The organism is Bradyrhizobium sp. BRP23 (genome assembly GCF_020194135.1).
Lineage (GTDB): Bacteria > Pseudomonadota > Alphaproteobacteria > Rhizobiales > Xanthobacteraceae > Bradyrhizobium > Bradyrhizobium yuanmingense.
Window position 1 is genome coordinate 496,082 of the sequence record NZ_JADYVW010000002.1, and the last position, 57,671, is coordinate 553,752.

Annotated in this window: 44 protein-coding genes and 1 tRNA gene; 35 read left to right on the plus strand and 10 right to left on the minus strand. The window is 59.0% G+C overall.

All coding sequences use genetic code 11. The annotated features are described in order from the left end of the window. Positions 1-136 precede the first annotated feature (136 nt). The 3 genes from I6F24_RS06820 (at position 137) to I6F24_RS06830 (ending at position 3,479) form a co-directional block, all read left to right on the plus strand. On the plus strand, positions 137-2,152 hold the full coding sequence (locus I6F24_RS06820) for an acetyl/propionyl/methylcrotonyl-CoA carboxylase subunit alpha (RefSeq protein WP_225151467.1): 2,016 nt from the start codon (positions 137-139) through the stop codon (positions 2,150-2,152). Positions 2,153-2,316: 164 nt separating this feature from the next. Next, complete coding sequence (locus I6F24_RS06825; protein ID WP_225151469.1) at positions 2,317-3,183, plus strand: isocitrate lyase/PEP mutase family protein; 867 nt, start codon at positions 2,317-2,319, stop codon at positions 3,181-3,183. Continuing rightward, positions 3,180-3,479, plus strand: coding sequence for an acylphosphatase (locus tag I6F24_RS06830; RefSeq protein WP_157280453.1), 300 nt, complete (start codon positions 3,180-3,182; stop codon positions 3,477-3,479). Before I6F24_RS06825 ends, I6F24_RS06830 begins: the two co-directional genes overlap by 4 nt. Before the next feature lie 129 nt (positions 3,480-3,608). Here the strand turns inward: I6F24_RS06830 and I6F24_RS06835 are convergent, their stop codons facing one another. Next, positions 3,609-5,126, minus strand: coding sequence for a PAS domain-containing sensor histidine kinase (locus tag I6F24_RS06835; RefSeq protein WP_225151471.1), 1,518 nt, complete (start codon positions 5,124-5,126; stop codon positions 3,609-3,611). A 138-nt stretch (positions 5,127-5,264) separates the two neighbouring features. On the opposite strand from I6F24_RS06835, the gene I6F24_RS06840 reads away from it, so the two are divergent. The 3 genes from I6F24_RS06840 to I6F24_RS06850 are packed head-to-tail and all read left to right on the plus strand — an operon-like array spanning position 5,265 to position 7,937. Continuing rightward, entirely contained in the window at positions 5,265-5,822 is a 558-nt protein-coding gene (locus I6F24_RS06840; RefSeq protein WP_036029135.1) for a MarR family transcriptional regulator, read from the plus strand. Positions 5,823-5,838: 16 nt separating this feature from the next. Continuing rightward, positions 5,839-6,504, plus strand: coding sequence for a DUF4166 domain-containing protein (locus I6F24_RS06845; RefSeq protein WP_036013550.1), 666 nt, complete (start codon positions 5,839-5,841; stop codon positions 6,502-6,504). Continuing rightward, complete coding sequence (locus tag I6F24_RS06850; RefSeq protein ID WP_225151473.1) at positions 6,501-7,937, plus strand: TIGR01777 family oxidoreductase; 1,437 nt, start codon at positions 6,501-6,503, stop codon at positions 7,935-7,937. The genes I6F24_RS06845 and I6F24_RS06850 overlap by 4 nt, the downstream gene beginning before the upstream one ends. Before the next feature lie 4 nt (positions 7,938-7,941). Here I6F24_RS06850 and I6F24_RS06855 read toward each other — a convergent pair whose 3' ends face one another. After that, a complete protein-coding gene (locus I6F24_RS06855; RefSeq protein WP_225151476.1) occupies positions 7,942-8,796 on the minus strand; it encodes a LysR substrate-binding domain-containing protein in 855 nt (284 codons plus the stop codon). Between the two features lie 112 nt (positions 8,797-8,908). Here I6F24_RS06855 and I6F24_RS06860 point away from each other — a divergent pair, with 112 nt between their 5' ends. After that, positions 8,909-9,331: a 4-oxalocrotonate tautomerase family protein gene (locus I6F24_RS06860; RefSeq protein WP_036029153.1), complete on the plus strand. Its 423-nt coding sequence runs from the start codon at positions 8,909-8,911 to the stop codon at positions 9,329-9,331. Positions 9,332-9,376: 45 nt separating this feature from the next. Here I6F24_RS06860 and I6F24_RS06865 read toward each other — a convergent pair whose 3' ends face one another. Together I6F24_RS06865 and lipB are read right to left on the minus strand one after the other, a co-directional pair. Then, positions 9,377-10,090, minus strand: a complete 714-nt coding sequence (locus tag I6F24_RS06865) for a DNA helicase (protein ID WP_036029156.1) — start codon at positions 10,088-10,090, stop codon at positions 9,377-9,379. Between the two features lie 197 nt (positions 10,091-10,287). After that, on the minus strand, positions 10,288-11,025 hold the full coding sequence (gene lipB / locus I6F24_RS06870; RefSeq protein ID WP_036013562.1) for a lipoyl(octanoyl) transferase LipB: 738 nt from the start codon (positions 11,023-11,025) through the stop codon (positions 10,288-10,290). 82 nt (positions 11,026-11,107) lie between these two features. Between lipB and I6F24_RS06875 the strand changes: the two genes are divergently transcribed. Together I6F24_RS06875 and I6F24_RS06880 are read left to right on the plus strand one after the other, a co-directional pair. Continuing rightward, positions 11,108-11,350 (plus strand): FliM/FliN family flagellar motor switch protein, encoded by a 243-nt coding sequence (locus tag I6F24_RS06875; protein ID WP_018647371.1) that lies wholly within the window; start codon positions 11,108-11,110, stop codon positions 11,348-11,350. Positions 11,351-11,546: 196 nt separating this feature from the next. Then, positions 11,547-11,631: transfer RNA gene (locus I6F24_RS06880), tRNA-Leu, on the plus strand. Between the two features lie 987 nt (positions 11,632-12,618). Here I6F24_RS06880 and I6F24_RS06885 read toward each other — a convergent pair. Further along, on the minus strand, positions 12,619-12,834 hold the full coding sequence (locus I6F24_RS06885) for a hypothetical protein (protein WP_074448160.1): 216 nt from the start codon (positions 12,832-12,834) through the stop codon (positions 12,619-12,621). A gap of 697 nt (positions 12,835-13,531) precedes the next feature. Here I6F24_RS06885 and I6F24_RS06890 point away from each other — a divergent pair. The 3 genes from I6F24_RS06890 (at position 13,532) to I6F24_RS06900 (ending at position 16,167) form a co-directional block, all read left to right on the plus strand. After that, the gene (locus I6F24_RS06890) at positions 13,532-13,777 is read left to right on the plus strand and encodes a hypothetical protein (RefSeq protein WP_036013565.1); all 246 of its coding nucleotides are present in this window, start codon (positions 13,532-13,534) and stop codon (positions 13,775-13,777) included. A gap of 283 nt (positions 13,778-14,060) precedes the next feature. Continuing rightward, a complete protein-coding gene (locus I6F24_RS06895; RefSeq protein WP_225124994.1) occupies positions 14,061-15,101 on the plus strand; it encodes a PqqD family peptide modification chaperone in 1,041 nt (346 codons plus the stop codon). Positions 15,102-15,138: 37 nt separating this feature from the next. After that, a complete protein-coding gene (locus I6F24_RS06900; RefSeq protein ID WP_225151478.1) occupies positions 15,139-16,167 on the plus strand; it encodes a nucleotidyltransferase family protein in 1,029 nt (342 codons plus the stop codon). Between the two features lie 146 nt (positions 16,168-16,313). On the opposite strand, the gene I6F24_RS06905 is transcribed toward I6F24_RS06900, so the two are convergent. Next, on the minus strand, positions 16,314-16,700 hold the full coding sequence (locus I6F24_RS06905; protein WP_081493007.1) for an H-NS histone family protein: 387 nt from the start codon (positions 16,698-16,700) through the stop codon (positions 16,314-16,316). A 716-nt stretch (positions 16,701-17,416) separates the two neighbouring features. Here I6F24_RS06905 and I6F24_RS06910 point away from each other — a divergent pair. Beyond that, a complete protein-coding gene (locus I6F24_RS06910) occupies positions 17,417-17,785 on the plus strand; it encodes an H-NS histone family protein (protein ID WP_036013596.1) in 369 nt (122 codons plus the stop codon). 62 nt (positions 17,786-17,847) lie between these two features. Here the strand turns inward: I6F24_RS06910 and I6F24_RS06915 are convergent, their stop codons facing one another. From I6F24_RS06915 to I6F24_RS06925, 3 genes are all read right to left on the minus strand, one after another. Continuing rightward, complete coding sequence (locus I6F24_RS06915; RefSeq protein ID WP_036029161.1) at positions 17,848-19,317, minus strand: exopolysaccharide biosynthesis polyprenyl glycosylphosphotransferase; 1,470 nt, start codon at positions 19,315-19,317, stop codon at positions 17,848-17,850. A 148-nt stretch (positions 19,318-19,465) separates the two neighbouring features. Beyond that, a complete protein-coding gene (locus I6F24_RS06920) occupies positions 19,466-21,478 on the minus strand; it encodes a hypothetical protein (protein ID WP_036029163.1) in 2,013 nt (670 codons plus the stop codon). Between the two features lie 78 nt (positions 21,479-21,556). Then, the gene (locus I6F24_RS06925; RefSeq protein WP_225151536.1) at positions 21,557-23,893 is read right to left on the minus strand and encodes an AAA family ATPase; all 2,337 of its coding nucleotides are present in this window, start codon (positions 23,891-23,893) and stop codon (positions 21,557-21,559) included. A gap of 341 nt (positions 23,894-24,234) precedes the next feature. On the opposite strand from I6F24_RS06925, the gene rfbC reads away from it, so the two are divergent. The 19 genes from rfbC to I6F24_RS07020 all read left to right on the plus strand — a co-directional run bounded on the left by rfbC (position 24,235) and on the right by I6F24_RS07020 (position 52,156). Next, positions 24,235-24,792 carry a dTDP-4-dehydrorhamnose 3,5-epimerase gene (gene rfbC, locus I6F24_RS06930; RefSeq protein ID WP_036029165.1) on the plus strand — a complete coding sequence of 186 codons (558 nt, stop codon included), beginning with the start codon at positions 24,235-24,237 and terminating at the stop codon, positions 24,790-24,792. A 14-nt stretch (positions 24,793-24,806) separates the two neighbouring features. Then, entirely contained in the window at positions 24,807-25,865 is a 1,059-nt protein-coding gene (gene rfbB / locus I6F24_RS06935) for a dTDP-glucose 4,6-dehydratase (protein ID WP_036029219.1), read from the plus strand. A gap of 7 nt (positions 25,866-25,872) precedes the next feature. After that, positions 25,873-26,862, plus strand: a complete 990-nt coding sequence (rfbD, locus tag I6F24_RS06940) for a dTDP-4-dehydrorhamnose reductase (RefSeq protein ID WP_036029222.1) — start codon at positions 25,873-25,875, stop codon at positions 26,860-26,862. Further along, the gene (gene rfbA, locus I6F24_RS06945; RefSeq protein WP_036029168.1) at positions 26,771-27,658 is read left to right on the plus strand and encodes a glucose-1-phosphate thymidylyltransferase RfbA; all 888 of its coding nucleotides are present in this window, start codon (positions 26,771-26,773) and stop codon (positions 27,656-27,658) included. The genes rfbD and rfbA overlap by 92 nt, the downstream gene beginning before the upstream one ends. Positions 27,659-27,768: 110 nt before the next feature. Continuing rightward, positions 27,769-35,049, plus strand: a complete 7,281-nt coding sequence (locus I6F24_RS06950) for a DUF4082 domain-containing protein (RefSeq protein WP_225151479.1) — start codon at positions 27,769-27,771, stop codon at positions 35,047-35,049. 10 nt (positions 35,050-35,059) lie between these two features. Beyond that, positions 35,060-35,380 (plus strand): hypothetical protein, encoded by a 321-nt coding sequence (locus tag I6F24_RS06955; RefSeq protein WP_225151482.1) that lies wholly within the window; start codon positions 35,060-35,062, stop codon positions 35,378-35,380. A gap of 55 nt (positions 35,381-35,435) precedes the next feature. Continuing rightward, a complete protein-coding gene (locus I6F24_RS06960) occupies positions 35,436-37,577 on the plus strand; it encodes a peptidase domain-containing ABC transporter (RefSeq protein ID WP_225151538.1) in 2,142 nt (713 codons plus the stop codon). Next, the gene (locus tag I6F24_RS06965; protein WP_225151483.1) at positions 37,574-39,001 is read left to right on the plus strand and encodes an HlyD family type I secretion periplasmic adaptor subunit; all 1,428 of its coding nucleotides are present in this window, start codon (positions 37,574-37,576) and stop codon (positions 38,999-39,001) included. The genes I6F24_RS06960 and I6F24_RS06965 overlap by 4 nt, the downstream gene beginning before the upstream one ends. An 849-nt stretch (positions 39,002-39,850) precedes the next feature. Further along, on the plus strand, positions 39,851-40,363 hold the full coding sequence (locus I6F24_RS06970) for a glycosyltransferase (RefSeq protein WP_036029170.1): 513 nt from the start codon (positions 39,851-39,853) through the stop codon (positions 40,361-40,363). Positions 40,364-40,644: 281 nt separating this feature from the next. Further along, the gene (locus tag I6F24_RS06975; RefSeq protein ID WP_036029172.1) at positions 40,645-41,709 is read left to right on the plus strand and encodes a Gfo/Idh/MocA family oxidoreductase; all 1,065 of its coding nucleotides are present in this window, start codon (positions 40,645-40,647) and stop codon (positions 41,707-41,709) included. A gap of 48 nt (positions 41,710-41,757) precedes the next feature. Beyond that, positions 41,758-43,230, plus strand: coding sequence for a lipopolysaccharide biosynthesis protein (locus I6F24_RS06980; protein ID WP_225151485.1), 1,473 nt, complete (start codon positions 41,758-41,760; stop codon positions 43,228-43,230). A 14-nt stretch (positions 43,231-43,244) separates the two neighbouring features. After that, positions 43,245-43,772, plus strand: coding sequence for an acyltransferase (locus I6F24_RS06985; RefSeq protein WP_036029176.1), 528 nt, complete (start codon positions 43,245-43,247; stop codon positions 43,770-43,772). A gap of 91 nt (positions 43,773-43,863) precedes the next feature. Beyond that, complete coding sequence (locus I6F24_RS06990; protein WP_225151487.1) at positions 43,864-45,039, plus strand: DegT/DnrJ/EryC1/StrS family aminotransferase; 1,176 nt, start codon at positions 43,864-43,866, stop codon at positions 45,037-45,039. A gap of 5 nt (positions 45,040-45,044) precedes the next feature. After that, positions 45,045-46,037: an NAD-dependent epimerase/dehydratase family protein gene (locus I6F24_RS06995; RefSeq protein ID WP_036029234.1), complete on the plus strand. Its 993-nt coding sequence runs from the start codon at positions 45,045-45,047 to the stop codon at positions 46,035-46,037. Between the two features lie 306 nt (positions 46,038-46,343). Beyond that, positions 46,344-47,201, plus strand: a complete 858-nt coding sequence (locus I6F24_RS07000; protein ID WP_225151489.1) for a glycosyltransferase — start codon at positions 46,344-46,346, stop codon at positions 47,199-47,201. 168 nt (positions 47,202-47,369) lie between these two features. Beyond that, positions 47,370-47,885 carry a UDP-N-acetylglucosamine--LPS N-acetylglucosamine transferase gene (locus tag I6F24_RS07005; protein WP_225139932.1) on the plus strand — a complete coding sequence of 172 codons (516 nt, stop codon included), beginning with the start codon at positions 47,370-47,372 and terminating at the stop codon, positions 47,883-47,885. Between the two features lie 505 nt (positions 47,886-48,390). Beyond that, a complete protein-coding gene (locus I6F24_RS07010; RefSeq protein ID WP_057029417.1) occupies positions 48,391-49,539 on the plus strand; it encodes a DegT/DnrJ/EryC1/StrS family aminotransferase in 1,149 nt (382 codons plus the stop codon). Between the two features lie 115 nt (positions 49,540-49,654). Continuing rightward, positions 49,655-50,812, plus strand: a complete 1,158-nt coding sequence (locus I6F24_RS07015; protein WP_109143417.1) for a glycosyltransferase family A protein — start codon at positions 49,655-49,657, stop codon at positions 50,810-50,812. Next, positions 50,813-52,156 carry a glycosyltransferase gene (locus tag I6F24_RS07020; RefSeq protein ID WP_225151491.1) on the plus strand — a complete coding sequence of 448 codons (1,344 nt, stop codon included), beginning with the start codon at positions 50,813-50,815 and terminating at the stop codon, positions 52,154-52,156. A gap of 165 nt (positions 52,157-52,321) precedes the next feature. Here the strand turns inward: I6F24_RS07020 and I6F24_RS37550 are convergent, their stop codons facing one another. Beyond that, positions 52,322-53,236 carry a class I SAM-dependent methyltransferase gene (locus tag I6F24_RS37550; protein ID WP_081493009.1) on the minus strand — a complete coding sequence of 305 codons (915 nt, stop codon included), beginning with the start codon at positions 53,234-53,236 and terminating at the stop codon, positions 52,322-52,324. A 692-nt stretch (positions 53,237-53,928) separates the two neighbouring features. On the opposite strand from I6F24_RS37550, the gene I6F24_RS07030 reads away from it, so the two are divergent. The 3 genes from I6F24_RS07030 to I6F24_RS07040 all read left to right on the plus strand — a co-directional run bounded on the left by I6F24_RS07030 (position 53,929) and on the right by I6F24_RS07040 (position 57,600). Beyond that, positions 53,929-55,044, plus strand: coding sequence for a glycosyltransferase family A protein (locus tag I6F24_RS07030; protein ID WP_225151493.1), 1,116 nt, complete (start codon positions 53,929-53,931; stop codon positions 55,042-55,044). A 225-nt stretch (positions 55,045-55,269) separates the two neighbouring features. After that, complete coding sequence (locus tag I6F24_RS07035) at positions 55,270-56,544, plus strand: O-antigen ligase family protein (RefSeq protein WP_225151494.1); 1,275 nt, start codon at positions 55,270-55,272, stop codon at positions 56,542-56,544. 72 nt (positions 56,545-56,616) lie between these two features. Beyond that, on the plus strand, positions 56,617-57,600 hold the full coding sequence (locus I6F24_RS07040) for a glycosyltransferase (RefSeq protein WP_225151496.1): 984 nt from the start codon (positions 56,617-56,619) through the stop codon (positions 57,598-57,600). Positions 57,601-57,671: the final 71 nt, after the last annotated feature.

Below are 57,671 nucleotides of genomic sequence, written 5' to 3' on the forward strand. Positions count from 1 at the left end.
CTGGTACGCCAAAGGCGGCCCGATTTAGACCGTTGCCTCCGGCCCATTTTGATGTACCACGGGAGCCACACGGCCCCTCCCAAAGGTCCCAACGGCCAGGGAAGGGTCCCGCCCAAGGTCGAGACTCAAGAAAAGCATGTTCAAACGCATTCTGATCGCCAATCGCGGCGAAATCGCCTGCCGGGTCATCAAGACTGCCCGCAAGATGGGAATTCAGACGGTCGCGGTCTATTCCGAGGCCGACCGCGATGCGCTCCACGTCGAGATGGCCGATGAGGCGGTGCTGATCGGCCCGCCGGCCACGGCCGAGAGCTACCTGGTGATCGAGAAGATCGTGGAGGCCTGCCGGAAGACGGGTGCCGAGGCTGTGCATCCCGGCTACGGCTTCCTGTCCGAGCGCGAGGCGTTTCCGCGCGCGCTGGAAGCCGCAGGAATCGTTTTCATCGGCCCGAATCCCGGCGCGATCGCCGCAATGGGCGACAAGATCGAGTCCAAGAAGGCCGCCGCAAAAGCAAAAGTCTCGACCGTGCCGGGCTATCTCGGCGTCATCGAGGACGACAAGCACGCGGTGCGGATCGCCGACGAGATCGGCTACCCCGTCATGATCAAGGCCTCCGCCGGCGGCGGCGGCAAGGGCATGCGCATCGCCCATTCCAAAGCCGAGGTTGCCGAGGGCTTCAACCTCGCCAAGGCGGAGGCAAAGGCCTCGTTCGGTGACGACCGCGTCTTCGTCGAAAAGTTCATCGTCGATCCCCGCCACATCGAGATCCAGGTGCTGGGCGACAAGCACGGCAACGTGATCTATCTCGGCGAGCGCGAATGCTCGATCCAGCGCCGCAACCAGAAGGTCATCGAGGAAGCGCCGTCGCCGCTGCTGGACGAGGCGACCCGCCGCAAGATGGGCGAGCAGGCGGTCGCGCTGGCCAAGGCCGTGAACTACGATTCCGCCGGCACGGTCGAGTTCGTCGCAGGCCAGGACAAGAGCTTCTACTTCCTGGAGATGAATACGCGCCTCCAGGTCGAGCATCCCGTCACCGAGCTCGTCACCGGCATCGATCTCGTCGAGCAGATGATCCGCGTCGCGAGCGGCGAGAAGCTCGCCATCGCGCAGAAGGACGTCACGCTGACCGGCTGGGCGGTGGAATCGCGCCTCTACGCCGAAGATCCGTTCCGCAACTTCCTGCCCTCGATCGGGCGCCTGGTGAAATATCGTCCGCCGGCGGAAGCGAGCCACGACGGCATCACCATCCGCAACGATACCGGCGTGCAGGAGGGCGGCGAGATCTCGATCCATTACGATCCGATGATCGCCAAGCTCGTCACCCATGCGCCCTCGCGCGCGGCGGCGATCGAGGCGCAGGCGACTGCACTGGACTCGTTCTATGTCGATGGCATCCGCCACAACATCCCGTTCCTGTCGGCCTTGATGCATCATCCGCGTTGGCGCGAGGGACGGCTCTCGACCGGCTTCATCGCCGAGGAATTCCCCAAGGGTTTTGCGGTGCGTGTGCCCGAGGGTGAGGTCGCGCGTCGCATCGCCGCGGTCGGCGCCGCGATCGATCACGTGCTCGGAGCGCGCAAACGGCAGATCTCCGGCCAGATGGGCGGCCGCGTCGTGCAGCGCGAGCGGCGCCGCGCGGTCTGGCTCGACCGCCAGGAGATCCTGCTCGAGGTCACGCGCGAAGGCGAGGCGATCGCGATTCGCTTCATCGACGCCGACGGCAAGGCCGGCAACACGCATCTGTTGCAGTCGCCGTGGAAGCCGGGCGATCCGGTCTGGCAGGGCACCATCGACGGTCAGTTCGTCGCCGTGCAGACCCGCCCGATCGCCAACGGCATCCGCCTCGCGCATCAGGGCGTCGAGGTGCCGGTCTATGTCTGGACCGAGGCCGAGGCGGCCTCCGCGCGGCTGATGCCGGTGACCACGGCCTCCGACAGCGGCAAGAAGCTGCTCTGCCCGATGCCGGGCCTCGTCGTCTCGATCGCGGTTAGCGAGGGGCAGGAGGTCAAGGCCGGCGAGACCCTGGCGGTGGTCGAAGCCATGAAGATGCAGAACGTGCTGCGCGCCGAACAGGACGGAACCGTGAAGAAGATCCACGCCAGCGCCGGCGCGACACTCGCGGTGGACGCGCTGATCCTGGAGTTTGCGTAAGATAAAAGATGTGAGTGGGGGGTCTTGCCGGGCCCCAAGCTCACCGTCATTGCGAGCGCAGCGAAGCAATCCAGACTGCCTCTGCGGAAAGACACTGGATTGCTTCGCTGCGCTCGCAATGACGGAGTACGTTGCGGCTGCGTCGCAATATTGGGAGGGCAACCATGGCCTTTCGTTCCCGCCGCGAGAAACTGCGATCGATCCTGTCGGGCGGGACGTGCGTCCATCCCGGCTCGGTCTATGACGCGATCTCGATCCGCATTGCCGAGGATCTCGGCTTTCCGCTTGGCATGTTCGGCGGATCGGTGGCTTCGCTCGCCGTGCTCGGCGATCCCGATGTCACGCTGATCACGCTCACCGAGCTTGCCGAGCAGATGCGGCGGATGTCGCGGGCCTCGGCGCTGCCTGTGCTCGTCGACGCCGATCACGGCTATGGCAATGCGCTGAACGTGCGCCGCACGGTGCAGGAGCTGGAGACGTCGGGCGCGGCCGGCCTCACCATCGAGGACACGCTGTTGCCGGCCGCATTCGGTGCGACGAAGGCGCAGCTGATCTCGCTGGAGGAGGGCGTCGGCAAGATGGAGGCGGCGCTTGGCGGCCGCAGCGATCCCTCGCTGGTCATCATGGGCCGCACAGGCGCAGCCGCGATCACCTCGATCGAGGATGCGGTGCGCCGCGCCCAGGCTTATGAGGCCGCCGGCGTCGATGCGCTGTTTTTCACCGGCATCAAGTCGCGCGCCGAGCTCGAGGCCATCGTCTCCGCCACGCGGCTGCCGATCGTGCTCGGCGGCGCGTCTGAGGAATTGGGCGGGCTCGATTATCTTGCGAGTCAACGCGTGCGCATCGCGCTGCAGGGCCATGCACCGATCGCCGCCGCGACGCAAGCCGTCTACGAGACGCAGAAGGCGTTGCGCGAGGGTATGGCGCCAAAAAGCCTCAAGGGCCTGGCATCGTCGGAGCTGATGGCCCGCATTACGCGCGAGGCCGCGGTCAAGGCGCGCAGCGCTGATTTCCTCGGATCGAAGACATGAGCCGGGCGATTCTCCAGGTCATGGTCCGCGGCCGCGTGCAGGGCGTCGGTTATCGAGCCTGGGTGGAGTCTCAGGCCACCGCGTATGGCCTCGAAGGCTGGGTCCGCAACCGCCGTGACGGCAGCGTGGAAGCGCTGTTCGCCGGCGCGCCGACGCACGTTGCCGACATGGTCGCGCTGTGCCGCCACGGGCCGCCATCCTCGCGCGTCGACAGTGTCACCAGCGAGACGGCAAGCGTGGATGAGCTGAATTTGCGCAGGGCAGGGGAAGCATTTTCGGTGCTGCCGACGGTGTGATAGTTCACAAGAGATCGTCATGCCCGGGCTTGTCCCGGGCATCCACGTTCTTGGTGCCCCTGTCCAGGCGTGGATGGCCGGGACAAGCCCGGCCATGACGGCGAGTTGGCCTTGGTAAGCGGTGAACATTCACCTCGGCAATTTCGCGATCGCCTCGCTCAGCTCGTGGATCTCATAGGGCTTGCGCAGGATCGGGAAATCGCCGCGCACGCCGGCGGCGACCTCGCTGTAGCCGGTGGCGAGCAGGATCGGCAGGCTGGGACGGATCTGACGGAGGTGATGGGCGAGGCTGAGGCCGTCCATCTTGCCGGGCATGACAATGTCCGAGAACACGAAGTCGACGCCATCGCTCTCGAGCTCGCGCAATGCCGCTTCGGCATCGGCGACACGGCGCACCCGGTAGCCGAGCTGCTCCAGAAGACCGATGCTGACCAGCGCGACGTCGGGATTGTCCTCGACCAGCAGCACCGTGCCGCTGCCGCGGAACGCCGCTTCCGGTACCTCCCGCGACGGCACATCTGTGCCACGCGGCAGGACGATGGTGAATGTCGTGCCCTTGCCGAGCTCGCTCGCGACCTTCACCGTGCCGCCGGCCTGGTGGGCGAAGCCGTGGACCTGCGAAAGGCCGAGGCCGGTGCCCTTTCCGATCGGCTTGGTCGTGAAGAACGGCTCGAAGATCTTGTCGAGAACGTCGGAAGGAATTCCGAGCCCGCTATCGCGGACGTCGATTGCGACGAAATCGCCGATGAGGGGGGCCTCGTTCAGCATGACGTTGCGCGCACCTATCGTCACCGTGCCGCCGTCCGGCATCGCGTCGCGCGCATTGATGACGAGGTTGAGCAGCGCGGTCTCGAGCTCGGAGACGTCGGCCTTGATCGGCCAGGTGCCGGAGTCGATCTCGAAAGCGAGACGCACGGAGCTGCCGACGCCCGCGTCGAGCACCTCGCGAATGGCTGCGATGCGTTCGCTAAAATCAATCGCCTGCGGGTTGACGCTTTGCCGCCTCGCGAAGGTGAGGAGCTGGTTGGTCAGCGCTGCGCCGCGCTTGGTCGCGGTGTCGATCGCCGAGATGGCTCGCTCGAGCTTGGGATCGTCGGCAGCGCCCTTCTTCAGGATGTGAAGGCTGCCGCTGATGATCATCAGAAGATTGTTGAAGTCGTGGGCGACCCCGCCGGTGAGCTGCCCGAGCGCATCGAATTTCTGCGACTCGGCCAACTGCTTCTGCATCGCCTCGAGCTTGAGCTGGGCATTGCGGCGCTCTGTGATGTCGCGTGTGATCTTGGCGAAGCCGATCAGCCTGCCGTCCTCGTAGATCGGGTCGATCACGACGCTCGCCCAGAAGAACGTGCCGTCCTTGCGGACGCGCCAGCCTTCCTCCTCGTATCGGCCCTTTTCCCGCGCGATTCCGAGCGCCCGCGCCGGCTTGCCGTTGGCGCGGTCGGTTTCGGTGTAGAAACGGGAAAAATGCTGGCCGAGGATCTCCTCGGGGGAATAACCCTTGATGCGTTCGCCGCCGATGTTCCAGCTCGTGATGATCCCGTTAGGGTCGAGCATGTACAAGGCGTAGTCGGCAACCCCCTCAACTAACAGCCGGAAACTGCGCTCGCTCTCGAACAGGTCTCTCTGCTGACTGAACTTTTCGACCATTCCCGGACCCCGCCTCGACGGGAACAAACGCAGCAATTGCGGGATGGTTCCCCGCGCTGTGGGACATTTTTAGGCAGGACTGACGGGCCGCATGCAAGGCGTCTTGACAAGAAAGCGAGTTCGTCAGACAGTTCTGTTATGACAGAAATAACCGGAAAAAAGAAACTTCCCGCTGCCGTCGAGCGCTTCATCCTGCACTGGGGCGACATGGGCGACGAGTGGGGAGTGAACCGCTCGGTTAGCCAAATTCATGGGCTGCTTTATCTCGCCGAGGCGCCGATGACGGCCGAGGACATCGCCGACACGCTCGGCATGGCACGGTCCAACGTCTCCAACTCGCTGAAGGAGCTGCTCGCCTGGAACCTGATCCGGCGGGTCCCGATCCTGGGCGATCGCCGCGACCATTACGAGGCCGAGACCGACATCTGGGAGATCGCCGCGAGGATCGCGGCGCGGCGCAAGGAGCGGGAGATCGACCCGGCGATCGCGGCCCTTCGCGCCTGCGTGTCCGATGCCACGGACGATCCCGGCATCAGTCCCGTCGCAGCCAAGCGCCTGAAGGAGATGCTGGCGTTCACCGAGCTCGCCGACCACTGGTTCATGCAGATGCTGAAAGTGCCGCGGCCGCGTCTGGTCGCCTTGATGCGGCTTGGCGAGAAGATCGCCAACCTGCTGCCGATCGGCAAGGTCAAATAGCATCGAGGAGGTTGCGATGACGTCGGCAAGACTATCGGGCTCCAACGCATCGACCTCCGCTCACGTAAGACTGCTCGACGACCGGCGTTTCCGCGCGCTGCTGTCGGACGAGGATTGGGGCCGCCTGCCGCTCGCGACATGGCGGCGCTTCTCGAAACGCGTCGCCGACGGCGACAGTATCGTCTATGTCGGCGTGGTCGACGAGATCGCCTTCAGCGATTTCGGCTGGTGGTTTGCGCAGGCCGCACGCCTGATCGGCGGACCATTGCCGACCGGCCGCGACATCGGCGTGCCCATGATCGTCACGGTCACCGAGGACGGCGCGACCGGCGGCCAGACCTGGACGCGCATCTGCGCGCGCAAGCGCGGTTTTCCGCAGGTGATCCATTCCGCCAAGCGTTTTGCCGGTCCGACCGGGCTCGAGGAATATGTCGGCTTCGGCGTGTCGATGGCGCTGCGCATCGCGGTCGAGGATCAGGTGCTGACCTTTCGCAGCGCCGGCTACGGCCTCCAGCTTGGACGGCTGTGGCTTCCGCTGCCGGGCTGGCTGACGCCGGGCGAGCTCACCGTGACGCACCGAGATCTCGGCGAGGGCGCTTTCCGCTTCACCCTCGATGTCACTCACCCGCGTCGCGGCGCGCTGATCCATCAATCCGTCCTGTTCAGGGAGGCCGTATCATGACGCCGCTGTTGTGGACGCTCATCGCCATCCAGATCGTGATGGGCGTGTTCGACACCTTATATCACCACGAATTCACCGAGCGCCTGGCCTGGCGGCCGTCGCAGCGCTTCGAGCTGAAGCTGCACGGCATCCGCAACATGCTCTATGCGCTGCTGTTCCTGGTGCTCGGCTGGCTCGAGGTTCACGGCGTGCTGGCGCTGTTGATCGTCGTGGTGCTGGTTGCCGAGATCGTCATCACCTTGATGGATTTCATCGAGGAGGACCTCAGCCGCAAGCTGCCGCCGAGCGAGCGCATCAATCACACGCTGCTTGCGATCAATTACGGCGCCATTCTGGTGCTGTTGATACCCGTGCTAATCGCCTGGGCGATGCAGCCCGTCAGCGTGATCGTCGTCTATCAGGGCCTGCTCAGCATCGCCGCGACCGCCTGCGCATTTGGCGCGGCACTGTGCGGCCTCAGGGATTTCGCGGCGGTGCGGCGGCTCGCCCGCATGCGAAGCGTGCCGGGGGCCGGACTTGTCGAACAGCTACCCGGCCGCAAGACCGTGCTGATCACAGGTGCCACCGGCTTTATCGGCAGCCGGCTTGCGGCAAGCCTCAGCGGGGCAGGACATCACGTCATTGCGCTGATCCGCAATCCCGCGAAAGCCCAGATGCTGCCGCCTCCCGTGACGCTGATCACCAGCCTCGACCAGCTCGCCGCGGACACGCCAATCGACGCCGTCGTCAATCTCGCGGGTGAGCCGATCGGCAACGGCCTGTGGACCGACGCGAAGCGTGCGAAGATCATCGGCTCGCGCATCGACACGACCGGCGAGATCGTCAAGCTGATCGCGCGGCTCGCGCGCAAGCCCGAGGTGCTGATCAGCGGCTCGGCGATCGGCTGGTACGGCCTTTGGGCCGACCAGGTGCTGACGGAATCGGCAAAGTCGCATGCCTGCTTCAGCCACGAGCTGTGCGCGGCCTGGGAGACAACGGCGCGGCCGGCGGAGGAGCTCGGCGTGCGCGTGGTGTATTTGCGCATCGGCCTCGTGCTCGGCACGGAAGGCGGCTTCGTCACGCGCATGTTGACGCCATTCGAGTTCGGCCTCGGCGGCCCGCTCGGCACCGGGCGGCAGTGGATGTCCTGGATCGAGCGCGACGATCTGATCCGGCTGATCGCCTATCTGATCGCGACGCCGGATCTGTCGGGTCCCGTCAACGCCACGGCGCCGATCCCCGTCACCAACGCGAAATTCACCGAAGAGCTCGGCCGCCGCCTGCACCGGCCCGTCGTGTTCCGCATTCCCGGCGGCCTGCTGCGCCGGATCGGCGGCGGCTTTGCCGACGAGCTTCTGCTCGGCGGCCAGCGCGTGCTGCCGAACAAGGCGCTGAGCCGCGGCTTCGTGTTCCGCCACGAGACGTTGCGCAGTGCGTTCGAGGCGATCTTGTGAGCGTTCAGGTCGGCGCCACACTCCGAAATGTCGCCGCCACCGCACGCAGCGCCGCGAGTTTCGCAGGATCGCTGACCTTCGAATGCAGCATCACCTTCGAGCTGCCGAGCTTCGGCAGCTTGTGCGCAGGACCGATGTCCATCAGCCCGGGCGGCGCGATACGCCGCGCCAGCGGCGCGATCGCAAGCCCCGCTAGCGCGGCCGCGACCACCGCGGTGACGCCGCCGCCGACGAAGCGCTCGCGCCAGGAGATGCCGGCCTTGTCGAGCGCGCGCACGGCGACGGCGCGGACGCCACAGGGCTGGGCGAGCGCTGCGAGCGGCAACGGCTCCCCTTTCGGCAGGGTGAAGCGGCGTGCGGCGAACCAGCCGAACTCGTCCTCGGCCAATTTTTCGCCGCCGCGGCGGCTGCCTTCCTGGCGCACGATCACCGCATCGAGCTCGCCCGCATCGTAGGCATCCTGCATCTCGCGCGAGAAGCCGATGGTGACGGCGAGGGTGAGGTTGGACGACATGGCGTGCAGGCGCTCAAGTAGCGGCACCAATTCGGGGCCAGCGGCGTGATCGGAGATGCCGAGCGAGAGCGACTGCGCGGCCGGCGCGTCGCCCGACAGCGCGAGATCGTGTGCCGTCATCAACGCGCGGGCGCGATCGAGGAACGCGGCGCCATCGGCGGTAAGGCGGACTGCGCGCGGCGAGCGCTCGACGAGGCGCTTGTCCAGCAATGTCTCCAGCCGCTGCAGCTTGAGACTGACGGCGGCCTGCGTCGTGCCGAGCGCTTCGGCGGCGCGGGTGAAGCTCTGAAGGTCGGCGACCAGAAGGAAGGCCTGGACGGTGGCGATGTCGAGTGTGGGGTTCATTATAAATCATTATCACTGATATCAGGATAGATAAGATACCAAAATGACAGCGACAGGTCTAGTTTCTCCTCCAACGCCGCGCAACTTGCGCAGCTTATCGAGGAGAACGACAATGCCCCTGATCACCGTATCTTACACCACGTCCCGCCAGTCCCCCTCGCTGAAGGCCGATATCGCGAGCGCGGTATCCGAGCTCACAGCAAGTATCCTGCACAAGGATCCCAAGGTGACCGCGATCATCGTGAAGTCGGTCGAGGCAGGCGACTGGTTCGCTGGCGGCAAGTCGCTCGCCGAGCAGAAGCTCGCGAGCTACTGGATCGACATCCACGTCACCGAGGGCACCAACACCAAGGACGAGAAGGCAACCTATCTCGCCGCCATGTTCAAGCGCATGGCCGAGATCCTGGGCCCGCTGCATCCCGAGACCTACCTGCATGTCGACGAGGTCAAGGGCGACGCCTACGGCTTCGGCGGCCTGACCCAGGAGCGACGCTACATCGCAGGCAAGCTCGAGGTTTCGCTGCAGGCGGCGTGATGCGAGAGGCCGCGGGTGAGCCGTCTCACCCGCGGCCTGCAGCCATCAGCTCGCCGCGCGGAATTGCACTTCGGCTTTGTTGATGAAGCATGTTTTGTCGAACAGCGTCAGGTCCAGCGGGTTGGGCAGGCGGACATCGCTGAGATCGGGGCAGGGCTTCGCTGCGGGATCATAGGATCGATCGATCTGCGAGATGAAGACGACGATCAGCCCCGTGTCGCGCGCGAACGACCTCAGCGCCCGCACCTGCACCGTCAGGTCGGGGTTTTCCCGCCTCTGATCGAGCAGTTGCAGATAGTCGATCACGACGAAGGTGCCGCGCGGCGCCGCTTCCATCTGCTTGACGATGTAATCGGCGCTGATTGCGTCCGAGCAATCCACCTCGAACAGCTTGTCGAACTGTGTGGGCTCCACGCCGATCGCACGGAGGCGGTCCAACACATCTCGCTCGGTGTACTCCAGTGAGAAGAATGCGGCGCGATGGCCGGACTTCATGGCTTCGACGGCAAGTTCGAGGCTCATCAACGTCTTGCCCTGGCCCGGACGGGCCCCGACCAGCACCAAATCGCCCGGCCGGAACTGCGCGAACAGTTTGCTCGCCGGCGTCAGTGCGGCTGCTTTCGCCGCGAGCATGCTCCAGGCGGAAAAGCCCTCCGTCGCAGCGATGCGGTCAAGCGCGTCGTGGAGCGGAATGCCGGCCTCGCGGGACAGGCGCCTGGCCTTGCGCTTCAGATGGTAGATGGGCGCAGACAGTTTCATCGTCAAAACCTCCCATTGCGAGCATGGATCGCAACCCCTCCTTATGCCTAGCGCTCGAACAGTCGGCCGATGATCAATTCGCCCGGCATGAGGTCTGCTTTCCCGGCGGAGGGAGGAGGCGTGGGCGGCACCGAAATGAAGCGTAGCTGATTCCGCGACGGGCGGAGAGCGGCGCGGTCGGCTCAACAAAAAAAGTATTAGACTGCCGCTTCCGGCAGCAGCGCGCGGGTCGGTCCGAACAGCTCTTCGAACGCCTGCCTGAGCGCGATGTCGACGTCGGCCATGGTCACGAGCTGGCCGAGATCGACCAGCGAGGTGACGCCGTAACGGGGGTCGACGACGCCGCAGGGCACGATGCCGGCGAAATGCGACAGCTCCGGCTCGACATTAATGGCGATGCCGTGAAACGAGACCCAGCGCTTCAGGCGGACGCCGATCGCCGCGATCTTGTCTTCGTGTCCAGGTCCCTTGTCGGGCCGCCTGACCCAGACGCCGACCCGGTCCTCGCGCCGCTCGCCGCGGACGTTGAAGGCGGCGAGCGTCTTCAGGATCAGCTCTTCCAGGCTCGCGACATAGGCCCGCACGTCCGGCCGGCGGCGCTTGAGGTCGAGCATGACGTAGGCCACGCGCTGGCCGGGTCCGTGATAGGTGAGCTGCCCGCCGCGCCCTGTCGCGAAGGTCGGGAATCGGGAATCGAGCAGGTCGCTTTCCTTGCCCGAGGTGCCGGAGGTGTAGAGCGGGGGATGTTCCAGCAGCCAGACCAGTTCAGGGGCCTCGCCCGCGGCGATCGCCGCGACACGCGCCTCCATGGCGGCCACGGCCTCCGGATAGGGCACCGGGGCATCCGAAATCCGCCATTCGACGACTTCGCCGCCTGCGGCGGAAAACGACGTCAAATCGAGGTCTTGGCGGTGGCTTTCAGGGGAATTAACCATTGGCTAACCATAACGTGGTGATCATCTCTGGAGCAAATGAAGAGTCCCAAGTCCCAAGTCTCAAGTTGCGGCGGTCCTGACAGTGCCCACTCTCGACAAAGTCACCGTGGATCTCATGGTCGTCCTCGGGACGACCACGATGCCGATCCATCAAGTATTACGTCTTTCCCGCGGCGCCATCATCGAGCTGGACGCAACTGAGGCCGACGAAGTCAAGGTGCTCGCCAATAATCTGCCGGTCGCCTCCGGCGTTGTGCTGGTCGACCGCAACAGAATCGCGGTCGAGGTCAAGCAGATGCTGCCGCGCTCGCCGGGGACGCGGTAGGCCCCCGGTCACACGGGACCGGGCAAGCGGTAGCGGCCTGGGTATCCTATAAGGCCGATCTCCTGGGGAAGGGCGGCGTTTTTCCTGCCAAGCTTGTGGAATTCAGGGCTTTTGCAGGCTTGTATCCCCCTGATGGATTTGTTAGATCGGCGCCGCTGATCCGGCCGCCCGAACGACCTCAGGCCGGCATCTCCTAGCGCTCGTGGCGGAACTGGTAGACGCGCTGCCTTGAGGTGGCAGTGGGTAACACCGTGGGGGTTCGAGTCCCTCCGAGCGCACCACAATTTGCAAATCGCTGGCGGGTTGCCCACCGTGGCGGTGAATACGAGTGTGCAAGAGCCGTCGAAAGTGAACGCAAGCTCACTGTGTGGCTTGCTCGTTGCCCTCAAGATTTCACCCCCCATCCTAAGTAATGATGAGTTTCAGCGGAGAGCCGGCCGCAATGATCCCACGCCTGTCGGGCACGTTGCGGACGATTGGGGGCGGGGTAATCCGGGAAAATGCCTGGCATGCTCAGTTGCCGACGCTGCTGTTGAGCTCGCCAAACAAAGCGGCGGATCGCGTCCACGTTCTTCGTCATCGAGTAGAGGTTGCACACGTTCAGGTCTCGGGAGGTGCCTGGCGAGGACGGTTGTCAGTTGCGGGTTTGGCATGCGCCAGCTCGCGGGTCGGTCAGACATACCCAGCTAGAACATAATGGGAACGAAAGAGGCGATACGGTCGCTCGTTATCGTTCTCCTCGCCCGTTGGGCATCGATGAAGCGGTCCTACACTAACGGGGATCCAGAAGAGCGCTTGCAATTCCATGCTGGCCTTCAACTCCAGGGAGCATAGTCGTCACAATTGCCCCTGAACTGCGGATGCCTTGCGTGCGATGTCTCATGCTCGGCGGCCTCGGGCGCGCGATGCCGACGATGATCGTCGTCTTTGTCCCGAGCGCCGTGCTTCCGCCCTTCTTACTCTCTCGCGGAGCCGCCTCAATTGGGCCAGCAGGCTGACGAGCTCGATTCTTGTGTCACGCAGAACAGCCAGGCTGGAAATCCCACTACTCACTACAACACCCCCAAACAGGCCTTTGCCGAATTCGTGACGGAAGCTCGGATTTGTGGCGACGTGCCAACAACGTGTAAGCGATGGCCACCGGGGGCGTCGGTTCGTTTTACGACAATGCGCGAAAATATTCTAAATGGTTGCAATGCATTGCAACAGCAACGCGCTATCGGAAGGGGAATATCAACACACTCTCCGAAGCGCGCGCGTCATTTGCATCAGCACGTTGGCGCTGTACGAGCTACCTCTACTGTTCTGACGATCGGCTCCTCGACCCAGGCCTCGCGGGCAAACCAGTTGTGATTGGCCCGACAGTCCGGACAAAGAGTATTGCCGAAAAACACGATGCTTCGCAGGAAAGTCTCACGATCGGATTTGATGCCGGTCGGAATCGCGCGGCCGGATTGCGGACACTTGACCATGATCATGCCCATACGAGCCTCCCTGAAACACGTATTTGTCGAGAAAAAGGGCCGGCCGGCTGGAGTGCGCTCTCGTCGGTGCGGGTGACTTGGGGGGCATCGCACCTGGGGTCGTTGTTCGAGCAAAAGGGCAGCTTGCTCGTGACGACGCTTCTCCAACCGACCGGATTCCTGCTTGGCGAATTCTTGGGATAGCTGCGGGCTTTCGCCGCAACTCTGAATAATGTCCGACCTCAACCGAACGCTTCTGGGAGGCGCCTAATAACCGTCATGTCGAAATACCCGCGACTTCGTGTCGAACGTTCCCCCTGCGACAAAACCATCAATTTCCTCTCGACGGACAGATCAGCCAACCGCATCACTGGTGTCACTCCCCTCGGTGCAGTCCATTAACTATTCTCTTTTTTATTATTTGTGCAAATTAAAACTCGCCTTGTCGGTCTGATTTACGACTCTCGGCTGATTTATTTTTTTGCGCGGCGCGATGCATTACCGAAAAACGTCAGTCGCTTTTCTCGTAGGCTTCTGCAGGCCACCATTCTCAAGTCGGTTCGGCACGTGGTTGCGCTTTGTCACGGTATTGAATGCTCGCCCGAGGTTCAAATATGAAACAAATTTTGATTATAAGCAAAATCTGCAAATCTCGTTGGTTAATTGCTGCCGATCACGTAAGGTACACTCGTCCAGGTTTCTTCGGCTGGAGGAGACAATGTGGGAATTAATTCTTAACGAGTACAACCTCACCTCGGAGACGCTGCAGCTGGCTCAGATGCGCGCAGAATTGGTCAGCATTGGCGAGAAGGAACGCATTCTAAGAGAACGGAGTGCCGATCGCGAAGCTTATCGGTACCTATTGGATGCTCATCGGTCGATCGCCAGGCCGAGCCTCATGGGAGAGCAGGGGTTGAACATCTCTCCTCAAGACGGGGGCAAGGACGGTCAGCTCGCGGCATGACCAGCCGGATTGACATGTCCAAACGAGCCGGACCGGTGGCGTGTGTTCGGGTGAACGAAATCGCAGGCGCCGCAGACCGGGCTAGATTGAGTCTCGCAGGTGGCGGCGGGTCCGCTTGTCCGGTGCCGCGACAACATCGCATCCCGGCGGCTGTCGCCGCCTCGCCGGTACAGGCGAGGCAGAATGGTTCACATTGGTGGAAGCCGTGCTGGAAAGATCGTCGGCAGAGATAGTATTGAGACCGGCTCCGGATGCAGTATTCGCGCTGTTGGATGGTCGACCAATGATCTTCAGCGAAGCGGGGCAGAAGATTTTTGAACTCGACCGAGTAGGGGCATTCATCTGGTGCAAGTTAGGGGAAGGCTCCTCGCTTGGAGACATTTATCGGGGGCTTGCGGCGCAAGGCATTGACGAGCACACGGCACGCCAGTTCACGCGACAGGTCGTAGATGTCTGGGTCGATCGAGCGTTGCTCGAAGTCGATTGGCGAATGCCGACCGATTGCGCCTTCTCAGCTCATCTGGGTCGCCACAGAATAGACATCCGGGCTGCAAATCCGGACCTCTTGAGGCGGCTGCTGTCGCCATTCAGTGTGTCGGACCAGAGTGCCGGCGGCGACGGCGACATCGCGATCGAGGCAATGATGCTGGATGAACAAGTGTTCTTGCGCGCAGAAGATTCCAGCATTTCCAGATGCGAAGTCGATGCACTAGCCCCTACGATCAAAGCTCACGTCACCGAGCGGCTTATTCGAAACATTCGCTGGGTGTTCTCCCTTCATGCCGCTTCTCTCGTGAACGACGGCATGGGCCTGTTGTTATGCGGCCATCCGGGAGCAGGAAAGTCTACCCTCACATTGCAGCTGGTGGACGCCGGATTTCGGTACGCTGGCGATGACGTCGCGCTGGTTGGCGGTGACGGAACGATCTGCGGAGTACCGTTTGCGCTCACCCTCAAGGAAGGATCGTGGGACTTGCTCTCGCGACTACATGGCGACCGCTACGATGCGACGCATTGCCGCTCCGACGGCGTTCGGGTGCGGTACGTACCCATTCCTGATGCGCAGAACGAAAGCTTCTCCGCAGGCTGGATCATCTTCTTGAACCGGGTCGCGAGCGGTCCGACCGAACTAACCGAAATAGATCGTCTGGCTTCGATGAAGCGGCTCATCGAGCACGCATTCGCCAGCGATGGTAGACTGTCGCAGACTGGCTTTCTTGCTTTAAGGCGCATTGTCGCGGGTGCGCAATCGCTTCAACTCACCTACTGCGAGGCCGGAGAGGCTCGGCGCCTGCTTGTGGATCTGTGCAATGGCAAGGCATAGCAGCGCGGTCAGGAGCCTCTGCAATTGCTTGCGAGGCATGCCGCCTGTCGACATGGAGTGGACCTCAGTCATCGGGCTCGCAAATCAGACCCTGACGACGCCGGCGCTCATCGACTTTGTCGACAAATTCGCGTCGGTGCTGCCGGAGGACGTCTGCGCCTATATTCGCCATATCCACCGCCGAAACGGGCTGCGCAATAACCGCCTCGTCGCTCAACTCGAAGAGGCCGTCGTTGCGCTGAACGGTCATGGCATTACGCCGGTCCTACTCAAGGGGGCTTCGACACTGGCGACCGCGCCCGAGGCGCGAAGAGGTGTTCGGATAATGTCCGATCTGGATATCATGGTCATGCCGGACGAGGCCAGAACGGCAGTGGCCGCGCTATCTGGAATTGGTTACGATATCCATAACCAGACCCCTCCCGAAAGCCATAGATGGTATGCCGATCTGAATCGCCCCCAGGATGTCGGGTCGATCGACCTGCAGCAGGCAGCTCCAGGTCCTGCGTACCTCTACCAGAACTTCGGGCATGCGCTGAACCATTGTATTCCTGCGCCGCTCGGACGGGCGCGCGTATATATCCCCACGCCAACCTTCCAAGCGCTGATGTTGATCATCCATGATCAGTTTCAAGACTATGGTTATTGGCTCGGCGACCTCGACCTGCGGCACCTTGTTGAATTGCGCGACCTAAGCCATTCAGCCGAGCCTGTCGATTGGGAGAAGCTTACCTCTCGTGTCTCGGGCGACTTGATGAAGAACGCGGTTGAAACCCAGCTGATCGCCGTTGCCGAGCTGCTTGGCGTCGATATTCCACACGCGTTGCGCTCCCGACTGATTCCTCGCCTGCAGTTCATGCGTCAGTTGATGCAAGCACGCTTTCCGGCTACGCGCGTGCCTCTCCTGGCGATGAGCCTTCTGGACTTCAGAAACTACCGCAGAGAGGCAACTATCGTCTCGACAAAAATAGGGGCGAACCGACGGGGATTGTGGACTGTGCCAAGAGCTAGCACCTTACGACTTCTTTTGAACGCGACGACCGCAGCTCGTGCGGGCAAGGTCTAAGGCCAGCGAACGTCATCGCTTTCGCGATTGAGGCGTCGGTTGGCCAAGCGGGTTTTCGATCCGCCGCCTGTTCGAGGTGGAATTCGCCGCTCGGGACGCACGGTGGAAATTCCCAGCTCAATGCGGTGTGTCCGACTTTCGCGCATCTAGGAATGCTCTCGACCACCAGCATTCCGTTCGGACGATTCACCGTTCTCGGGGATCTTGAACTCCTCGAGCGTGTGGCCCGATTGCAGGGCGGCAACGAGCCAGCGGGGCTGCTTACCACGTCCGGACCAAGTCTCTGTTGGCTGAAGCGGATTGAAGTATTTCGGCACGACCTTCGGGTATTTGCGACGAGGCGGCTGGCCTGTTCCCGCCTCAGTCGCCCCGCTTTCAGCTCCGCCGAGTTGATCCGGCTGGTTGAGCTGCGCTAGACGCTTTTCTAGCTCTCGCTTTTCGGCGGTGATCTTTTCGGCGAGAATCTTTGTCAGCTCCTCGTGAAGGAGCCAAAGTTCCTCAAAATCCATGGCTTCGAGATCTTGCCTTCGCATTAGCATTTCTCGACACCGTTCGACTGACCCGTCGTCATCCAGCCATTCTTCGTCCGAGTGACAAATGAATGTTTGACCAAATCAGTGCTCAAATTGACCATGCAATAAATCTATTATATATTATTTAATAATTAATGCGACGATTATTTTATTAATTGATCTTGGTGGCAAAGAATCTTGCGAAGATGCGTAGAGGAGGCATGGTTTGATCGAGTATCCTCTTGAACGTCTTCAGGATTCAGTCGGCCGGTTTGCGGCTCCGTCGACCGTGTTGTCCGATATCCGGGCCCTGAGCTTCCAAATCGAGCTCAGACGGCGCGCGCTGAAGGATATTGGGATTATTAGCTGCCGTTTGCGTCTCTGGGGAGGCCGCAAGGCGGTAGGCCAACCGAGGCTTAACAAAAGCAGTCCGGCGCGTCAGTATCTAATGCTGCGGCGTGGCAGGTCCCTGACGGGATCGGCTCATATGCCATCTCTGATGGGGCTTGAGCAGTTCCCGCGCGGTGATTAAGCAAATAGATGTGCGCATCTCCTGTACGCGGTTAAATTGTGCGGATCGCTCATTTTCCTGGCTTGATTATTAACGTGGACCCAGTTATCTGGAGCGCGAGTTCCAGTTCGGTTCCAAACATTCTTCTGGGATAATCGGGCTCTCTGTCTTGATTAATATATCGACAGAGGCAATATTGGGTTGGGCGCAACTACACGGTGAGATCATGGCGGCTAAGAAACTTGAGTTAGAAGCGATGTCCCTTGACGATCTCTGGTCGCTTCATGAGGAAATCAGCGGGATCCTGTCTGACCGGATCAAGGCGGAAAAGAACGAGCTGGAAAAGCGCTTGGCGGCACTTGGGGGCGGGATGGCTGTTTTGGCGGATTCGAGCCCGGCAGGCGCGTCTTCGACCGGCAAGCCGAGACGCAAATATCCTCGGGTGCTGCCGAAATATCGGAATCCGCAGACGGCCGAGACCTGGTCGGGACGTGGTAAGCGGCCGCGCTGGTTGGTTGCCGCAATGAAGTCTGGCCGGAGAATTGAAGAGTTTCGCATTGGCGAAGCAAGTCCGAAGCTTCGCCAGCGCGCGTGACTAATCGGTAATTGGCAGGAGTGTAAGGGCCAATAAGAGGCGCTACTCGCATGATCTGTGCTCTAGTAGGCATTGCGCCCTCGCAAGACCTCTACCGGAGTTCGCAGGAGGATTGCGAGATCCAACCCAAGACTCCAGTTGTCGATGTACCAGAGATCATATTGGACACGTGTTTCGACCATGACTGCTGTGGGAGTGGCGCCCCGGCAGCCATGGACTTGAGCCCAGCCAGTCAATCCCGGCCTGACCCGGTGCCGAAGCGCGTAGTTTCGCACAAGCTTGTCAAATTCACTGTCGTGAGCCACGGCGTGAGGACGCGGGCCCACGAGCGACATGCTGCCATCGAGAACGTTTAGCAGTTGCGGCAATTCATCGAAGCTCATTCGGCGCAGCCATTTGCCGACGCGGGTAACGCGTCGATCGGCGCGGTTGGCCTGAAGAATTACGGGCCCGTCCTCGAGCACACGCATGGTCCGGAATTTACGGATCAAGAAGATTCGGCCGTTAAAGCCACAGCGTTGCTGCCGAAAGAATACAGGACCCGGGGAATCTAACTTGATCGCCACCGCGGTGAGCGCAAGCAGCGGGGCGAGCATCACCAATGCGAGGCCCGCACCGATAACGTCAATCGTCCGCTTGATCGCGCACTCCAGCGGTGTGAGGGGGCCACGCTGGAGCTCTACACAAACGGCGCTTCCAAGACTCCGCTTGGGGTGTCGAAGCAATTCGGATGTCGTGCCAACGGGCACGAATATAATCGGGAAGGGCAAAACGCGCAGATCGGCAACAAAGGCTCGCAGTTCGGGCCATCGCTCCGGTTCAGCTTCCACCACCACCTGATCAAGATGGCAAGTGCGGATGTAGTCGATGACGCGCGTCGTGAGCCGCCTTCGGCAGGCAGGACCGAAGCCTAACGGAGGCAAGCTGAACCGTTTCTTGACGAGATACCCGTGCATCGACAAGGTCTCGGACAATCCCACGTTCTTCGCCAATGGTTGATCGCTGATCAGAACAATGTTTGTAGTGGCGAACCTCCTGCCGCTCAGGGCCCTTCCGAGAAGCACCTTGACTCCCCACCGTTCGCCCAAAAGTAAGCTCAGGCTCAAGACCGCGAAGAGCAGGCCTGGGTGCTGAGAGGTCTCCGGGCGAATTGCGAAGCCGTACACCGCCAAGATGAAAAGTACTGAAGACATCCAAGCTAAACAGACCGCGCGCATCTGGTTTCGGAGGACGAGGAGCTCAACCGGCTGATAAAGGCCGTAGGTCTTCAGCAGGCAAACGAGACAAGCTGCGCTAACCAGCGCCAAGCCAAGGGCGTTGGCCAAGTTGGCCGCGGCTTGCCCATACTGAGCTTGGTAAAGCAATGTAGAGACGAGACTGGCGAACAGAATAGTCGCAACATCAGCACCGAGCACCACGTGCTCGATCGCGTCATAACGGAGGGGCCATTTGGGCTCGCGGAATACCGTCGGTTCGGGACTGAGGCGATCCGTAACCTCCCGATCGGGGAAATGTCGGTTCACGAAATTCATGTGCCGGGGGCTCTGCGATTTAATATTTAATTATTTATTAATTAATCGCGCTTATCAAGCAAAAACCCGGGTTCCGCAAATTTAATGGCGTGCGCCCCTTTGTCGCCGATCTGCGATCGTGGCGTGGGCTGAGGCGCGGCTCTTGAGGTTATCGAGAACCCCTTTGCGAACTCTGCGCGTGCACCTGGTCGAGGAACGTCGGATCGAGTTCCGAAATCAGGCCTTCGAAATAGATCTTACCATCAGCCGAGGCTGACCGGTACGCGGTCACAAGGGTTGGCTTGAGGGCAGGGCGATGCCTAACGACGAGGCTGACGTCCCGTTTGATCAATTCCCGCAGGTCGGGCTCCCGCACCATGACATCTGCGGCGAGTGCGACCGATACGCGCAACGGAAGCAGGTCCAAATCATTCGGCGCAGTATAGTATGACATTCTGAGCATCGCTGCCGTGTTGGGCTGGGGCGAACTGTGCTTCGACGTCGCCGCGAGCAAGAGCCAAATGTCGCCGCGGAGTGGCGAAGAGCGCAATGCACGGGCAAACTCGTCCGAAGTCATGGGAGGAGCTGTCCTTTGTTCGTCGGCAGCCAGAGCTGAATCCCGGTTGAATGTTGATTCCCCTCGGATCAACAAATCTTTGCGCGCTGCCGCAAGGGAAATCGTCTTCGACATCGCGCTCGGCCCTGCTGCTGCAGTCGACAGAACTACCGGCAAAGACGATCTTGCACCGAGATACCGCTCAGGAAGGGCCATCCACGCTGCCTCCACGATCAGCACAATACCAAGTACCATCAGGCTAACGCGGGGCCAAATGGCGACTACCGTTGGGGTCAACGTTCGGCGAGGCGCAGGTGCTTGAACTGCAATTTGGTCAGACGTCGCTTTCGGCCCAGAAGATATGGCGTCACGTCCTGCGTCGGAGAGGCTTTGACCGAACGCCAGCCCAAAAAGCGCAGCGACCAGAAGCGATGCTCCTAAACCCAGAATACCATGATCGGAAAACGCGAGTATCGTCACTGCAATCAATGCACCGGCGCCCAGCGCTGGGAAGACGTAATCGTAAGCACGCGACAGAGCACGTCTGATCAGCACAGAAGCGCAGAGCAAGGCAGCAACCACGACCGCGCAGAGAAAAGCCCACCCCATGTCTATAACGATCGTGGCGGCGGCGGTTGGTCTTTCCAGGGAGTCGCCAACTCCGGCGTCCTGATAAATCGGCAAAAGTACCGTCGAAGCACCCGCACCGGATCCTGCCGGCGCGACGTCCTGCAGCATCCGTTCTGTCGCGGCCTGACTGCTCATTGACAAGACGGTCGTCAGATCGGTGTTCGTTCTGAAGGGAATGACCGTAGCCGTGGCAATGAAGACAATCGTGGCAGTCGCAAGGACGCCAGCGGTACCCCACAATCCCGGGAACCACCTGCGAACCGCGAACACCGAGAGCAAGATTTCTGAGCCGAGGAGGGCCGAGACGAGTGCAGTTGAGTTGCCCCGAATGAGCAGCGCCGCCATACAGACAATCAATGCGATGGTCGCGACGGACAACGCAGGGAGAGGGCCTAGCGCAATTGTTCCTGGCCGACTGCGTCGGAGTATTTGATCGACCGCACGAATTGCCGTTGCGCAGGAGAGCAACACACCGAGCACCGCGACGGTTGAGCCATCGGGCCCAGCCACACCGGTTATTTCCCTGCCGAACCACAAGGCGGTAACGATTGTGGCTATCGACAGCAGAATATGTAGCAGTCGCGCTGCGCGATGTCGGTCAAGCGCGATGACTGCTGCAGTGAGACCTGCAGCAAGCACGGCGCAATACTGCACGAGCGAGAACATGGTCGCCGTAGTGTCGACTGTGATTTTTTCGGCGAGGGGCTCGTTTAAGGTCGCCGATGCAGTAGCCCAAATGGGATTGCCGAGTTTGCCAATCGGCATCGGCACCGCCTGCAAAGCCATCCAGAGCGCCGGAGCCGCGAGTACAACGACGAGACTAGGACGGAGCAGTTTAGCAAGCCCGAGGGAGGAGGGAGGTAGAAAGATCGCGACCGTTAGCGCCGCTGTTGCGAGTACGACCGATATCAATACCCAGGCCTGCAGGCTTTCTGGCATTGCAAACGCCGCGGCAATCGCCACCAACTCGGCCAATATGACAAGCCGGACCATCATGTGAACACCCGTGGTATTGTGCGGTCACTCCGCTGATCCCTCAGGCCAGCTAAAGGGGCAGGCCGCTATGAGCGAGCCTCAAGAGCCAGAAAGACCGTAACGGATGTAATGGCTATCATGGTAATAGTAGCTCCGATGACCGTCATATCGAGCCATCGCCTTGGTATCGGTCTTGCTGAGAACTGCCCCAATCAGAGATTCGTGAACGTTTGGTGCCGTGTGCAGTGCGTGTTGCACGACATCAATCTTGGTCCGGCCCCATTCAACAACGAGAATGTAGCAGTCAATCAGGGATGAAGTGGCTCGAACATCCACCAACGGCGTCAAGGGCGGAAGGTCGACGATGATGTAGTCATACTCGGCTCGTAAACGGTCGAAGAGTTTGCTTATCGAGTCCGCGCAAAGAATTTCGCTGGTGTGGAGCAAAGGTCCGCGACGCACGGCGGGCAGAAATGCAAGATTGGTCGTCGGGTCCCTCCAGACAGCTTCGGCGAGCGACCGGCTACCGTTTGCTACTTCGATGATCCCGCAGGCCGCCTTGGGCGCGAAGATGCCGGTTAGTGACGGATTCCTGAGGTCGCAATCGACGATGATAGCTCTTTTGCCGGTGTGCCCGATCAACTGTGCGAGCGAGGCTGCAATCGTGGTCTTCCCCTCATTCGGTAACGCAGAGGTAATGCCGACGACCTGGGAAGAGATTTTCGCCGGGTTGTGGTCGATCGCTAGCTTGATGGAACGAATGGCCTCCGTATATCGAGATAGTGGCATCCCGACCACGGTCTGATGAATTGCGGTTGGAGACGAGGCTATCCGTCGCTGAACATCATCATCGGTCTTCTGAAGGCGGATTGGTGGTTTGGGAGATTTGCGGGCCGGCAACAACGGGACCAAAGATAGACAAGGCAACTCCAGTACGGTTTCCACCTGTGAAGAGGTCCGAAAGACGCGGTCCATGAGGTCTCTGAGGAGCGCCAAGCCGATGCCCAGCGCGAGACCGCCGAGAATACCAAACGCCAGGATCAACCTTGCTTTCGGCTTGCTCTTGCTCGCCGGCGGCGAAGCCGGAAAAAGTACCCGCGTATCCGAGGTGGGAAACGTCTCCTGCTGTGTAGAGCCCATGTAGCGCTGAAGGAAGGTCTCGTACAAGCTATGCAGGCCCTTTGCCTTGCTTTCCAAGTCCTTGATGGTCAGCTCAGCAGAATTGACCGAACGGGATTGCGAAACGGCTTTGGATAATTGCTTTTCGATCTCTTCCTGGCGCTGTTTGGCCAGTTCGAATTCGCTTCGGCTGACCTCGGCAAGTCTCTTGACCTCGTCAAAAATGGAGACGCGGAACTCTCGCGCGCGGTTCCGGATATTGACGACTGCCAAGTGGTCACGACCGACCCTCGCGGCCAACTCGGCCTCCCGTCTGGTGAGCTCCAGATATTGCTGGCGTAGCCCGGTAATAATCTGGCTGTTAAGCGCATCCGTTCCAATAGCATCCAGATTGTCTATCGAGGACGGCTTTTTCGGGTCGACGGCAAGGAGAGTTTCATAACGAGCCAACTTGGCGGTGGCTTCAGATGTCTGAGCACGTGCGGCGGCCAATCGATTGTTGATCTCCGTGATCTGCTGCTCGTCGATGGGCTTTCCACCCAGAGAAACAATGTTGTTCTGAGCCTTGTAGACGTCGACGGCACGTTGCGCGGCGAGGGCTTGGTCCCCCAGATCACGTAGCCTCTCCTGCAGCCAACTGGTTGCCTTGCGATTGGCGTCGAATTTTGCATTGAGCTGGTCTGCAACATAAGTGTCGGCTATCGCATTCGCGATCTCCGCGGCCCGAGCTGCGTTGCTCGAGCTGTAGCTGATCTCAATGACCCGGCTGTACCCGACACGTCCAGCGGAAAGCCGACTGAGAAATGCGTCTACGAGAGTGTCCGATGGTTCGCCATTCGTCTCGGGTGGCGCATCCTTCTTCGATCTAGTCGAGGGCCATGGCCAAATTCGTTGCCAGAGCGCCTGCAAAGAGAGGCCGGATGCACTAAAGTCCGGATCCTCGGCCAGTTTCAACTTGTTAATTACTGCAACCGCATTGGCCTTTGATCTCAGGAGCTGAAGCTGTGTCTCGATCTGACTGAGATCGAAGGCCGGCTCGGCGAGGAGTGATTGCTGCTGGACAAATTGAGGCCTGGGATTGGCCAAAAGGATCTGAACCTGCGCCGTATAGGTTGGGGAAGCCACACGGAGATAGAGCAAGCTGGCCGCAGTGGCGAGTACGGCGGTAACAAGGATTACGAGATACTGACGCCGTAGAAGCCCGATGCCGAAATTGATGACGTCGGTGATCCCTCCACCGTCCGCCTGGGCGGGTTGCGCCGGTCCGTTCACCGGCAGCCGCATTCTATCCGCATGTTGAAGATTGTTCTGAAGCATCACGTACCTGTCCGACGATTGGTCACATTGCGCCCGCCCGCCCGCAGGCGGCATTTAAAGCGATCTGCGAGATGGTATGAAATTATATACCTTATAAAAACTTGCTTGCCAAATTAAATAGACAATATATTAATCGAAGTGGAGATGAAAAATGCAGGTGTGGCGGCTTTGCTCAAAGGGGCGTTTGCTAATGCCCTGAGATTTCCGTGACTTGCAGGCTGATCTAACGGCTTTCGCCGAAATCGTGCGACGGTTTCGTGGTTGATTGTGAGCGTGAAGATTAATCTCGACGGGGATTATGGTCCGCCTCAACGAATTGAGAGCGGACAGAAGGGTACCCAATGTTGGAGCTGCGATCCTTGGCGATCCCTGATGTCAAAGTCATTCGCACAGATCGGTTTTCCGACGCCCGCGGTTACTTCTCTGAGACCTTCCAGCGATCAGCGTTTGCAGAGAAGGGAATTCTCCATGACTTTGTTCAAGACAATCAGTCCAGCTCGGATCAGATCGGCACGGTGCGCGGCCTGCACTTCCAGCGGCCGCCGTTCGCCCAGGCGAAGTTGATACGGGTGTTGAGCGGGGCGATTCTCGATATTGCAGTTGACCTCCGGCGTTCATCGCCCAGCTTCGGCAAGCACATCGCGATACAGCTGGATAGTGAAACCGGCGAGCAGGTGTTCATCCCGAAGGGGTTTGCGCACGGCTTCTGTACGCTGCAGCCCAAGACCGTCGTCTTATACAAAGTCGACCAGGTCTATGCCCCAAGTCATGACGGTGGCGTTTATTGGGCTGATCCAAGGTTAGCGATCGAGTGGCCCGTGACGTCCTCAGAAGCCCACGTGTCGCCAAAGGATCAGACTCTTCCTACGCTCAGCCAGCTCGGTTGCGTTTTCGACTAGTGGAGACGAGTAGAATGCGTATCTTGGTGACCGGCGGAGCGGGCTTTATCGGTTCTGCGGTCTGTCGCCGTTTGGTGCTACAGACCGGTGCCGCAGTGATCAACATAGACAAGTTGACGTATGCAGCCAATCTGGCTTCGCTCGCGAGCATCGAGAAGCTGGAGACTTATGCGTTCCTGCAATCCGACATCTGCCATCGCGCGGCCATGGATCTTGCGTTCGCTGACTATGAGCCTGACGCGATCATACATCTGGCCGCCGAAAGCCACGTCGACCGCTCCATCAACGGACCCGACGCCTTCGTCAATACCAATGTGGTTGGCACCTACACGCTCTTGGAGACGGCCAGAGCTTACTACGAACGTCTACCGGCTTCGAGGCGGAGGCACTTCCGATTCATCCATGTGTCGACAGACGAAGTCTACGGCTCGTTGGGACCAGATGATCTATTTCGCGAGGATACGCCCTACAGGCCGAGCTCGCCCTATTCGGCGAGCAAGGCCGCCGCGGACCACCTCGCACTCGCGTGGTTTCGGACCTACGGCCTGCCGGTGATGGTGTCGAACTGCTCGAACAATTACGGGCCGTATCAGTTTCCGGAAAAGCTCATCCCGCTGACGATTCTCAATGCGATCGACCGGAAGCCTCTGCCGGTCTATGGCGACGGAAGGAATATCCGCGACTGGCTTCACGTCGATGATCATGCCGCGGGCTTGATACGACTTTTGCACGAAGGAAGGCCCGGCGAGAAGTACAACTTCGGCGGAGATGCCCAGCGATCCAACCTGGAGGTCGTCACCCGGATCTGTGACGTTGTGGATCGCTTATCTCCGGGCGCAGGGTGCAGACGTTCTCTCATTACGTTCGTGCCGGATCGTCCCGGGCATGATGCCCGCTATGCAATAGACGCATCGAAAGCACATCGCGAGCTCGGCTGGAAACCGATCAGAACCTTCGAACACGGCCTGTTCGAAACCGTCGGATGGTATCTCAAGAACCGCGCCTGGTGGGAGCGTGCTCGTAGTGGGGTCTATGACGGCTCGCGTCTGGGTCTCCTGGCCGCCCAAAACTGAGGTGGAGATGACAGATCGGCCAATCCTCTTTGCCGGACGGAATGGTCAGCTGGCAATGTGCCTTCGTGATCTTGCCACAACGCGCGGTTTGCCTGCGGTGGCTCTCGGGCGCCCAGAACTCGATCTGGAGAATCGGGAAGGTATCGACAAGCTCATTGCGTCGATCGGGCCGTCTGCGATCATCAACACGGCCGCCTATACGGCGGTAGATCAGGCCGAATCTGAAGCGGCGAGGGCCTTCAGCATCAATCGCGATGGCGCGGCCGCGCTGGCGGATGTCGCGTGGCAAATGAACATTCCGCTCATCCATCTCTCGACCGACTATGTATTCGACGGTGCGAAACCCGAGGCGTACGACGAAAGCGACATTCCGGCGCCGTTGAACGTCTACGGCGCATCCAAGCTTGCCGGGGAGGCTGCTGTATTGGCAGCGCACCCGCTCGCGACCGTGATCAGATGCTCCTGGCTTTACAGTCCCTATGGCAGCAACTTCGTCCGAACGATGCTGCGGCTATGCGAGACGCAGCAGGTCGTAAGGGTTGTCAGCGACCAACATGGTAACCCGACTTACGCGTTCGACCTCGCAGAAGCAGTCCTTCGGATCGCTCAGCAATCACTAACCGACGATCGCAGGGCCACGGCCGGCATCTTTCATCTCGGTGGCCAAGGCGAGGCAAGCTGGTACGATTTTGCGCAGGCAATCTTTCACGAGTGTTCCCGTCGTGGAGCGCGGATTCGGGCGCTCGAGGCGATCACGACTGAGGAGTTTCCGACCGCTGCGCGCCGGCCTCTGAACTCGCGTCTGGACTCATCCAAAGCCGAACGCGTGTTCGGGATCCGCTTGGCGCCTTGGCGCCATTCACTCCAAGCTTGTCTGGACCAGCTGGTCGGAGAAGGAGAAGCCGATGCTGAAGGGAATCGTGCTGGCTGGCGGCAGCGGAACGCGCCTCTATCCGATCACACGAGTGGTCAGCAAGCAGTTGCTTCCGATCTATGACAAGCCCATGATCTACTATCCCCTGTCGACGCTGATGCTGGCAGGGATCCGCGAAATTCTGATCATCACCACGCCGTCGGATCGGTGTCAGTTCGAGGGATTGCTAGGCGACGGCAGCCAATGGGGGATCAAGCTTAGCTATGCCGAACAAACCCGCCCCGCTGGTCTGGCAGACGCGTTCATTGTCGGGGCCGATTTCATCGGAAGCGATCGCGTGGCGATGGTGCTTGGGGATAATATTTTCTTCGGCGATGGCCTGAGCGAGTTGCTTGCCAGGGCGGCAGGTCGCGCGGAAGGCGCAACCGTCTTTGCCTATCACGTGCGAGACCCAGAACGGTACGGCGTGGTCGCGTTTGATGAAGCGGACCGCCCCGTGTCGATCGAAGAGAAACCCAAACGGCCGGCTTCGAACTGGGCAATCACGGGGCTGTATTTTTTCGACAACCGCGTCGTCCGCTACGCTCGCCGTGTCGAGCCATCGGCGCGCGGCGAGCTCGAGATTACCGATCTTCAGATGCGTTACCTTTCGGCCAATGCGCTCCACGTTGAACGCATGGGGCGGGGATTTGCGTGGTTGGATACCGGCACGGTCGAATCTCTCATCGACGCAGGGACGTTCGTCCAGACCCTGGAGAAGCGGCAGGGAATGAAGATTGCGTGCCTCGAGGAGATCGCGTTCAGACTTGGCTTCATTGATCGCGATCAACTCCTAGCGTTGGCTCAACCATTGGAGAAGAGCGGCTACGGCAAATATCTGAGCGAAATCACGCGACTGCCGCAGTTTGCCTCGCGCTAGCACCACTCGGCCGATATCGAAGCCGGCTTAAATTATATGTATTGAATTGACCATGGTTTAAAATGCGATTAAAATATTAAGATGCGATTATTTATTTAATCGGTATGCTCATGCTGGTTCAAAAGGCGACCGCCTTCGGCCGGGGAACTCGGCACGTTTTTTGGGAGCAGGATATTCCAGCCCTTTGGCAGGAATCGGCGTTCGCGAGCGCTTTCGCGGGTTTCGACGCACTTGGCCTCTGGGCTCCGCGGGTTGTTGATCGACCAGTAAGCGGATCATTCGCTCCAGTGAGTGACGCCGCGTTCTTCAAACAGGCGCATCGGACCGACTCGGCGGGCTTGCGCGGCGTCATGCCCGCTCTCTTCGCTGCACCTTCCAGGTCTCGATTGCCTGCGCTGCTAGCTTCGACATCTTTGACGAGCGGTCATAATGGCCTGGCGCCAACGTTCTCATCTGTGGCGGGCGAAGCGGCGCAGAGATCACAATCGGCTTCCACTCCCGGCGCCACTCACTGGGTCCATCCGACTGACGGCGCCTGGAATGTCGCAGCGAACTGGAGCGCCGGGCTCCCAGGCGCCATCGACGCTGCGTTCCTCGATGCAGCAGGAACGTATGTCGTCACGAGCTCGGCCGGTGTTGATATTGGGGGTCTGATCCTCGATGCAGGTGCGACGCTTTCGTTGAATGCCGGCTCGCCGTTTATCGTCGAAGGCGATGTGCTGAACAATGGGACAGTCGAGGTTGGAGCGTTCCTCGGCAATCGCATTCCGACCGGGGAGTTCAGGGGTGACGTCAGCGGTACTGGATCTTTCGAGATTGCAGACAAGGCGATCCTGGAGATCGGAGGTTCGGTTTCCGGCCAGTTCTTGAATGGATCGTTCTCCGGCATAACGGTGTCGTTCGAAACGGGAACTGGCACGCTTGTCCTCGATCAGTCGGCCAACTTCCACGGCTTGATCGCGGGTTCGTCGCCGGGAGCGCCGCTTGCGCCAGGCAACCTCATCGACTTGAAGGATCTCCCCTTTACATCGTCGATGTCGGCGACCGTCCAATACGACAATAGCTCGAATATCAGCACGGTCGATTTCAGCAACGGTGCGGCCAATGTCTCCTTGCTGTTCTCGGGGATGGACTTGAATTGGAATTTTGAAAGCGATGGGCAGGGAGGCACCATTGTTTCCGATCCGCCCACGAATCCCATTGTACTGGAAAACCAGAAGCCAGGTACGCCGAAGAGTGTCTGGCAGATTCAGCCGGGCGAGAATTCAACTCTGACAGAAGGATTTGCGACAGCAATCAGCACCAATGTCGGAGGGACGGTCCAATTCAAGATCAACAACCTGACCGGCAACCCGAACTATCGCGTCGATGTCTACCGGCTCGGCTATTACGGCGGCGATGGTGCCAGGCTGGTTACGAGCCTGCAGCATCAGGCCGCAACGGCGGTCGTCCAACCCGATCCATTGCGCGATCCGTCGACCGGGCTCGTCGATGCCGGCAATTGGAGCGTGACCGATTCCTGGAGCGTACCGGCCGATGCGGTCTCGGGCGTCTACATAGCCAGCGTCGTCAACGGCACCGAGATTTTCCAGATCCCATTCATCATAAGGAACGACGCTTCGCACAGCGACATCGTCCTCCAGACAAGTGATCAGGACTGGCAAGCCTACAATGGCTGGGGAGGGGCCAACCTATATTTCGGGAATGGTCCGGGCGTCCGTGGATCAGCCTACGCGGTCAGTTACAATCGCCCCCTCATAACGCGTGACGGCGAGGGAACTTTTTCCGAGGGGGGAGACTCCCCGTTCACGGCTGAGTTTGCGGCCATTCAGTGGCTCGAGCAAAACGGGTACGACGTTTCTTACATTTCGGGAATCGATGCTGCGACAAACGGCTCGTTGTTGCTCAATCACAAAATCTTCATGGACGCGGGGCACGACGAGTATTGGACCGAAGCTCAGCGTGCCAACGTACAGGCCGCAGCGCATGCTGGCGTGAACCTTGCATTTCTCACAGGCAACGAGATCTATTGGAAAACAAGGTTGGCACCCAGCATCGATGGCAGCGGATCAGCCAATCGCACACTCATTAGCTACAAGGATACGCACGCAAATGCGTTGATTGATCCAACGGGACAGGCGACCGGCAATTTCTCTGACCCGCGGTTCGGTCCGCCTCTCCCCTCGAACGAGTTGACCGGTACATTGTTCGCGGTCAACGCATTCCGGTACGATACGATCACGATACCGTATCCAATGACCCAGTTGCGCTTCTGGCGCAATACGGCCGTCGCGCAAACGTCACCCGGGCAGACCGCCTCGCTCGTACCTGGCCTGTTAGGCGTTGAATGGGACACGGCGCCGGACAACGGATTTCGCCCAGCGGGGTTGATGAGTGTCTCATCTACCACATTGCAGGTGAATGGACAGCTTCTCCTCGATTATGGCAACACGTTCGCAAACGGCACGGCAACCCACAATCTCGTGCTGCATCGGGATCCCGTCAGTGGCGCACTGATATTCTCGGCCGGTTCGATCAACTGGCCCTGGGCGCTCGCAAGCGACCACGACGGACCTGCGACTCCGGTAGACCCAAATGTCCAGCAGGCGATGGTCAACCTTTTCGCTGATATGGGCGTTCAGCCGGCGACGCTGCAAGCAAACCTGACGGCCGCGATTCGGTCGACCGACACTACGGCGCCGACGTCTAGTATCGGCAATCTCTCGGCTGCCAGCGTTGTCGAGGGGCAATCGATCACGGTGACGGGGACGGCCAATGACGCGGGCGGAAAGATTGCCGGCGTCGAAATTTCCACAGATGGTGGAAACACCTGGCACCCAACCAACAGCAATGTCGGCGCGGCGACCGCGACCTGGTCATACACGTTCGTCACAGGGACCAAAGGGACCTATAATCTCAGAACCAGGGCGGTCGACGACAGCCTGAACCTGGAAACATCCGGTGCGGGCACAACCTACACGGTCACACCATCTTCCAACCTGACACTCTTCAGTAGTGCCGATACGCCTGCGTTGCTCTCAGACAGCGACTCCGCCTCGGTTGAGCTCGGCGTCAGATTCGTCCCGGCCGTGTCGGGGAAGATCACCGGCATTCGCTTCTACAAAGGGCCTCAGAATACTGGCACCCACATCGGAGATCTCTGGACCGCAAACGGTACGCTGCTTGCGAGCGCCACCTTCACCAATGAAACCGCGAGCGGCTGGCAGCAGGTCAATTTCGCCACGCCTGTCAGCGTGAACGCTGGCACGACGTATGTTGCTTCCTATCACGCGAACACCGGTCACTATTCCTCGACCGACTTCTACTTCATCGGTTATGGAGGCGTTACGAAAGGTGCGCTCACCGCGCCGGGTAGCAGTCTCAACGGTGTCTATGCCTATGGCAGCGGCCCGACCTTCCCCGGCACCGTTTCCTCAACGAAAGCTCCGAATTATTGGGTAGACGTCGTTTTCGATGATTCAGGCGTGGCGTCGCCACAAGCTAATGGCGACAGTGGCTTCACGGTTACCCAGAATGGCTTGCTGAATATCGCGGCATCGACGTTGCTTGCGAACGACACCAACCCCTCCGGGCTGGCTTTCTCGCTTACCAGCGTCGGTAACCCGGTCAACGGAAGCGTAAGCTACAACTCGCAGAACCAGACGGTGACCTTTGCTCCTACCGATGGCTATGCCGGCGCGGCAAGTTTCACGTACACGATCACAGACACGAGCGGCCAAAGTGGTTCCGGCCAAGTGTCCCTCAAGGTCAACTATCCGGTCTCCGCGCAGAGCCTGTTCGGCACCAATGATGCGCCAAGCGTCCCCAATTCCGGGGATACGAGCCCTGTCGAAGTCGGAGTCAAGTTCACTGCATCGGTGAACGGGACAATAACCGGCCTGCGCTTCTACAAGGGATCGTTGAATACGGGTCCCCATATTGCGGATCTCTGGAGCTCGACCGGAACTCTGCTCGCAACTGCGACATTCACGAACGAGACAGCCAGCGGCTGGCAGCAGGTCAACTTCTCCACGCCTGTGACGATTACGGCAGGCACCATTTATGTCGCATCCTACCACACCAACGGCAACTATTCTGGAACCCAGAACTATTTCACGACATCGCTTGCCAACGGGCAGCTAACGGCTCCGGCTGTCGGCAACGGAGTCTATGCCTACGGATCCGGAAGCACGTTCCCGACGAATACCTTCAAATCCTCGAACTACTGGGTCGACGTCGTCTTCAATGGCTCCTCCAGTCCCAACAATACGGCGCCAACTGCGGTCGCCGACACCGCTGAAGCCACCGAAAAGGGCGGCGTGAGCAACAGCGTCGGTGGCACGGCGGCGACTGGCAACGTGCTGACCAACGATACCGATCCCGACGCGGGCGATACCAAGACGGTCACCGCCGTCAGCTTCGGCTCGACCGGCGGCACACTCGGTTCAGCGCTGTCTGGAGCGCACGGCAGCCTTGTGCTCAATGCCTCCGGCGGCTTCACATATACGGTCAACGAGACCGATGCGGCCGTGCAGGCCTTGCGGCAGTCGACCGACACGCTCAGCGATATCTTCAATTACACGATGCGCGACGCCGCCGGCGCCACGGCATCGTCCACACTCACCGTCACAATCCATGGCGCCAACGACGCGCCGGTGCTGGCCGCCCAGACCGGCAATCAGACCGCAACGGTCGGTACGCCATTCTCGTTGACGCTGCCTGCGGGTACCTTCACCGACGTCGATTCCGGGGATTCGCTCGCCTACACGGCGACAGCCGCCGACGGCACGGCACTTCCCGCATGGCTGACCTTCAACGCCTCGACGCGGACCTTCAGCGGTACACCAACGTCCAGCAATGTTGGCACCCTCAGCATCAAGGCCTCGGCCACCGATCTCGGCGGCCTGTCAGCCAGCGAGACGTTTGATCTCACGGTGACGACAACGCCCTCAACCGTGAGCCTGTTCTCGAGCTCGGACACGCCGGCCATCCTGTCGGATTCCGATGCGTCGCAAGTCAATCTTGGCGTGAAATTTACGTCCTCCGTGGCCGGCACGATCACTGGCGTCAAGTACTACAAGAGTGCAAACGACCCCGGGACTCATACGGGCTCGTTGTGGAGCAGTACCGGCACGCTGCTGGCGAGTGCGACGTTCACCAACGAGGGCAGCAGTGGCTGGCAGACCGTCACATTCAGCAATCCCGTGTCCATCTCGGCTGGCACGACCTACGTGGCGAGCTTTCACAGCAATGGCCATTATGCGTCCACCACCAACTACTTTACCACCGCGCGCACCAGCGGTCCGCTCACGGCTCCTGCGAGCATCAACGGCGTCTACACCTACGGCACCGCTAACCTGTTTCCGACCAGCACGTACAACGCCAGCAACTACTGGGTCGACGTCGTCTTCAACGGCTCCTCCAGTCCCAACAATACGGCGCCAACTGCGGTCGCCGACACCGCTGATGCCACCGAAAAGGGCGGCGTGAGCAACAGCGTCGGTGGCACGGCGGCGACTGGCAACGTGCTGACCAACGATACCGATCCCGATGCGGGCGACACCAAGACGGTCACCGCCGTCAGCTTCGGCTCGACCGGCGGCACACTCGGTTCAGCGCTGTCTGGAGCGCACGGCAGCCTTGTGCTCAATGCCTCGGGCGGCTTCACATATACGGTCAACGAGACCGATGCGGCCGTGCAGGCCTTGCGGCAGTCGACCGACACGCTCAGCGATATCTTCAATTACACGATGCGCGACGCCGCCGGCGCCACGGCATCGTCCACACTCACCGTCACAATCCATGGCGCCAACGACGCGCCGGTGCTGGCCGCCCAGACCGGCAATCAGACCGCAACGGTCGGTACGCCATTCTCGTTGACGCTGCCTGCGGGTACCTTCACCGACGTCGATTCCGGGGATTCGCTCGCCTACACGGCGACAGCCGCCGACGGCACGGCACTTCCCGCATGGCTGACCTTCAACGCCTCGACGCGGACCTTCAGCGGTACACCAACGTCCAGCAATGTTGGCACCCTCAGCATCAAGGCCTCGGCCACCGATCTCGGCGGCCTGTCAGCCAGCGAGACGTTTGATCTCACGGTGACGACAACGCCCTCAACCGTGAGCCTGTTCTCGAGCTCGGACACGCCGGCCATCCTGTCGGATTCCGATGCGTCGCAAGTCAATCTTGGCGTGAAATTTACGTCCTCCGTGGCCGGCACGATCACTGGCGTCAAGTACTACAAGAGTGCAAACGACCCCGGGACTCATACGGGCTCGTTGTGGAGCAGTACCGGCACGCTGCTGGCGAGTGCGACGTTCACCAACGAGAGCAGCAGTGGCTGGCAGACCGTCACATTCAGCAATCCCGTCTCCATCTCGGCTGGCACGACCTATGTGGCGAGCTTTCACAGCAATGGTCATTATGCGTCCACCACCAACTACTTCACCACCGCGCGCACCAGCGGTCCACTCACGGCTCCTGCGAGCATCAACGGCGTCTACACCTACGGCGCCGGCAATCTGTTCCCGACCAGCACGTACAACGCCAGCAATTACTGGGTCGACGTCGTCTTCAACGGAACCAGCGGCAGCAACCAGCAACCGGTGGCTACGACTGACAGCGGCTTCCACGCCACTCAAGGCGTCCCTCTCACTATCGACGGGGCGGCACTGCTTGCCAACGATACCGATCCGAACGGAGACGCTCTGACGATCACTGGCGTGAGCGGTGCCGCTAATGGGACCGCCAGCTTCAACGCCCAGAACAATTCGGTGACGTTTACGTCAGCGAGCGGCTTTACCGGGCCGACTTCTTTCGACTACTCCATCTCAGACGGCCGTGGCGGCACTGCAAGCGCCTCCGTCAACGTGACGGTGCATGCCCCATCGTCCAACGTCGTTAGCCTGTTCAGCTCCAATCCCACGCCGAGTGTTGTATCGGCCAACGATGGCCAGGCGATCGAGGTTGGTATGAAATTCCAGGCCTCCGCCCCAGGTGATATCATCGGGCTACGCTTCTACAAGGGACCGTCCAACACGGGTACGCACGTTGCCGATCTGTGGAGCAGTACCGGCACGCTTCTGGCGACGGCCACGTTCACCAACGAAACGGCGAGTGGCTGGCAGCAGGTCAGCTTCAGCACTCCGGTGACGATCGCGGCGGGGACCACGTATATTGCGTCTTACCACAGTGCGGGGGGCTATTCTGCGGATCCAAACCTCTTCGCCAGCTCCCTCACGAGTGGACCGCTAACGGCTCCGTCGTCGTCGTCGAGCGGCGGCAACGGCGTTTACGCGTATGGGACCGATAGTTTGTTCCCGACGAGCAGTTTCAACGCGACGAGTTACGCCGTAGACGTCCTGTTCAGACCTCAGCTAGCAGCATAGGAGACGTAAGATGCACGCCGAACTTTATACCGATGGAATCGAAGAAATTACCGTCAGTGGAACCATCGTCCGCGTCGATCTGGTCAGTCTTTCACCGACAGAGCGTGACGCCAACAACGCTCCGAAGCGCGTATTTTCTCAGCGGCTGATCTTTTCGGTCGAATCTTTCGCTAACTCGGTCGACATAATGCAGAAGGCGCTCCAGGGCCTGGTCGATGCGGGCGTCGTCCGGCGGAACCAGCCAGCTCAATCGCACAACGGTGCGTCGGGAGTACGTGATGCGCTGGCGCACAACACACGGTCTCTGAATGCCTCTTCGAACTTCCGCTGACATCGATGCCGCTGGCGGCGCGAAGGACCGGGTTGCGGACGCGCCCGCGCCCGGATTGTCGACCCAGACGGCATTGGAATGCCTGTCCAAGGTTTCCAGTCACCATGGCATAGATCTGCCGGTCGAACGCTTGAAGCATGCGTATGCGGTAGCCAGCCCGCTCTCGTTGAATCTCCTGCTGCGCATGGCGAAGGATGCAGGCCTGCGCGCGAGGAGCACGAAGCTGGATTGGGGCGCGCTGATTCATCTTGGAGAGGCCTATCCGGCGCTGGCGAGGCTCGCCAATGGCAACTGGATCGCCGTTCTTGGTGCGGGACGGCGAACTGATGGCACCGAGGTCGTCAGCATCTTCGACCCGCTCGCCGACCGCAAGCACGAGGTCTTGGTTGTCGAGCGCGATCGATTCTGTGCGCAGTGGGCCGGTGACACGATCCTGATCAAGCGCGAGCAGTTGACACAGGATGGCCGAGGGAGTTTCGGCCTCCGGTGGTTTATGCCGGAACTGCTTCTTCAATGGCGGCTGTTCAGGGACGTCGCCATTGCCGCCATCCTGCTCTATGCGTTGGGCCTCGTCATCCCGATATTTTTCCAGCTCGTCATCGACAAGGTTTTGGTTCACGAAAGCTTCACCACTCTGTACGTACTCGCGGTAGGAGCGGCCGTAGCGCTCGTCTTTGACGCGATATTCGGCTTTCTGCGGCGCTACTTGTTGCTATATGCGACCAACAGGGTCGACATTCGCGTCGCTACGAAGACGTTCGGTCATCTCCTCGGGCTACCGGTTACGTTTTTCGAGCACATGGCCGCCGGAGTCCTGGTCAAGCACATGCAGCAGGCGGCGAGGATCCGTGAGTTTCTGACCGGGCGCTTGTTTCTGACGACCCTCGATGCGCTTTCGCTGTTCGTCTTCCTGCCGGTCCTTGCGCTTTATAGCGTCAAATTGACTTTGATGGTCCTGGCCTTCACCGCCGCGAGCGGCGCCGTCGTCGGCCTGCTTATGGGTCCATTTCGACGACGACTGTACGATCTATATCAAGCGGAAGGTGCGCGGCAGGCTCTCCTCGTCGAAACAGTTCACGGCATGCGCACCGTGAAATCGCTGGGGATGGAGCCAGCGCAGAGCAGGGTTTGGGATAGCCGCTGCGCGCAATCCGTGACCATGCGATTCGGTGTCGAGAAGATCTCCGCAGGCGCCCAGGCGCTTACCGGATTTCTCGAGAAGATCATGACGCTCGGAATCATTTCCGTCGGGGCACTCGATGTCTTCGCCGGCGAAATGACAATCGGCGCGTTGGTCGCCTTCAATATGCTGGCCGGCAGGGTCTCCGGACCGCTGGTCCAGCTCGTGACCATGGTGCACGAATACCAGGAAGTGGCTCTTGCCGTGAAAATGCTCGGCGAGGTGATGAATCAGAGGCCTGAGCGCGACGGTCGGAAAGATGGGCTGCGGCCCGACCTTGCCGGCAAAATCGAGTTCGAAAGTGTCTCTTTTCGCTACGGATCCGAAGGATCGCCGGCGCTTGATGATGTCTCCTTCACCGTCGAGCCAGGATCGATCTTCGGGATCGTGGGACGGAGCGGCTCAGGCAAGACGACTCTCACCAGGCTGATTTCGGGCATGTATCCGGTGCAGCAGGGGCTGCTGCGCATCGACGGATATGACTCGAGGGAGCTCGACCTCGCGCATCTGCGCCGAAACCTTGGGATCGTCCTGCAAGACAATTTCCTGTTTCGCGGGACGATTCGCGACAATATCGCCTGCGTGAAACGTGATGCCACCTTTGCCGAGGTCGTCGCTGCAGCTCAGCTCGCAGGCGCCGACGAGTTCATCGAACGGTTGCCGCGTGGCTTCGACACCATGCTTGAGGAGGATGCATCGAACCTGTCCGGCGGGCAGAAGCAGCGGCTCGCGATTGCGAGAGCTCTGATCGTCAATCCAAGGATCTTGATTTTCGATGAAGCGACGAGTGCCCTCGATGCCGAAAGCGAAATGATCATCAGGCGCAATCTCCGCCGTTTGGCGGCAGGACGTACCGTTATCGTCGTCTCGCATCGGTTGTCGATGCTGACCGAAGCAAGCCAGATCCTGGTGATGGACCGCGGCCGAATCGTCGATATGGATCGCCACGACCACCTCCTGTCGAAATGCACTATCTACAGGCATTTGTGGAATCAACAGATGAAGCAGATTGCATGAGGGAGACAGGTCCATCACGGGCGGATGTGAATCCGAACGGTCTCGTTCCGGCCAGATCGGTCGAGCGCCGCCGCAAGTTATTCAGGCCAGTACCGAGGCGAGCGCCAGTCATCGCCGAATTCCAGTCCGATGCGACCGAACTCGAGCAGCAAGCGCCACCGCGGTTCGCGCGCTTCACCCTTTACGGCGTACTTGCACTAATTGCTTTCGTGGTCATCTGGGCTTCCGTTTCGCAGGTGGAGATGATCGTCACGGCGCAGGGAAAACTTACCACGACGCGTCCCAACCTGGTCGTGCAGCCGTTGGAAACGTCGGTCATACGCGAGATCCACGTCAAGGCCGGTGATCGCGTCAACCGCGGCGACGTTCTGGCGACGCTCGATCCGACGTTTTCGCAGGCGGATTTCGACCAACTGCGCGGCAGAGTGGCTGGATTCGATGCGTCGATCGATCGTCTGAGCGCTGAATTGAACGGAATCGAGTATGCCGTCAAAGAGCTGACGAACGCGGATCAGATCCTGCAAGGCAAGTTGTTCTTGCAGAGGAGAGCCGCCTACGAGGCGCAGATTCAGAACTACGACGCACAGATCGCATCCGCGCAAGCCAATCTCAAGACGGCACAGAATGAAGAGGCGGTTCTCCTTCAACGGCTCGACACGATGCGTTCGATTGAAGCGATGCGGACCACGCTGATGGATAAGGAGGTCGGTTCGAGGCTGAACTTCCTGCTGTCTCGCGATGCTCGGCTCGAGGTCGAAAGCAATCTGGCGCGTGTTCGCGGCAGTATCGCCGATAGTACCCATCGGCTGGAGAAGGCCCGCGCTGATCAGAAAGTGTTCGCCGAGGAGTTTCGTCGCACCACCTATCAGGAACTGGTGGATACGCTGCCGAAGCGCAATAGTGCAGCAGAGGAATTGAAGAAGGCCGAGCTTCGTCGACAGTTGATCATCCTGCAGGCGCCGGCAGATGCCGTGGTGCTGGATATCGCGAACCGAACAGTCGGCTCGGTGGTTCGCGAGGCCGAAACGTTGTTTGTTCTGGTTCCGCGCGACGTGCCGCTTCAGGCGGAGGTCAACGTCGAGGGGCGGGATATCGGTCAGGTGGCGCTCGGACAGTCGGTTCGGATCAAGTTCGAAGCGTTTCCCTTCCAGAAGTATGGAACTGCAACGGGAGAAGTCCGCGTCATCAGTCAGGATACGTTCTCCCCGGATACGAAGGCCGAAGGTGCGCGCCGCGCGCCAGCTCCCTATTACCGCGTACTGGTCGATTTGTCGGACACGCACCTTCGGCTGCCGGCTGAACGCATTCAACTGATTCCGGGTATGGCGGTGACGGCCGAACTGAAAGTCGGCAAGCGCACCGTGATCTCCTACTTCCTCTATCCATTGCTACGCGGACTGGATGAAAGCATCCGGGAGTACTAGGTAATTCAGCGTAGATGCCGGTTCAGGTAGATCAGTCCTCATCCGGAGAGGGCGCGCGCTCGCGAGAGTCGAACTACGCCCTTTGAGGCTTGGTGCTGCAGCCCGAACATGGCCGCCGGGCGCACACCCAACGTCTGGATGGATGTTTCCCGACCAGTAAAATCGCTCGCAGGAGGCGTGATCTCCAAACGCTCAATGTGTTGCTTGTCTGTCCACCTGCCGCCTGAGAGCACTAGGCCTTAGCAGATACTTCGTCCAACGTCCCTCTGCTGACTGCACTTCAGGGCCGAAGTATGCCTTCGGGGTGGCATTACAGGCGATTGTCGAAGAGTGCTGCGCGCGCTGTCGGGTGCGCGTGTCGGCACTTGCATCGAACTGACGGAGGAAGTCGCGGCGATGGAGGGCAAGAGCGCCGCACGCTGTTTCATTCCATATCGTCAACCGCGGGGCCGAAAGCTTCAAAGTCGCGAACAAATACCGCGAGAAAATAGGGACGGATCTAAAATTTTAATTTATTTATCTTCTTGAAAATAACCGCCCGGACGGTATTATAGAATAATAATTAAATGCTGTTTCGATTGAATAATACATTTTTCTTCAGAGGGTTGCGGTGCGTGCGTGGATGTTTGCGATGGTCCTTCGATACTCAAGGTATGGCCGACACCGTCGATCTCGCGAGCGCGGTTGTGGGCTGGCCGGCGTTCGACATCTTCGCATGCGCAGTGGGCGTCGCCTCGTATGTAGTTCCACCGCGAATGGCCGGACCGCATTTGTCAGGAGCCAAGTCGCGTGTGGTGGCGGTACGTCACCTTGTTCGCATGTCAAACGCATCTATGAAGGACTCGCGTTATGATTTTCGTAACAGTCGGAACGCAAGTGCAATTCGACCGTCTGATCCGAACGGTCGACGAATGGGCCGGTGCACGCGCAAGGAGCGATGTTTTCGCTCAGATCGGGCCATCAAACTATCCATTCAAGCACATCCGTACCGAGCGGTTCATTGACCCAAGTCGATTCAAAAGTTGCGTCGAGGCGGCAAGCGTGGTGATCGCTCATGCAGGCATGGGCTCCATTATCACCGCCCTCGAGCTCGGAAAACGAATTATCGTCATGCCACGCCGTGCGAGCCTGGGTGAACACCGAAACGATCATCAGATCGCAACGGCAAAACAGTTCGCCGCGCAAGGCCGTATTGAGGTCGCTTTCGAAGAACGGGAATTAACGGACAAATTGGATCAGTTGGACATCGTCAATCGATGCGAACGCCTCGGTGGTGAAGCATCGCCGCAGCTGATCATGGCAATTCGGAGTTTCATCGAAACGGGACATGTTCGTTCCGGACCTAACAGCGCTTCAGCTTAGGCGGTGGATATGAAAATGCGATACGGCCGAGCCTTTTCTCCTGTCCAGTCGTGCCGTAACGATGACGGAGACCTCCGCCTAAGCCAGCAACGAAGATTGCCAAAAGCGCACCGCTCTGCTCGACGTCGCCATGGCAACCGTGAGCTGGAATGTCCTAGACACACTGCGCGTCTGTCCGTGTTCACTTGGCCGCGGAGGTCAGCGGTGTGGCCATCGCCAGGACTGTCGAACTAACCTTTCAAGTTGAAAACCTCACGCGAGTTTTGATCACTGGTGCAGTTATGTCGAACGATACAGTTGGCATTGGGGTTGTCGGATACGGCTATTGGGGACCGAACCTGGTCCGCAATTTCGCTGCTCATCCTTCGGTACGTCTAGTTGGTATAAGCGACCTTGATCCGGAGAAGCTCGCGACCAGCAAGCGTCTTTATCCGGGAGCGATAACGACGTCCTGTTACGACGAATTGTTCAAGAACCCGGCCATCGATGCCGTGGCCATCGCTACGCCGGTTCATACACATTATGAATTGGCGCTATCCGCGCTCAAGGCGGGAAAGCACGTTCTGGTTGAAAAGCCGCTGGCACAAAGTTCAGATCTGGCCCGACGCCTGATCGATGAGGCAGCTCGGCGCGGTCTAATACTGAGCGTGGATCACACTTTCGTCTATACGCCGGCCGTGCGGAAAATCCGCGAGCTCTTGCTTAAGAAGGAGCTCGGTGAAGTCTATTACTACGACAGCACGCGGGCCAGCCTTGGCCTGTTCCAGAGCGACGTCAACGTGATCTGGGACTTAGCGGTGCACGACATTTCGATTATCCACCATATCTTGGATGAGAGGCCTGTTGCAGTTTCGGCGACGGGATCGTGCCATGTGGCCGGCTCGCCGGAAAGCATGGCCCATATCACATTGTTCTTCGATAGCACATGCGTTGCCCATATCAGCGTCAACTGGCTCTCGCCAATCAAGGTCCGCCAGACGTTCATTGGAGGCAGCAAGAAGATGATCGTCTATGACGATCTTGAACCGACGGAAAAGATCAAGGTGTATGACAAGGGTATCACCGTGGACGGCCCCTCCGATCACGCCCATCAATTCCGGATCGGTTATCGGGCTGGAGATATGTGGGCGCCCCACGTCGCTCCTAAGGAAGCGCTGCAGGTCGAGGTCGAGCATTTCATCGCTTGTGTGCGCAATGGGACGCCACCGATCTCGAGTGGCATGTCCGGACTGCGGGTGATCGAGGTCCTGGAGGCTGCATCTCGGTCGATCGCCGAACACGGCAAGCCGGTCCTACTGAAACGGCAGGAGTACAGGAGTCCGGAACGTGCGACGGCGACGGTTTGAAGCATTGGCGGGCGACACGGTATCCGCGAACAGCGCGACGGTCTCGCGATGAATTCGGTAGAACGTTCCATCCTGTTTTCAGCGGCCGACCGCTATGGCAGCCTTATCCTGGTCTTCGTTGCCACCGCTATCCTCGCTCGTCTGCTTTCGCCGGCAGAATTCGGGGTCTATGCAGTCGTCACTGCCATCACGACGGTGATTGGCGCATCCTTTTTTGAGTTCGGGGGCGGAAACTATCTGATTCAGAAGCGTGAATTATCCACGGCGGACGTTCGCTCCGCGTTCACCATCACGCTCGGAATATCGGTAGCAATTGCGCTTCTGCTGTTCGTGCTTGCGGGCCCGCTCTCGGAGCTCTTTGCCCAGGACAGTCTCAGAAAGGGCATCCAGGTGGCGGCGCTGAATTTTGTTCTAGTCCCGTTTCACGGGACAACATCCGCTCTGCTCCGCCGCGACATGAAATTCGGCACGCTGGCCGTGTGCAACCTGGCAACCGGAGCGGCGACGGCCGTCGCATCGATCGTGCTTGCGATGGCGGGATTCAGCTACATGGCGCCAATCTGGGGCGGATTGGCGGGGAGCATTGTATTCACCGTGATGCTGCTTGCCAATCATCGGGACTGGGGCGTCTTGCGTCCATCGCTGCTCGGGCATCGCGAGGTAGTCAACTTCGGTCTTTACTCCAGCGCGGTCAGCGTCATCAATCTCGTCTACAATCTGGCGCCGCAGCTGCTGCTCGCCAAGATCCTGGATTTTGGATCTGTCGGTCTGTACACCCGGGCTACCAATCTGACACAAATGTTCGACCGGCTCGTCGCGCAGGCTCTAAATCCTGTCATTATGCCGGCGATTGTCGCACAACGCAGGGCAGGGGCGGATCTGAAGGCCGTCTATCTCGAGGCAGTTGAACTCCTTTCGGCTGTGCAGTGGCCGTTCTTGATTTTTGTCGCGCTCATGGCTCAGCCGATCGTTCTGATTTGGCTCGGGCAGACGTGGCTGGAAATAGTTCCCTTGGTCCGCATTCTCTGCATTGCAAATCTTGCGCTATTCGCGGCTTGCCTTACCTATCCCGTGTTCCTCGCTGTTGGAAGCGTACGCGACGCCTTGGTCTCTTCGCTCATCTCGCTACCACCTTCGCTTCTGGTCGTTCTGGGCGCATCGTTTTTCGGCGTAGAGGCTGTCGCAAGCGCGGCCCTCGCAACACTGCCGTTCCAGACCGCCGTGGTGATATATTTCCTCAAACGTCATCTGGCCTTCAGTTCAGGGGAGTTTTTCCGCGCCTCTCTGAAGAGCGGCCTGGTGACGTTCGCTATGGCCCCCGGTGTACTGGCTTGCGCCGCATTGATCGAAGCGGGCATGCTTACTTCCCTGACCGGCCTGATACTGTCGTTCCCCATTGGCGGCCTCGGCTGGTGGTGCGGATTGACAATGACCGGCCATCCGCTGCTGCATCAGCTTCGCCACGTTGCAGACGGGCTCTTCCGGAGTGCGCCGAGGCTGCGTCGATCACGTCCGGCATAATCTGGAGGACAACCATGCCTATAACGAAGGATGTGAAGCTAGGCCGTGACGTCAGGATATTTCATCCCGAGCTGGTCAACCTGTATGGTTGCACCGTTGGCGATGAGAGCAAGATTGGAGCCTTCGTCGAGATTCAGGCGGGGGCAAAGATAGGTGCGCGTTGTAAGATTTCGTCGCATACCTTCGTCTGCGAGGGCGTCACGATCGAAGACGAAGTTTTCATCGGCCACGGTGTGATGTTCACGAACGACAAATATCCGAAGGCGACAACCGCAAATGGTCGTCCTCAGCTGGCTTCGGACTGGACACTTCAGCGCACTCACGTCGGTAGGAGAGCCTCCATCGGCTCGAATGCGACCATTCTATGCGGCGTGACGATCGGAGAGGGGGCCTCCGTAGGTGCGGGAGCGGTGGTGACAAAGGACATTCCCCCCGGCGCAGTCGTGGCCGGCGTGCCTGCTCGGATTCTGGCCGCCGCTGACGACGGGGTGCCAAGCGGTCGTAGCTCAGCAGAGCCGCTTCAGAAAGACTATCACCGGTAATATATATTCTGCTTGAATTTAACGCTTGATTAAATTTAATAGTGGGATTTAAATAGCTGATATAATGTCGATCAAATCAAGGCTTTGAATCTTGATACCCTTCCTGGACCTGAAAGCGCAATACAGCCAGATCAAGCCGGAAATCGACGCCGCAGTGGCGAGGGTCGTCAGTAGCGGGCACTTTGTGCTCGGACCCGAGGTCACAGCCTTCGAGGAACGCTTTGCAAACTATTGCAGGACCACCGCTTGTCGCGCGGTGAACAGTGGCACCTCGGCGCTTCACCTTGCCTTGCTGGCGGCCGGCGTCGGATCCGGTGACGAAGTCATCACGGTCTCCATGACGTTCGTCGCAACAACCGCAGCTATTCTCTACAGCGGCGCCAGGCCGGTATTTGTCGACGTTGACCCGGTAACATGGACGATGGATCCCAGCTTGATCGAAGCTGCGATCACACCGCGAACCAAGGCGATTCTGCCAGTTCACCTCCACGGGCTGATGGCCGACATGGATCCGATAATGGCCATAGCGCGTCGTCACGGGCTGGTCGTCATTGAGGACGCCGCGCAGGCGCACGGCGCGGAATATCGCGGACGTCGCGCAGGCTCGATCGGCGATCTGGGATGTTTCAGCTTTTATCCGGGCAAGAACCTCGGAGCGTTTGGCGAGGGTGGGGCGGTCGTCACCGACCGGCCTGAATTCGCACGCCGCGTGTCCCTGTTGCGGGATTGGGGGCAGGAAACGAAGTACGACCACGTCATTGCCGGATACAACTATCGCATGGACGAAATCCAGAGCGCGGTGCTGAATGTCAAGCTGGACTATATTGAGCATTGGACGGATGCACGTCGGTCGCTGGCTGAGCGATACAATGCGCTGCTTTCTGGTCTTCCATTCGCGCGTCCCCAGCCGCCCCAGTACGCCCGCCACGTGTATCACGTCTATGCGGTCAGATCGGAGCGCCGCGACGACGCGCTGAACCGGTTGCGTGATGCCGGGATTGGCGCCGGGATTCACTATCCCGTCCCAGTGCATCTGCAGAGGGCATATGCAGAACTCGGCTATCGGGCCGGTGATCTCCCCGTCACTGAGATGCTCGCGAACGACTTCCTCTCTCTTCCCATCTATCCCGAGTTGCCGCCGGAACGGACGGCCGAGGTTGTCGGAATATTGAGGAGTGCGGCGCTGCGGCCTAGCGCAGACATCAGCACCCGGTCGGAGCATCCACAAAGCTTCATGACATGGTCCCACAACAGGAGAGCGTCTTGATCGATATCAAGGGTAAACGCGTTCTGGTCACCGGCGGTGCGGGATTTATCGGCTCCCACATCGTTGATCTGCTCTGCGACGAGGGCTGCATCGAGATTGTTGCCCTCGACAACATGATCAGAGGCCGGCCGGAAAATCTCCGGCGGGCGCTCGGGCGTGGGCCCGTAAGGCTGGTTCACGGCGACATTCGCGATCGCAAGCTGATGGAAGCGTTGGTCAAGGCTGCCGACATCGTCTTTCACCAGGCCGCGCTCCGCATCACTCATTGTGCGGCCGAACCGCGCCTGGCTAAGGAGGTCATGGTGGATGCCACCTACGACCTGCTGGAGCTGTGCATCAAGCACGATATTGAGAAGATCATCGCGGCCTCTTCGGCATCGGTATATGGCATGGCCGAGGAGTTTCCGACGACAGAGCGGCAGAATGCCTACAATAACCGAACCCTATATGGGGCCGCCAAGGCGTTTAACGAAGGGCTACTGCGGGCTTTCAACGATGCATGCGGCCTCGACTATGTGGCATTCCGGTATTTCAACGTCTATGGCAGCCGGATGGACATCCACGGACGGTACACCGAGGTCTTGATCCGCTGGATGGAGCGGCTGGAAGCCGGATTGCCTCCCGTTATCTTTGGCGACGGCCGTCAGACCATGGATTTCGTCCACGTCCGCGACGTCGCGCGTGCCAACATCCTTGCCGCCAGGGCAAAGATTACCGATGAGGTCTTCAACGTCGGCAGCGGCACTGAAACAAGCCTGACCGAGCTGGCTACGGTACTTGCGTCGGTGATGGGACACCGCGGCCTCACGCCTGAATTCGCGCCGGAGCGCTCGGTCAATCCAGTACCGCGACGGCTGGCCTCGACGGGTAAGGCAGAGCGTTTGCTGGGCTTCCGCACCACGGTTTCGCTGGAGCAAGGGCTCGCAGATCTCGTGAAATGGTGGCGATCCGAGCGCGAGCTCGCTTCGGAACATCAGCGGCAGGCAGCGGCATCGTGATTCCGATCGCAATGTCGCTACTTGCAGATCAAGAGACCGAAGCGGCGCGCCTGGCCGTTCTCTCTGCTTGGGCGTCGGAGCGTTCGAGGCCGAGGCGGAACGCGCGGCCCTGCCATCCGGCTAGGTTCGGTAGAGTCCGCAGACGGGGGTGAGCACGGGTTCGCCCCTGTAGTCGGCTCGGTCGATGCCTGTGCGGCGCCCGCGCAAAGCCATCGGCTGTGAGGCTGAACCACCCCATGAGGCTGATCGAACCTGTGGCAGCCTCAGAGAGGTACGCAAATTTGATCGATCTCGACCGGACCATTCATGATTTCGATCGTCGTCCCAGCCCACAATGAGAGTTCTGTGATCGCACGGACGTTGAGGCAATGGGTTGGCAACCCAGCTTCGGACCAGATCCGTGTGGTCGTCGTCTGCAACGGGTGCTCAGACGACACTGCGAACGTCGCCCGGCGTTTCGGCCCAGCCGTCAATGTTGTGGAATCGAACATCGCAAGGAAGACCCACGCACTGAACCTTGGCGATCAAATCGCGGACGTTTTTCCGCGGATTTATGTTGATGCCGATATTCTGATTACCGTTGATGCCATTCTGGCTTTGGCAAGCCGCCTCGATGAAGGTGGCGTTTTGGCGGTCGCGCCTACAGCCGACATCAATCTGGCAGGCTGTTCCTGGCTGGTCCGTAAATACTTCGGAATCCGGTCACGGCTGCCATCCTCGCGTGAGGGTATCGGCGGTTCTGGCGTGTATGCCTTATCTGAGGCGGGACGCAAGCGGTTCGGCCAATTTCCAGACATCACCGCTGATGACACCTTTGTTCGACTTCAGTTCAGACCAGAAGAGCGGGAGACACTGCCCCGCGTTAGGTCCATGGTATTCGCCCCACGCACTCTGCTGCAGCTTATCGCCGTCAGAACTCGTGCCTACAGGGGAACATTCGAGCTCGCCCGGCGCTTTCCTGAACTGCGTGTCAACAAGGGACCGGCGAATGGCCGGGCGCTCATTGCGCTGTTCAAGGAACCTCGCTTATGGGCCGGACTATTGATTTATTGTGGGGTCAACATTGCCGCTCGCTGTAAGGCTACCCTGGGTTCCCGACTTGGAGCTCATCGTTGGCAACGCGACGACACTTCCCGTGCGGTACTATCAGATTCAATCAAGTAAGATTCTAATTCGGCTGGCCTGACAGGAAATCGGACGTGCCGCGCATATAAATCGCTTGATTTTAAATAGCGGCATGTTAATTTAAATTAAAATATTAAATGCAGGCGCCGAGGACCCGATCCGTTCATGGGAGCTTGCGAGCTTGCAGCGTTCTAGGGAGGCCAGCCCATGCTTCTCAGCCCGGTTTTTCACCGCAAGACGTTGCTCAAGAACAACACGCCGCGGTCACCCGGCACTCGGCCGAAACTGCTGGCGGTCTCTTCGGGTGGGGGCCATTGGGTGCAGCTGTTGCGGATCAAACCCGCCTTCGAGCATTGCGAAGTCACGTTCGTCACCGTCCACGACTCCTATCAAGCCCAGGTGCCCGACCACAAATTCTACCTTGTCAATGATGCTAACCGGTTGACCAAAATCGCGCTGTTGAAGGCGGCGCGCAGAATGGCCTGGATCGTTTGGAATGAAAGGCCGGACATCGTCGTTTCGACGGGTGCCGCTCCGGGATATTTGGCACTACGGTTTGGACAAATGATGGGTGCGCGCACTATCTGGCTCGACAGCATCGCCAACATCGAGCAGCTTTCGATGTCGGGAGACCGTATTGGTCATTGCGCCGACCTCTGGCTGACGCAGTGGCCCCATCTGGCGCGACCTGAGGGACCTCATTACACAGGCGCGGTGCTATGAGTTTCCTGGCGGTCGGAATGCCGTCACAGCTGGACCAGCAGCTCCATGTCTTCGCGCATCGTGATTTCTCGTGAAGGCATTGCTTGCATGATTACCTCAAGCTTGAAAGTGGATGATAGTCATGCCTCCTCGAGGGAGACTGGATCGCAGTTGCCCCCGGGCGACCATCTGCGCTGACGCGGTGGTGTCGCGTGACGTTCGGCTACGCGACCGTAGTGTCGTGCGCATCGGCTGCAGGAAGGCATGTTGGCGCCTGACAGCTGCCCCCGATAGTGGCGACATCTACATTAGATTGATTTATTATCGTTGGGTTAATTGACTTAATATAATAATCTATGACAAATAAATCGCGGCGCCGCATCGCGCTCCAGGAATAGGAATAGTCCTTGATGCCCTTGTCAGGTTTGAAAGCTCAAGATCGTCGGGCCAGTTCTGAGATCGATGTAGCGCCAAGTCCGGGCAGGGGTTGGTCTGGGCGGCTCGCCAGCAGGAGGGCGATAATCCCGTGATTCCGATCGCATTACCGTTGGTTGCTGAGGAGGAGGCCGACGCAGCTCGCGCAGCTGTGCTCTCCGGCTGGGTCTCGCAGGGCCCCCAGGTGGCAGCCTTCGAGCGCGATTTTGCGGCCCTGGTCGGTGCGCCTTATGCCTGCGCCGTTTCCAACTGCACAACCGCCCTGCATTTGGCGCTCGTCGCCCTGGAGATTGGGCCTGGCGACGAGGTCATCACGGCCAGCCACTCGTTTATCGCCACGGCCAATTGCATCCGATATTGCGGCGCGACTCCGGTCTTTGTCGACATCGATCCCGGTACATACAATATCGACCCTAACCGGATTGCCGAAGCGATCACTCGGCGCACACGCGCGGTGATCGCCGTCCACCAGATGGGTATGCCCTGCGATCTGACAGCCCTCGCCACGCTGGCCGATCGCCAGGGCATCATCTTGATCGAGGATGCGGCGTGCGCCGCCGGCAGCCAGATCCGAGTGGATGGCAGCTGGGAGCGCGTCGGCAAGCCGCATGGACGGATCGCCTGCTTCTCCTTTCATCCCCGCAAGGTCATCACGACCGGCGAGGGTGGGATGCTCACCACCTCCGATGCGAAGCTCGACCATAAGTTCAGGCTGTTGCGCCAGCATGGCATGAGCGTTCCGGACATCGTGCGGCACGGCTCACAGCAGGTGATCTTCGAGGACTATCTGGTAGTCGGCTACAACTACCGCATGACCGATATACAGGCTGCGGTCGGACGCGAGCAGCTCGAGCGGCTGCCTGCACTGGTGTCTCGACGCCGCGCGATCGCGGCCCGCTATCGAGAAATGCTCGGCAATTTCGGAGGCCTGAGACTGCCGATCGAGCCCGAATGGGCGCGGTCCAACTGGCAGAGCTATTGCGTTGGGCTGCCGGACCGCGTCGACCAGCTCAAGATCATGCAAAGCCTGCTAGATCAGGGCATCGCGACTCGACGCGGCATTATGTGCTCGCACCGGGAAGCGCCCTACGCCAAGGACAAGCACCGCCACGATCTGCGGCACTCCGAGTTCGCGCAGGACAATTCGATTCTGTTGCCAATTTACGCGCAGATGAACGAGGAAGACCAGGAGCGGGTCGCCTGCGCGTTGCGAAGGGAGCTCCAAGCCTCTGCATTGTAATAGGCCGCGTTCCTCAAGGCCCAAGACGCTCTGTGCGTTCTTCATGGCGCGTCATCGAGCAAGTTACGGCTTAGGCTTATCAAAGTGCGGATCCACAATAGGCGAGTTATTCCAAATGCAAAAGCCGCTTGTTAGCTTTGTCGTCCCTTGCTACCGACTGGCTGCTTTCTTGCCAGAATGTGTCGACAGCATCCTCTCGCAGACCTTTGAGGATTTCGAAATCCTCATCATGGATGATTGCTCTCCGGACAACACGGAAGAAGTTGCCAGAACATTCACAGACAGCCGCGTTACCTATGTCAGGAACGAGCAGAACCTGGGAGCGCTCCGGAATTACAACAAGGGAATACTCTTAAGTCGAGGGAAGTACGTTTGGCTTATATCGGCTGATGATCGCTTGCGCCGACCGTACATACTGCAAAGATACGTCGAAACCCTGGAAAATCATCCGGAGGTCGGCCTCGCGTTCTGCCCCGGGGTTAGCCTGAGACGTGGAAAAGAAGGTGCAGTGATAGATTACTCGACCTATGGAGACGTCGATACGATCGTCAGGGGAGAGGAGATCATCAAGCACTCATTGAAAGTAAAAGGAAATGCGATTCTGGCTGCGTCGGTGCTTGTTCGACGTGACTGTTACGAGAAACTGAGCCTCTATCCGGTCGACGTGGTATGGGCCGGAATTCCGGTCGATTTCATATGGGGCGGCGATTGGTACATGTGGCTATTGTTCTCCTTGAACTATCACGTCGCATACTTTGCAGAGCCGATGGTGTGTTACCGTGAACATGAACTCAGTATGACAAACGCCATCACTCAAGAGAAGATCGATATCTGCTGGCACTCCGAGTTGGCCGTCATCACGATGATATCGCAGGCTGCCAAGGAGAAAGGCGCCCTGACAGTATATAAGGCTTGCTTGGGTGCGCTCGCCAACTTCTATGCCAAACATTGTGCCTCAAAACCCTATTCGTGGATGGGGCAGACATCCTGGTCCACTATAGATCTTCAGCAGGTGGAAGCGACACTCGATCGCAGCCCTTATACTGAGCAGGAGAAGGCGTGGATCCGTTCACGCATTATGGTGGCGCTGGCTGAGATCTATTATTCAGAGGGCGATTCTGTATCAGCGAGATCATACTATTTGAAGGGATTGAAGCTGAAGCCTTTCATGCTGCCGGTGTTCTTGAAATTGATTGTGCTTTCATTCGGTGGTCCAGGCCGGCAGGTTCGCGAGTTGCTGCGAACCGCTCGAGAGCATTTGGTGCGAGGCTGATTGAAGGATCAGTTTCCGAGTTTAACCGACTCTTTTGCTGTAAGTTCGATGAAGAAGACCCTAGTGATCAGCGACAGGTTTCCTCTGCCTGAGAAGTTTGGCGCTGACATCAGAACCATGAATCTCGCACGATACTTTGCCGGCCTTGGGCCCGTCGATATTGCGTATCTCTCGGATTTGCCCTCCGGCCTGCGACGGATGGCAGGAGCGGGGGGACATCTCGAAAAGGAGGACGTATTCTCCGGGAAGTATTGTTTACAGAAGCTGGAGTACCCTAGAACCTTGCGGGGACGGTTCGGAATGTCGGTCCGTGGCTTTCCGTATCCCGTTAGAGAGTATAGCAAAGCCTCGATGGAGAAGTTGGTCGCGCTAATAGAGTTTGGCGGCTACGATTTTGTGCTGGTGCGATACCTCCGGAATACCGCCGGGCTTTTTGGATTGTCACAGACGGCGAAAATGAAGGTCATCGTTGATATTGATGACGTCCTGACTCTTTCACTCTATGATACGCTGTTTACCCCGACGAATAATGCCTTGAGGAAACTGTTCCGTGCCATCAACAAGGTGCTCCTGACTTACTATCAAACTCGTTGTGTGACCGCCTTTGGCGCCTGCTTGGTATGTTCCGAGAAGGATAAATTGGATCTGTGGGGTGAAAAGGCCTCTGAAAGTATCTTCGTTGTGCCAAACACGTTGGGGATGAGAGGTCCAGGAAAACTCCCCATGGGGAGCGGGTTCGCCGGCCGACACATTTTGCTGTTTATTGGTGCGCTTCACTATCAGCCTAATGTCAGCGGCTTGCTCTGGTTTTTGGAGAACGTGTATCCGCTCTACAGGAATGTGTACCCCGATGCCGTTCTTTTGGTTGTTGGACGTGACCCATTGCCAGAGGTGATCGAAGCTTGCGCTCGCTCAAAGGGAGTCGAGTTGCATCCCGATGTCCCTGATGTCGTCGAGTACTACAAGGACTGTAGAGCGGTTGTTGTGCCATTGCTCGAGGGTAGCGGGACGCGGTTAAAGGTTTTGGAGGCGGCACTCTTGGAGAGGCCCATTATCTCTACAAGGAAAGGTGTAGAAGGGCTGGATGTCGTCTCTGGCGTTCATTTTTTGGAGTTCAATGATGATCGTAGCTTTTGCGAGGCGTATAGGGCCTTAAGCAGCGAATCGGTCTATGACGCGCTTGTGGCAAGCGCTGAAACCATGGTTCTAGAAAGATATTCAAACAGCGCTCTTTCTGCGTCAATGAGCAAGGTGGTTGCATATATCGATTCAAGGAAGGCCAAAATGTCCTCGCCGAGGTCTCACACCCCCGCAGGGCAACCTTCCGATGAAGCTTTCAATTAGCTACGAATTCTCATCCGTCCAGAGCGCCACTGCCCAGGTGCGGGACCGGGAGGACCCCTGCAGTCCGCGCCGCATGTCGCAGGCTTGGCCGATCTCTTAGTCAATCGCTCTCATGCCCTTGCACTTCAAGCGTGAGCCTCGGCTTGGACTTACGGTGATCCAGCCCTAGGCAGCGTTCAGCAGGAAAGCTACCTGGTCGCCCTGCTGTTCAATATTCAGCGTTGCCGCCCTCTTGGCAAACTCTCTCATTTCCCGCCGGCTGAACACATCATCTGGTCTGGATGATGCGAGCGGCTTGGAGCTCCTGTACATTTCGCTTCCCCAGAACTGAAATGCAGTCGAGTCGTCGATTGATTGCCTAACACGCAAACCACAGCGCTCCGCCAATGCACTCATTCCCTTGCGAGAGGGTATCACAACGTGGCGCGGCGCATCCAGTTGCACCCAGTTCGGGCCGTACTCTCTCCACGCATGCGAGGATGAAGTTGGGATGCGAACCAGAATGCGGCCACCGGGCGCAAGTAGCCTTCTTGCATTGCTAAGACTTTGGTCCGGCTCAGGCATGTGTTCTAACGAATGATTGAACATGATGAAGTCGAACTCGCCGGACATACTCTGAAGATCCGATTTTCGAATCGTCACGGCACCTGCTGTTGGTTCGACAATGTAGGGATCGACTCCTGTAAGATTCTTGAACCCTGCCGCAGACATTCTGTAAAGAAGTTTCCCGGACCCGCAGCCTACGTCAAGCACCCGAGAACAGGGATTAATTCCAAAGCATCCGATGACCGCTACGATGGGGTCGTACCTCACAAAGGACGCCACGGCTCCCAATATGCTTTTGGTGCCAAGTGCGTGCGCGTCCCTGACGGCAGTAACACGCGAATTTCGCGACGGTCTGGAGAATGAGTAATACCCATCGGGGTAAAGGCGACTCTCATCGGCTACGTCCGATAAGCGCTGGATCGTCCCACAATCACTACATTCCTGGTACTCAAACCGCTCTTTTGTGCCAAACATCATCTCAATAAAGACGTGGTGGCGATGTTCGCTGTCTGACAAGCAAGTTTTACAAATCATATCGAGTACCTAGCCACAACGGCGGATCGACTGCCGGCTCAGCGATCGGTGAGGCCGTAGAGGTGCAGTGTCCTCACTATGATGCGAAACTGACGAGCTTGCCGACGCCTTCGGCCTGATCGCTCTGTCCAACCTTCTTGATCGGGCCGTCACTTTGCATGCCCCGCCTGTCGTTCTCGCCGGGTTGCGGCCCGCGGGCAATCAAGCGGAACTCCGTTGGCGCCCGGGGTCGAAGCTTCTTGCATCTGCAATGAATATAATAAACAAACTGCCGGCTGTCCAAATTAAATAGGCAAGGATCGCATGTTTAATTCCGAGAGCTTCCTCTTAAAGTTCAACCGAAGCCCGCGTCGCCCGGGATTAGGCTGCGCCGGCGTGGGCTTTGCCGGCCGCACCCCGTAAACGTTGAGCATGGTCGGGGCGCGAGGCCGGTATTTCAGTCGAAGCTCGATGTTATAATATAACCAAGGCGCCTCCCTTATATTTAAATAGATGGCGATTGAAAATTAAATCAGATTTAATTATGTTGAGGCGCGGAGGAGCCTTCCGAGGGGCTCCGGGTCTGACAGGCGGGATGCGATGCGTCCTGAGGCGACACGGAGTTTTATTCTTGAGTGCAGACAAAGCGGTGAGTAGGCGGAATTTCATGTGCTTGCGGACTGCGTCTCCGGCGGAACCCGAGAAAGCCATTCTTGGTTTGCGCGCTGAAAATTGCAGAAAGTCTGGCGAGCGAACCGGGAGGTCGTGCAGATGGCGCCGGCGTGTCAGGCTCGACTGAGCAGGAGCATTTCGTGATGTCCAAGGCACATCCGCCCAAGGCTGGAGGAAGGGCTGAAGACCCCTTGGTCACGGTCGTGATGTGCGTGTACAACGCTGGTAAATATTTTCGACCGTCGCTGTTGAGCATAATTAATCAGACATACAGGAATCTGGATATTCTTATTGTCGATGATGGCAGTTCGGACGGTTGCTTCAGCTCAGTTCAGGATTTGCTGATAGACGAGCGTGTTCGCGTGATCCATCAAGCGAACTCAGGCAAGCCTGTTGCTATCAATCGAGCGCTCGATCAGATCCGCGGCGAGTTCTACGCAATTCAAGACGCGGATGACATCAGCTATCCAACTAGAATCGAAAAGCAGGTTCGTGCGCTGCTCAACAACCCGCATTTGGCTGCCGTATTCTGCGGCAACGAGCTCATCATCAACGAGAGATTCATGGCACCCGTGTTTTCGCCGAAAAGCGAGAGCGACTGCCAGTCCGAGATCAGGGCCTTTCAAATGCCGGCTCTCGATCCCACGGGAATGTTTCGAATGTCATTGGTTGGCGATATACGGTTCGAGCCATCATTAAAGGTTGCCGAGACCTGCGATTATATATGGAGAGTCGGGGAGGTGCATCCGATGATCGTATTGGGGGAGTGCCTTTATGCCTACCGCATTCTTCCCAATTCCCTCAGCCGACGGGCGCCAACCTGGCGGAAGCAGTTTGAGGTCGATGTCTTCAGGCGAGCATGCGAGCGGCGCGGTTTGCGGTTTGAGCAGGGTTGCGCGGATGCGATGTGCGGCTACAGACGATCTAACAACAGTTTATTGGACAACAACATCGCCGCCCATTTCATCAAGAGCGTGCTGGATTGGCGTAGGTCGAACCGTCGGTTGTCGGCATTAAAGACGGGTTGGCAATGTGCGTGTTTGCACCCAGCGGATCCGCACTACTACAAAGCGCTGGTTTACGCCTTGATTTCACCCAGCGTAGCGAGCCGCCTGCGTCGTGACTTCCTGGCGACTCCCCTGGAGACGACGAAATGAAGCGCCTCGTAGGGAGGAACCGTCGCTTTGTGGGGCGCCTCGGCTTCGAGCGCGCTGCTTGTTTGCAGAACTTCTCAGATATTTGAGGTACTCGCGTTGACCCGCAAAAGCTTAGAATTGGAATCGGGTTCTCAGATTACGTATCTGTATGGTCGGCAGCGGAGTCCAGTTGGTCGCGCGGCGGGGGCGCCGCGTTGGGGGACGGAACTGTATCTGAAGCTATTGTTGGTCGCGATTGTCTTGCCCGAAGGGCTGTCTTTCTTCGTCGGCGATTTTCGCCTCTCGGTTGCTCGAGTTCTAATTTTCTGTTCCTTCATCGCCGCGCTACAGCAGCTTGGACAGCGTCTAGGCACGCGAACCGTCGTCTGCGTCCCATCGGATATCTTGGCCCCGCTTACGGGCGTTTGGATGATGTTGGCTGCCACAGTCACTGATGGTCCGGCGGGTTTTAAAGGGGCTGGAATCGAGGCACTCGAATTTGTGGGCGCATACCTGACGTTCCGGTTTCTTCTCGGGCCGGTCGATAGTTCCGTTCGAATAGCACGGTTCTCCTGCAAGCTGATGATTGTGATCGTCGGCATAGCGCTCCTTGACCCGCTGAGTGATAAACTGTTCACCTATGAGTTCATCAAAGGTATTACAGGCTATGCGAAGCTCAGTTACGATGGACCATTAGCAATCAGGGCTGACACGTTCTATCGGGACGGTGTCGTTCGCGCCATGGGGCCGCTCGAGCATTCGATATTGTTCGGTGCTGTTTGCGTTTGGTTTGGTGTCGTGGCCTTCACTACGTTTAGGCACCAGGTACTCGGCTGGGGTGTGGCGGGCATCGCCCTCATCGGTGTGTGGTTTTCGCAGGCGCGCAGTCCATTGTTGGCCTATTTGATCGGATTTGCGCTGGCGAGTTTCTATGCCGCAAGCCCTCGCTTCGCTGCCCGATGGAAGTTGGTCGGGTTGTGTGTGACCGCGCTACTCCTTGTTGTTTTCACTTTCTCTGGCAGCCCGGTCGCAACCCTTGTGCGCCTCAGCGGAGTAAGCCCGGAGGCGGCATGGGCTCGCCAAGCGATTTGGGACACGGGAGGACCTGTGGTCCTCGGTTCGCCGATCTTCGGAATTGGTTTGAACGGCGACTGGAATTGGCAGTCGCATGGCGCGCTCGTGAGTTCGAGCGTAGATGCCTTTTGGCTTGCCACCGCAATGTCGTATGGAATTCCGGGAAGCGCGTTGATCCTTTTGACAATTGCCAGCGCATGCTGGCTTGGCTCGATCGACAAATCGCCTCACCTTACTCCCGAAGAGAGACGGCTGTCAGTGGCGCTCGGAATTGTAATAGCGACGATCGCTTTTCTAGGGTTCATTGTGCACTTTTGGGGCATTTGTTGGATCCTCATCGCTGTGTTTACCGGGATGCGAGCGAACCTCGCGGAGACCGCCATATTGCGCGATAGAGCCGCACCAGCGGCGCGAATGAGATGCGACCCGATTACCGGAGACATTTGAAGACGGTGGACCGCGAGGTCATTACGCTGGCAGGGATGCCGATCAGGATTTCTCGCTGCGCAGGACTAAAGCATGAAGGTTTCCATTATCATACGAACTTACAATCGTGCGTACATCATCGGGGAAGCGATCGAGAGTGCCTTGAATCAGACGTATGGGAATCTTGAGATAATCGTCGTTGATGATGGATCCACAGACGGCACGGCCGCAGCGGTGAAAAAGTTTCGAAGCGACAAAGTGCGTTACATTAGGCATGATCGCAATCGCGGGGTGAGTGCGGCAGGCAACACGGGTATAAAGGCCGCCAACGGCGATATCATTGCTCATCTGGATTCGGATGATCTGTGGAAGCCGGAGATGCTCAGCAGTCTCGTCGATGTTTTGCGTCGTCATCGTCAGATTGGCGCGGTGTTCTGTGACGTTGAGGTCGATCGCGGCAGATCCACGTCGTCAATTGTCTCAAGCATGCGTGCATTTCCGAAACTGCTCGCATCGCGCGCGCGCTCTGATTTCGATGTCTTTCTCTTCAGCAGCCGTGAGATGTATCTGTGTTTGCTGGAAGAAGTGCCTATCAAGCCGACTGCGGTATTGATTCGGCGCACTGTTCTGGATGAGTTTAGAGGTTATAATGAATCATGGTGTTCGGGCGAGGACTGGGAACTGTACCTGAGAATCTCGAAGCATCATGGATTTGGATACGTCGATCGCAAGCTCGCGGTTATGCGGGTGCTCGAGGATTCAACCCTATCGAAACTCCAGGAGGAGGATAAGTCGTCCTTGCTGCAGCTGGCAGTGAGCGAGAAGAAGGGGCTTCGGCGAGATCCCGAAGCACTCGAAGCGGCAAATCGTGCAATCGCTCGGCATTGCAAGGATCTGGGATGGATCTATCTGCACTCGGGAAGGCGAATGAAATCGATCTCAACCTACGCTCGCGGATTTGCCGAAACGGGACACGTACCTCTCGTTATGAGAGCCGGCGTGGCTCTTATGCCTCTGTCGCTTACTGCGGGTTTGAAAAAGCTACTTCTATCCAGCGATCGCTCGCTCGCTCCATGAGAGATCTTTCCGGCGAAGTGGTCGATGGTCCCTGTGTGCGTGAATAGAATGACTCAAAACCACATCTCCGA

Bases quoted from the DNA above. Each gene is read 5' to 3' on its own strand.
- I6F24_RS07005 (WP_225139932.1), top strand. From the start codon at position 47,370: ATGCTTCTCAGCCCGGTTTTTCACCGCAAGACGTTGCTCAAGAACAAC.
- I6F24_RS37550 (WP_081493009.1), bottom strand. From the start codon at position 53,236: ATGATTTGTAAAACTTGCTTGTCAGACAGCGAACATCGCCACCACGTC.
- I6F24_RS06975 (WP_036029172.1), top strand. From the start codon at position 40,645: ATGTCGAACGATACAGTTGGCATTGGGGTTGTCGGATACGGCTATTGG.
- I6F24_RS07015 (WP_109143417.1), top strand. From the start codon at position 49,655: ATGCAAAAGCCGCTTGTTAGCTTTGTCGTCCCTTGCTACCGACTGGCT.
- I6F24_RS06820 (WP_225151467.1), top strand. From the start codon at position 137: ATGTTCAAACGCATTCTGATCGCCAATCGCGGCGAAATCGCCTGCCGG.
- I6F24_RS06825 (WP_225151469.1), top strand. From the start codon at position 2,317: ATGGCCTTTCGTTCCCGCCGCGAGAAACTGCGATCGATCCTGTCGGGC.
- I6F24_RS06835 (WP_225151471.1), bottom strand. From the start codon at position 5,126: ATGGTCGAAAAGTTCAGTCAGCAGAGAGACCTGTTCGAGAGCGAGCGC.
- I6F24_RS06965 (WP_225151483.1), top strand. From the start codon at position 37,574: ATGAGGGAGACAGGTCCATCACGGGCGGATGTGAATCCGAACGGTCTC.
- I6F24_RS06950 (WP_225151479.1), top strand. From the start codon at position 27,769: ATGCTGGTTCAAAAGGCGACCGCCTTCGGCCGGGGAACTCGGCACGTT.
- I6F24_RS06855 (WP_225151476.1), bottom strand. From the start codon at position 8,796: ATGAACCCCACACTCGACATCGCCACCGTCCAGGCCTTCCTTCTGGTC.
- lipB (WP_036013562.1), bottom strand. From the start codon at position 11,025: ATGGTTAATTCCCCTGAAAGCCACCGCCAAGACCTCGATTTGACGTCG.
- rfbC (WP_036029165.1), top strand. From the start codon at position 24,235: ATGTTGGAGCTGCGATCCTTGGCGATCCCTGATGTCAAAGTCATTCGC.
- I6F24_RS06910 (WP_036013596.1), top strand. From the start codon at position 17,417: ATGGCGGCTAAGAAACTTGAGTTAGAAGCGATGTCCCTTGACGATCTC.
- I6F24_RS06985 (WP_036029176.1), top strand. From the start codon at position 43,245: ATGCCTATAACGAAGGATGTGAAGCTAGGCCGTGACGTCAGGATATTT.
- I6F24_RS06845 (WP_036013550.1), top strand. From the start codon at position 5,839: ATGACGTCGGCAAGACTATCGGGCTCCAACGCATCGACCTCCGCTCAC.
- I6F24_RS06980 (WP_225151485.1), top strand. From the start codon at position 41,758: ATGAATTCGGTAGAACGTTCCATCCTGTTTTCAGCGGCCGACCGCTAT.
- I6F24_RS06970 (WP_036029170.1), top strand. From the start codon at position 39,851: ATGATTTTCGTAACAGTCGGAACGCAAGTGCAATTCGACCGTCTGATC.
- I6F24_RS06885 (WP_074448160.1), bottom strand. From the start codon at position 12,834: ATGGGCATGATCATGGTCAAGTGTCCGCAATCCGGCCGCGCGATTCCG.
- I6F24_RS07000 (WP_225151489.1), top strand. From the start codon at position 46,344: ATGATTTCGATCGTCGTCCCAGCCCACAATGAGAGTTCTGTGATCGCA.
- rfbD (WP_036029222.1), top strand. From the start codon at position 25,873: ATGACAGATCGGCCAATCCTCTTTGCCGGACGGAATGGTCAGCTGGCA.
- rfbA (WP_036029168.1), top strand. From the start codon at position 26,771: ATGCTGAAGGGAATCGTGCTGGCTGGCGGCAGCGGAACGCGCCTCTAT.
- I6F24_RS07040 (WP_225151496.1), top strand. From the start codon at position 56,617: ATGAAGGTTTCCATTATCATACGAACTTACAATCGTGCGTACATCATC.
- I6F24_RS06915 (WP_036029161.1), bottom strand. From the start codon at position 19,317: ATGAATTTCGTGAACCGACATTTCCCCGATCGGGAGGTTACGGATCGC.
- I6F24_RS06905 (WP_081493007.1), bottom strand. From the start codon at position 16,700: ATGCGAAGGCAAGATCTCGAAGCCATGGATTTTGAGGAACTTTGGCTC.
- I6F24_RS06830 (WP_157280453.1), top strand. From the start codon at position 3,180: ATGAGCCGGGCGATTCTCCAGGTCATGGTCCGCGGCCGCGTGCAGGGC.
- I6F24_RS06865 (WP_036029156.1), bottom strand. From the start codon at position 10,090: ATGAAACTGTCTGCGCCCATCTACCATCTGAAGCGCAAGGCCAGGCGC.
- I6F24_RS06920 (WP_036029163.1), bottom strand. From the start codon at position 21,478: ATGATGGTCCGGCTTGTCATATTGGCCGAGTTGGTGGCGATTGCCGCG.
- I6F24_RS06925 (WP_225151536.1), bottom strand. From the start codon at position 23,893: ATGCTTCAGAACAATCTTCAACATGCGGATAGAATGCGGCTGCCGGTG.
- I6F24_RS06895 (WP_225124994.1), top strand. From the start codon at position 14,061: ATGATCTTCAGCGAAGCGGGGCAGAAGATTTTTGAACTCGACCGAGTA.
- I6F24_RS06860 (WP_036029153.1), top strand. From the start codon at position 8,909: ATGCCCCTGATCACCGTATCTTACACCACGTCCCGCCAGTCCCCCTCG.
- I6F24_RS06850 (WP_225151473.1), top strand. From the start codon at position 6,501: ATGACGCCGCTGTTGTGGACGCTCATCGCCATCCAGATCGTGATGGGC.
- I6F24_RS06955 (WP_225151482.1), top strand. From the start codon at position 35,060: ATGCACGCCGAACTTTATACCGATGGAATCGAAGAAATTACCGTCAGT.
- I6F24_RS06900 (WP_225151478.1), top strand. From the start codon at position 15,139: ATGCCGCCTGTCGACATGGAGTGGACCTCAGTCATCGGGCTCGCAAAT.
- I6F24_RS06840 (WP_036029135.1), top strand. From the start codon at position 5,265: ATGACAGAAATAACCGGAAAAAAGAAACTTCCCGCTGCCGTCGAGCGC.
- rfbB (WP_036029219.1), top strand. From the start codon at position 24,807: ATGCGTATCTTGGTGACCGGCGGAGCGGGCTTTATCGGTTCTGCGGTC.
- I6F24_RS06890 (WP_036013565.1), top strand. From the start codon at position 13,532: ATGTGGGAATTAATTCTTAACGAGTACAACCTCACCTCGGAGACGCTG.